The organism is Bacillus sp. P14.5 (assembly GCF_003316765.1).
Classification (GTDB): Bacteria; Bacillota; Bacilli; order Bacillales; family Bacillaceae_B; genus Rossellomorea.
The window spans coordinates 57,672-114,608 of sequence record NZ_NIJF01000044.1; the positions used below are offsets into that span (position 1 = coordinate 57,672).

A 56,937-nucleotide genomic window follows, 5' to 3' on the forward strand; every position below is an offset into this window, starting at 1 on the left:
GGATGACGGGGCGAAGAATCTGATGGCCACAGAAATGGTTCCAGGTTCGGTCTTCAAAACCGTGGTGGCTTCAGCTGCGATTGATCTTAATCTTGTTAATGAAAATGAAGTATTTAATTGTGATGAGGACATTTATGGTGTCCGTGCTGAAAAACCCCACGGGATGATTAATATAAACGAGAGCTTTGCGGTCAGCTGTAATCGTACGTTCGCAGAGATATCAAAAAGCCTGACTGAAAAAAACAGCCTCACTCTCGATAACTATGCAGAAAAACTTGGCTTGATAGGCGATATCGGCTGGAAAGGGAATGTCTTTCATTATGAAGACTTCGAGCAGCTGCAGATTGATAGAGGCAGAATCTTCATTAATGATGATGAACGTGAAGAAGCCAAAATTGCCGCACAAACAGGAATCGGGCAAAGAGAAGTGCGTGTAACTCCGATTGGTGTAGCCAATATGATGTCTACCATTGCCAGGGGCGGCAAGAAACAAAGCGTGAGGGTTGTAAGTGGAATTCGATATAAAAACGGTACTGAGTTGACAGATTTCCCTGTTCAAAAAGATGACGCGCAGGCTATTTCTCCTTACACAGCCATGAAAATGCAGCAATATCTGCGCAATGTGGTCGCGGGAGAATCAGGAACAGCGAATTTTCTGCAGACAGCAGCCTATGAAATTGCTGGAAAGACGGGAACAGCCCAGACCGGCCAATATAGCGGCGATAAGGAACTGTACAATAAATGGTTTGCGGGATACTTTCCATTCGATAACCCTAAATACGCTTTGGCGGTCGTCAACATGGATGTATTGGAATATGAAGGCGGCATTTATCCGGTATTTAAGGAGATTACAGATATGATCCATCAAACAAAGGAAGCAGAAAACCAATAGGAAAACATTCTTATTTTTATCAAATTTCTTTTGATGAATTTATAAGCGTGATAAAATGGGTAAAAGAGAAAAAGAGCCTTCATTGAGGTATTATGATTTTCAGAGGAGTGTAATTTGCATGCCGAAATATAATTCACGTTTAGATAAAAGGGCTAAGAAAAAATCGAATGTGATTTTAAATAGCCTGATAGGGGTTGTACTGCTGCTGATCGTTGTGGTTGGTGCAACGATTTTTCTGGGGAATGATAACGAACAAGCAGCCGGTGATAATGCAGCCACTACGGATAACGATATAGCGGACAGCAGTTCATCAGAGGAAGAAGCGGAAACAGAAGAACCTGCTTCAACCGATGAGAGCGCTGATGAAAATGAGGAAGCCGAGGAAGACGAAAGTTCTTCTGAAGAGCCGGCTGATGAAAGTGAATCAGATACCGATGCTCAAGATACTGATGGTGAGAAGCCTGTCGCTGACGGCGAAGACCTGGCAAGAAGCGAAGAAGAGAAAGAAGAGAAAGAAAAGAAAGAAGAAAATAAGGAAGAAGACAAAGAGAAAAAAGATAAAAAAGATGAAAAAGATGAAAAAGAAGATTCATCAGAAAACGATAAAAAAATCGTAAAAAACAGTGATGAGCCTAATGTTAAAAAGGAAATTGTAAATCCAGGCTGGCAGCCTATCGGCACTCAGCAAACAGGAGAACATGTAGCTAAGTATGAGGAAGACTCAGCAGATTGGCAGGAGAAGGTTCAAGCCTTGTCTTATGCTACGGGACTTGCTGAGGATAACATGACTGTTTGGTGGCTGGAAAGAAACGGCGGTCCAGATAAAGCAATCGGGACTGTCGCGCCAAAAGACCAGTCGACTACTTACCGTGTATACCTTCAGTGGGTGGACGGAAAAGGCTGGAAACCTGTGAAGATGCAGGAACTTATCGAAAACGATAAAGATTGATAATAAGAAGCCCGAAGCTGATATTCAGCACCGGGCTTCTTTATTTCAATTTTCTGCTTTAAAATGAACCACAGCTGAATAAAGGCGGCGGCCTTTTTCATCCAAGCTGACATTGTGGGAAACAGAATGGACAGCAAGCAGTATGCTTTTGTTATGGCCGATCTGCTCGTTGATTTTTTTCTCTAATGTCTGAAGGTCTCTTGCTTCAAAAAATTCAATTTTGTCCTGAATCAATTCAAATTCAATATTCATAGGTGCCTCCTATTAAAGTGGAATGTTAAATGAAATATACTGTTACTCTTGCCTTAGACAGGGAGCAGCTAATTGTCCGGTTCCGTGTACCACCAGCAGCTCCCCGCATGATGAAACGAAAATCTTGATTTAAGAACGATACCCATTTAGGGATCCTTGTGTACAATCCATATGCGATATGTGGAAAATCGCCTCTAGTTGGGGTAGAATAGCTACATAAATTAAATAATTTTATAGTATTATTTCAGCTGAAAGAATCTATCAGAAGGCTGTTTATAAAATTCGGCTCACATAATGAGTATACAATAAGGTGAATGAAAAGAGGGTAATGAAAATGAAAATTGCTATAATCGGTGCTATGGAAGAAGAAGTACAACTGCTCAGGGAAAATATTAAAGATGCGAGAGAAGAGGTTATTGGCGGAAGTCAATATACTGCAGGAAAAATGCATGATGTGGAAGTTGTCCTGCTTCGATCAGGAATTGGGAAGGTAAATGCAGCCATGAGTACTGCTGTCCTTCTTGAAAGGTTCAAACCGGATATGGTGATCAATACTGGCTCTGCAGGCGGATTTGATGCTGAACTAAATGTAGGGGATGTAGTGATTTCCACTGACGTCAGACACCACGATGTTGACGTAACGGCCTTCGGTTATGAGTATGGACAAGTTCCCCAGCTTCCAGCAGCTTTCACGGCCGATGAGCGTTTGAAACAAGTGGCAGCTCAAAGTGCAAAAGAAACATCAGATGTAAAAGTAGTGTCCGGCTTGATTGCTACAGGAGATTCATTCATGAATGATCCTGCCCGCGTGGAAGCCATCCGTGATAAATTTGAGAATTTGCAGGCAGTGGAGATGGAAGCTGCTGCGATTGCTCAAGTGGCACATCAGTTCAATGTTCCATTTGTCATCATCCGCTCTCTTTCTGACATTGCCGGGAAAGAGTCACACGTCTCTTTTGACCAGTACTTGGAAACGGCTGCAGTGAATTCAGCCAACCTGGTCATGAAAATGGTATCAAAACTAAAATAACCCATTGATACTTCCTGCCTTCCATTCTTGGTGAGATTTACATGGATAATTGTCCTGTTTTCTATGTTACAGTAGAAACAGACCTTATTTTGTAAAATCCCAGTGGAAAGAAGGGATCATCCTTGGAAACAATGAAAAAAATATAACTAATAAAATCATAGATTATAAAAGATTTGCGTTTATATTAGTATCTCTTAGTGTTTTTCTTTATCTTGGCGCAGTACTTCCTGTTGAAGAGAAGACACTTTTAAAAACCTACATGCTCATGGGCGGAACAGTAGTCATGCTTGGATTTTCAGGACTCTTTTTCTACCAGGCAGCAAGGTGGAAGAAGAAGCTTGCGGAGATGGAAGATGAGCAGGTAAATATGTAAGGCTCTCTTAGTTGTTATTTATTACGAGAATTGCAAGGAAATGCCATTATTCACCTGAAGTATCCGGGTGGGAATCAGCCAGAATATATGAGGAAAAAAGATATATGTAAACATAAGACTGGAAACTGCCCCTTTTCCAGTCTTTTTTGTGTTTTCTTAAGGTATATGCAGTAGTTTTTTAGTTTTCTTCGGCTGTCCTTTTAGTGGGACCGGTTTGGTATATTGTGAAAAAAAATCTCGGGAATAACCCTTTTTATCCATCAATATAAAATTTATTAAAAAAAAGGGCTGAAAAATGGTTTACATTTCCTGTTGAAATGGATATACTTACCTCTGTAAGGAAATAACATTCAGAAAAAGGAGGTCGAATGAAATGATGAAAGCTAAAGCGGTACTAAAAGCAATTCCATCAACTGAATATTTTTATGCACATTCGATCGCCGGTGAATGGATTATTTCGTGATATTCTGAAATTCCAATAGAATCATACCAAGCCGCTGGAGTGTGTACATCCCTGCGGCTTTTTTATGTCTGCTGCAGGGAGGTATCTCTTTGCGGCTTTTTTTAGGCTCTTTTCGTTCAGAGAGAGAAAAATGAGTTTCCAGGGGAAAAATCCGGCCCTTGGGATTTTTCCGAAAGCAACAATTTATGCGAAAACAGCCTTTTTTTATTGGTATGGAAAAATGACAACGAGGAGGTGTTCGTATGATAGTGAATATTTTATTTATTAGCCTTACCGTCAAAAGACGAAGCCGGTCCGCCGAAGAATGTAATCATGACATGTCGGTATCTAAGCAATATGAGGATTACAAGTTAAAGCAGCAAACCTTCAGGATGTTATAAGTAAGAATTGCAGCAAGGTTAGAAAAATTTAAAATGGGGGTGATACTATGACGCTGAATATCCTTTTCATGAGTGTAACGATAAAGAAACAAAATCGTTCTGCAGAAGAGTACGAACATGACTATATGGTTTCCAGACACTATCAGGAAAACAAGTTAAAGCAAGAAACGATTCGCATGTACTAATTCAGAAAGTAGAAACATCAAAACTAAAGGGGAGGTGTCAGTATGACGTTAAATATATTATTCATGAGCATTACCATCAAAAAACGTAAGCGATCATTCGATGAGTATGATCATGATCAGTTCGTATCGAAGGAATTTCAAGAAAACAAATTGAAGCAACAATCTGTCCGGTTGTTCTAATTAGTGAATATGATTAAAAAATAGAGAGGAGAAATAATTATGGTTTTTTATCAGGTGAAGCGTCTAAATGCAATCTGGGTGGAGAAGGACTCTGCATAACTACTCTGCAGACTATGTTCTTCTTCCCCAAAAGTAAAGTGTAGTTGTTGAGAAACACTTAACAAAAACTGTATCGTTTGGGAAGGTGAAATAAATGTTTTTGAATGTTACCCTTTTGACTTTGGTGAAAAAAAGAAAAAAGCGCAAATAGAGAAATGCCCGAGTGAGCTGTCATCCTCACTCGGGCATCTTTGTTTGCATCATGGTGACAGCCTTCGGGATTATAGTAGTGAGATTTTTCACAAAGCTGTCACCGCATAGTAAATAACTGTTCACTTTCTTCCCGTTGAAGTAAGATTTCTTGTAATAAAATAGAAGTAAGAAACAGATCAACTTTTAACGAAGGAGTGGAGAAGATGTTCTCAATGATCATGGGATTACTGCTGACAACCGCCATTGGAATTATCATTGCTGCCGAAGTAAGCGTCGACTAATAATATAGAGCATTCAACATGCTGAAGAGATGGTCCTTGTGATGGTCTCTTTTTTTGAATGGTATATCCCAAACCTTGATAAAAATGAGCAGGCAGCCTATCGGGGCTGCCTGCTCGCTATAATTTCCGTCTTGATCCGTTCAGGAAGACTGCCTTTTTTCTTTTTCTTCGCGGTAGAATTCATGGAACATCTTCATCAAGGCCCTTTTCTCGATACGCGATACATAGCTTCTTGATATGCCAAGTTCTTTGGCGATTTCTCTTTGCGTTTTTTCCTCTTTCATATCCAGGCCGAAGCGGCCGATTATCACTTCTTTTTCACGGTCATCCAAAACGCATATATATTTTTTACTTTCTCTAACTCCATGCTTAACTGGATGGTCTCAATTACGTCATCAGCGTCGGACTTCAGGATATCAATCAAACTGATTTCGTTGCCTTCTTTATCCTGTCCGATCGGATCATGAAGAGAAACATCCTTCTTCGTTTTCTTCAGAGCCCTCAGGTGCATGAGGATTTCGTTTTCAATACATCTTGCTGCATAGGTGGCAAGCTTGGTTCCTTTGCCTTCTGAATAACTTTCAATGGCTTTGATCAACCCTATTGTACCGATTGAGATGAGGTCTTCCGGATCCTCTCCGGTGTTTTCGAATTTCTTGACAATGTGTGCGACGAGACGAAGATTGTGTTCAATCAGGATATTCCGGGCATCTTCATCGCCTTCTGCCATCTTTCTTAAGTATTTTTTTCATCTTGTGATGAAAGCGGTTGAGGAAAGGCATTGTTTTTCACATAGGATACGAGAAAGATCAGCTCTTTCAGAAAATAGCCTATAGCTGTAGCGATCGCGGACATACTTTCACCTCCAGTAAAGGACTTTCGCCTATACTGAATCATATGATTGAATCGTTCTGTCCTTGCACGTCCTTACAATTTAGTTTGTTTTCGAAAAGGATTCTTATATATGCTGTTTTTGCATAAATTGTTCCTCCAATACTCATTTTTTTCTCTATACATGTTGAGCAGCTCTTTTCTTTCTTGCTTACCAGGATGTTTCAGGTGAAGTATGGCGTTCTCTTACCAAACTCATATTAAAAAGAAAAAATTTTACTAAAAGAGCCTTTTTAAATAATGAGGGAAACTGCACTGCCTATACACGATTATCCTGATCAGCATAGGATAGATATAACAACAAGGATGGGAGGGATTCCAAAATGGTTTACGGTTACCCGTACTACTATGCTCCTGTATATCCGCCCCGGAATTATGGGGGATTTTATTTAGCTCTGGCTGTCGTCCTGATCATTCTGCTGTTCCTTTTCGGCTGCTGGCGTTATTATCACTATGCATGAATAGCGGACCGGGTGAATTTGAACCCGGTTTTTTTAGGAAGGTTCAATGCAATTCTGGTCCCATCCCCTCGAATCATACGCCGGAAGCTCCTCCATAACTTTCAAAGCAGGGTAACCTTTGGCAAGGAGAGCAGCTCTATTCTTTTCATTATCAAAAGCTTGTTCCGGTGGATTATGGTTGTTTTATTCGGAATTTGTATGGAATAGCAACAAAGTTTACGCAGAGAGCATTTAAAAAAGCTGGACCTTTTGGGGCAGGTGTATAATAATAAGAATTACTACACTTTGAAGGAGCTGCAAAGGTGAGAAAGTTTTTCTATCGTTCTTTTATTGAATTGACTAATAAAAGGTGGACATCCTTTTTGCTGCGAAGATTTGTGCAATCAGGTGTAAGTGCAAGGTTCATCCCTTATTATATAAAGACCTATAAAATTAATATAGATGAAGTTGAAAAAGAAGCAGCAGCTTACCCTGATCTTCACTCCTTTTTTATCAGAAACTTAAAAGAAGGCATGAGGAGGATCGAAGGGGCGGAAGATGATGTCGTCAGCCCGGTGGATGGCATGCTTGCGGATACAGGAACAGTTTCCAAGGCGTTAAACATGAAGGTAAAAGGGAAAGATTATTCGATAGAAGAGATGCTCGGAAGCAAGGAGAAGGCTGAAGTGTATGAAGGCGGTCAGTACATGATCCTCTACCTGAGCCCTGCTGATTACCATCGCATTCACAGTCCGCTGAGCGGAAATGTCATCGAGAGATGGGAGTTGGGGCGCCATTCTTATCCTGTCAATGAGCTCGGCCTGCAATATGGAGTCCGCACCCTGGCGAAGAACTTTAGGTCAATGACGGAAGTTGATTATGGGACAGGCAAAATGTGCCTTGCGAAAGTAGGAGCTATGTTCGTTAACTCCATCGAGTATACGCACGAGGGTGAAATATGGGAAAAGGGCGAAGAGATAGGATATTTCTCCTTTGGATCAACCGTCATCCTTTTGTTTGAAAAAGGAAATTTCCACTTAAAAGAAGATTTAAAAGTCCCCGGCAAAGTTAAAATGGGCGGACTGATTGGGAAGATATCGAGGAACTGACTGCTCCCTTGTCTTATTCGGGGAGTTTTTTCTTGTTCTCAGATTGTTTTCCTACATCTGAAACAATCTTTTCAATTCACCAAAAAAGCAGGCATATGCGCCTGCTTTTTGAAATGGGTCAAGAAGAAATCTTGATACGGTAGGATAAGGAACGACGGTGAATTTCAGTTTCAATGAGGCGAATAAATTCTGGATTGAGTTTGAGATCTCTCGCTTTGTAATACGATTCAATCAATAAATCATCAGAAAGTTTGCGCACGGGGTTCACCTCCAAAAGGTTATCATTTTTACGTTGTTTATCTCATATAATAGTTAGTTTTAAACTTTGTATCATTACTCTACCAAATTTAAACAAGTAGAACAAGCGTTCCTTTTATCCACAATGACAGGTGGATAACCTGTGGTTAAGTTGTTTATAAAGGGTTTATATTCCATTAATTCTAAGGGGATAATGTGTATAAAGTTATCCACAGGTTGAATGTTGGTTCATTTTGTCGAAAATTATTTAAAAAATAGTTGGAATATCATTCAAGTTTGGCAGTAATACAACCTGAGGTCAGTGCCTTGAAATCTTATAAAATCTAAAATTTCTTCCTTAAAATGGCCGTCCTAATAGGCTATATCACCTTGCTTCATATATTGAAGATGCGGAAGCTGTCACAGTGGTTGTACAGCTGCATTACCCTCCTTCTGCAATACCCGGGAGATCAGCCTGTAAAATTGAGGAATTCTCTTTAAATCTTCTATAAAGTAATGCCTTCATTCTTAATTGATGTTAAAATAATTCGTTGGCAGTTATTAAAATGGTTAATTTTGAATCTAAAGGGAAAATTGGTTATGATTAAATCGGTAGAAATAGAAAGTTAGAGGTGTTAAACGTGTTAAAATCTTTTTTGCCTAATGAGCAAGTTAAAGACGTTTTTCAAATAAAACCGGATACGCTTAAGGAACAGGGAATCAAGGCGATTATCACGGACCTTGATAACACATTGGTGGAATGGGACAGAGCCCAGGCGACTCCTAAGCTGATTAAATGGTTCAAGTTAATGCAGGACAACGGGATTAAGGTGACGGTTGTTTCCAATAATAATGAAGACCGGGTAAAGCGATTCGCGGAGCCTTTGAATATTCCTTTTATCTATCAGGCCAGAAAGCCGATGGGACGTGCTTTTAAAAGGGCAGTAAAGGAAATGGGAATCAAGAAGGAAGAAGCGGTGGTTGTGGGTGACCAGCTGCTCACGGATGTGCTCGGCGGCAACCGCAGCGGCTTCTACACCATTCTGGTGGTGCCTGTTGCCCAGACTGACGGCTTAATTACAAAATTCAACCGGAAAGTGGAAAGAAGAATCATGAACTTTTTTAAACGCAAGGGCATGATTAAATGGGAGGAAGAGAAGTGACCAAAATTGTATGTACCGGATGCGGAGTCAGCATTCAAACGGAGGAGAAGGAGAAGCTGGGCTATGCACCTCCTTCCTCATTGGAAAAAGAAGAAATCGTCTGCCAGAGATGTTTCAGGCTGAAGCATTATAACGAAGTACAGGATGTTTCCCTGACAGATGATGATTTCTTGAAGATCTTAAATGAAATCGGAAGAGGCGAAGGGCTGATTGTAAAAGTAGTCGATATCTTCGACTTCAATGGCAGCTGGCTTCCCGGCCTTCACCGTTTTGTAGGGAATAACCCTGTCCTTCTCATCGGAAATAAGGCAGACCTGCTTCCTAAGTCTGTTAAACCTGCTAAACTGATTCATTGGATGAAATTCCAGGCGAAGCAGCTTGGATTGAAACCAGTCGATGTTAAGCTTATTAGTGCAGCGAAAGGGCAGTATATCGAAGAAGCGGTCGAAGCGATTGAGCAGTATCGGAATGGACGCAGTGTATATGTTGTGGGATGTACCAATGTAGGTAAGTCTACCTTCATCAATCGTGTCATCCATCACGTGACAGGAGAAAAGGATATTATCACAACTTCTCATTTCCCTGGCACAACTCTTGATATGATTGAAATTCCTTTGGATGATGGTGAAGCCCTGATTGATACTCCGGGAATTATCAATCATCACCAAATGGCCCATTATGTAGATAAGAGAGATTTAAAATACATCACACCAAAGAAAGAAATCAAGCCGAAAGTGTTTCAGTTAAATGAGGGACAGACCTTGTTCTTCGGTGGATTGGCAAGGTTTGATTATCTAAGCGGAGGCAGGCGTTCATTTGTCTGCTATCTTTCCAACGAGCTCAATATTCACCGTACCAAGGTTGATAATGCCGATGAGCTGTATGAAAACCACGTAGGTGAGATGCTGCAGCCGCCAAGAAAAGATGATGTGGACGGGTTCCCTGAATTAGTTCGCCATGAATTCAAGATCAAAGAAGGCAAGACGGATATTGTCTTTTCCGGCCTTGGCTGGGTGACGATCAACGAGGAAGGCGTAACCATCGCTGCGCATGTTCCAAAAGGCGTAAGCGTTTTTCTTAGAAAATCATTGATTTAAGGAGAGGCTTCCCGATGAAAACTTTATATGGTGTAATCGGAAATCCTATTGCCCATTCGATGTCTCCCCTCATGCATAATGACGCTTTCCGGGAAAATGGCGTAGATGGGCATTATCAGCCGTTTCTCGTGCAGAGTGATGAACTTGAAGAAGCGGTGCGGGGCTTGAAAGTGTTAGGCGTCAAAGGCTTTAATGTGACCATTCCCCATAAGCAGGCAATCATTCCGCTGCTGGATGAAGTGGATCCTCTTGCAAAGGCAATTGGAGCCGTTAATACTGTAGTGCGGAGAGAAGGCCGTTTTATAGGGTATAACACGGACGGCCCGGGGTTTTTAAGGTCACTGAAGGAAAGCTGTCCTTTTTCCCTGGAAAGTAAGAAAGTGCTCCTTATAGGTGCAGGGGGAGCGGCGAGGGCCATCTTTTATTCACTTGCTGCTTCAGGTATGCAGAATATTGATATTTGTAATCGAACAATGGGTAGAGGGGAAGATATCATCAAAGAGTGTCCTTTTGAGTGTTCAGCCTCTTCTTTATCCTTATATCAAGCTGAACAAACTTTGGAGAATTATGATATCATTGTCCAAACCACCTCTGTCGGTATGTATCCTGAAGTAAATGCCATGCCGGTCAAAGTGGAAAAAATCAAAAAGGGTGCATTTGTTTCAGATATTATTTATAACCCGCTAAGGACAAAATTGATCCGGAGATTCCGGGAGCTTGGCGGTCAAGGAGATAATGGAATCGGCATGTTCGTTCATCAAGGAGCGCTTGCCTTCGAACTTTGGACAGGAGTCAAACCTGATTCCAATCGTATGAAAAATGTAGTCCAACAACATCTGGGAGGTTAATATGTTAACTGGCAAACAAAAAAGATATTTACGATCAGAGGCTCACCATCTTAATCCGATATTCCAAGTCGGAAAAGGCGGAGTCAATGAGAATATGATTAAACAAATCAGCGAAGCACTGGAAGCCAGGGAGCTGATAAAAGTCAGCATTCTGCAAAACTGTGAGGAAGATAAAAACACTGTGGCGGATGAGCTGTCTTCTGGAGCGGGTGCGGAAATCGTCCAAATTATCGGCCATACAATTGTTTTGTATAAGGAATCAAAGGAAAACAAAAAAATCGAACTTCCTAGATAAAAGGAGGTCCATAATGGTAAAGCGCGTTGGTTTATTAGGAGGCACATTCAACCCTCCGCATTTGGGGCATTTAATCATAGCGAATGAGGTGCTTCACCAATTCGGTCTGGATGAGGTCAGGTTCATGCCCGCGGGAATACCCCCTCATAAACAAATAAAAGGGGATACCTCTTCAGAACAGCGCAAAGAGATGGTCATCCGGGCTATAGATAATCATACCGGTTTTGTACTGGAGACAATCGAGCTGGAGAAAGAAGGCCCTTCTTATACCTATGAGACGATAAAGCTGCTGGTGGAAAGGGAACCCCAATCAGAATTTCATTTCATTATAGGCGGAGATATGATTGACTACCTGCCAAAATGGCATATGATCGAAGAGTTATCCCGGCTCATTCAATTCGTTGGTGTCAAACGGCCTGGGTATGAGACAGAATCACCTTTTAATGTAATCATGGCTGATGTCCCCCAAATAGAAATCTCTTCAACAATGATCAGAGACAGAATCGCTGCAGGGAAGACGGTAAACTACCTCATTCCTGAAGAGGTTTTAGATTATATACGAGAGGAGAAACTATATGGAAAGGGATAAGGCGTTAAATCTTGTCAGGGCTCAGCTGACAGAACACCGGTATCAGCATACACTTGGTGTGATGGAAACAGCGATAGAACTGGCAGAGCGTTTCAACATCGATCCGGGTAAAGCTGAAATGGCGGCAATCTTTCACGATTATGCCAAATTTCGCCCGAAAGAAGAAATGAAAGAAATCATTGAAGCAGAGGGAATGGATAAACTTCTTCTGGAGTTTAACGCTGAATTATGGCATGCCCCTGTTGGAGCTTATCTCGTGAAAAAAGAAGCTGGGGTAGAGGATGATGAAGTGCTGGACGCCATACGTTACCATACCTCTGGAAGGCCGGGAATGACAAAGCTAGAAAAAGTGATATATCTTGCTGATTATATTGAGCCAGGCAGGCACTTTCCTGGTGTGGATGAAGTCAGGGAATTGGCAAAAGTTAATCTTGAACAGGCATTGATCAGTTCTATCAGAAACTCAATCACATTTTTGATGAAGAAGAATCAGGCTGTTTTTCCAGAGACTTTCCACACATTCAATGAATTAGTTTTAAAAAATAGGAGTTGATATGATGAACAGTAAAGACTTGCTTACAGTTGCATATAAAGCGGCAGATGATAAAAGGGCGGAAGATATTGTTGCTCTTGATATGAAAGGCATTTCGCTGATTGCGGATTACTTTGTCATCTGCCACGGTAATTCGGACAAACAGGTTCAGGCAATTGCCAGGGAATTGAAGGAAAAAGCAGAAGAGAATGGACATGATGTGAAACGTATGGAAGGCTTCGATGAGGCCCGCTGGGTGCTTGTCGATATGGGAGATGTTGTAGCGCATGTATTCCATCGTGAAGAAAGAGGATATTATAAACTCGAAAGGCTCTGGGGAGATGCCCCGCTTGTTGATGTAAGCAGTGAGATCGAGCAATGAGTTATCAGCAGTTCGCCTACATTTATGATTACTTGATGAAGGATGTCCCTTATGATTCCTGGGTTGAATTCGTCCAGGCCAAGGCTGATAAGTACGCTGTCAGCGGCAGGGAGCTTTTGGACTTGGGATGCGGGACGGGTGAGCTGTCTCTGAGGCTTTTGAAAGAAGGGTACTCAGTAACCGGTATCGATTTGTCTGAAGACATGCTCTTCATGGCCAGGGAAAAGGCAGAAAATGATGGACTGCAGCTGCCTTTATATCAACAGGATATGAGTGAGCTCCAAGGGTTGGGAAGTTTTGATATTATATCTATTTTTTGTGACTCATTAAACTACTTGGAAACAGAAGAAAAAGTCATCAGTACATTTAAAAATGTCAGAGACCATCTTCGGGACGATGGGCTTTTTCTATTCGACGTGCATTCCATATTCAAATTGACGCAAATCTTTTTGAATGAAACTTTTACTTATAATGACGAAGAGGTTTCATATATATGGGACTGCTTTCCAGGAGAGAAGCCCAACAGTGTTGACCATGAGCTGACCTTCTTTGTGAGGGACGGTGAAACGGGCCAGTATGAACGTGTGGAGGAACTGCATCATCAGCGCACCTTCCCCATCCTGACATTGGAAACCTGGCTGCAGGAAACAGGCTTTGAAGTAATGGACATCACAGCAGATTTTTCGGATATCCAGCCTGGCGATCACAGTGAAAGAATCTTCTTCACTTGTAAAAAGAAATAATTGATGGACGAAATCGTATATGATTTCGTCCTTTTTGTTTTGCTGTTTTGTACCCAAAATTTCATGATAGCTTAAAGTAAATAAACGTCCGGCATTGGTGCAACAGCTTACAAATTGACTAGCTGTCCAGCAGCGGAAACCTTTCGTTGAATACCCTGAACTTTTTTTAGAAAAAATAAAGGATATCAAATATGGACATAGAATTAGATAACTAGTCACACTCCGAATTGCTTCTTAGTTTCAGAAAGATCCTCATCAAACTTTCTGTGTGTTGCTTTAAAAAGTTCATTGAACAGACTTCCTATTTGTTTCTCCATGGCAGATATTCCTTCTCCAGTTACCCCTCCTTTGACACACACCTTTTCCTGTAATGCGGCCAAAGTATATATTTCTTTCTTCAGCAATTCTCCCAATCCAATCAGCATTTCAGAAGCAAGGACAGTTGCCGTCGCTTCATCTATTTCAGTTTCGCTGACCGCACCGTCTATGAACTTTCTAGTTAAATAGGTGAAGAAAGCTGGTCCGCAGCTGACAATATCCGAAGAGACCCGGGTAATGTTTTCATCAATGCTGATTGGAGTGGATATGGTGGAAAGAAGCTGCCATATGGCTGTTTTCCATTCTTCTGTACATCTTGTGCCAATTGAAAATAGAGAGACTCCGCTGAGTGCGCGATTGGTGATGCTTGGAATGACTCTCATACAGGAGCAGTCAACAAGGGACTCAACCTGCTCGACACTCACAGGGCTGGTTATGGAGACAATACACTTTTCCTTCGAGAAGTGGTGCTGATTGCTTTTCAGAAGCTCGAATATATCCAAAGGTTTGACGCAGATAAAAACTGCATCAGAATTCTGAATCACATCGGCAGGCTCATTATATATGGAAATACCACGATACTTTTCCAGTAACTTTTCAGCTTTTATCCTTGTGCGATTCACCACATTGAGGTCAGAAGGTGAAATTGCTCCTGACTCAATAAAAGCTTCAATTAATATGCCGCCCATATTGCCTGTGCCCACTATTCCTACCTTCATGTGCTGCCCTCCTTTTTCACACATCTTTAATCCATTATGATGCATGTACAATAGCTGCTAAAATAAAAGTTTTCCTTCATACAGCTGTCTTAGTCAGCGATTTGCAATCATCACAAAAATGTACCCAAAAGAGCTTTCCCTTTCATTCCTATGAGCAGTAAATTTCGAATATGCAAATTAAAGGAGAATAATACATGTTACAGACACTTCTGGATAAGTATAAAATTCCATTCTTTATCCTGATTGCCGCTCTTTTGATCCTATTTGCAGTTTTGAACGGCTCCAAACAAAGCGTCCCGGATGATGATAAAAGTGAGCCATTGCCAATGGAGATTACACAGGTTTCCTCTGATGATGAAATAGAGGTAGAGCCTGAGCCTTTTAATAAAGAAATTTTTGTCGATGTAAAAGGAGCCGTTCTTAGACCCGGTATTTATAAGGCGGTCCAAAGTGAGAGGGTGAATGATCTCATTATCCGGGCAGGAGGTTTTACTTCAACTGCAGAGGATACAAGCGTCAACCTGGCACAACGAGTAACGGATGAAATGGTGATTTATGTACCGGAGGAAGGGGAGGTGGGAGTCCAGCCTGCATCTGCTGTTATTTCTGAAGGTGAGGAAGTGCTCGATATCAACCAGGCTGAAGAAAAGGAGTTTGAAAGTCTTCCGGGAATCGGTCCTGCTAAAGCCAAAGCAATTTTTGACTATCGGTCTGAAAATGGCCCGTTCAAAAACATTGAAGAGTTAATGCAAGTATCCGGGATAGGGGAGGGAACATTTGAAAAACTGAAAGAACATATCACTGTAAATTAATAACGGATCAAAATAATTCCCTTTGCCCAAACCATCATTTTCATATACACTTATTCAAGGAGAAATCGAATAAAGGAGTTTTGGTATGTCACGTATATCATGGAACGACTATTTTATGGCTCAATCCCATTTGCTTGCACTGCGAAGCACCTGTACCCGTCTGACTGTAGGGGCAACCATCGTCCGAGACAAAAGAATCATTGCAGGAGGTTATAATGGCTCAATCGCAGGGGGAGTCCACTGTGCGGATGAAGGCTGCTATGTGATCGACAACCATTGCGTGAGAACGATTCATGCAGAAATGAATGCGATCATCCAATGTGCCAAATTCGGTGTGCCGACCGATAACGCGGAAATCTATGTGACCCACTTTCCATGTCTTCAATGCTGCAAGGCGATTATCCAAGCAGGAATAAAAAAGGTATTCTATGCGGAAAGTTATAAAAATCACCCCTATGCCATAGAACTGTTTAAGCAGGCGGGTGTGCACATAGAGCAGGTGCCTTTTGAAGGAACGGGAAAGAATGAACAAGAGAGAAATCTAAGTCAGGATATGTTGAGAAAACTTGAGGAGCTTGGATTGGATGGAGAAGAACTGAACAAGTATAAAACACAGCACATTAAAATATATAAGGAGTAATTTTTCTTTGAAAAAAGGACAACTTATTTATCCGGCACTCTCTGTCCTCGCCGGGACTACACTTGCACTTCACTTCCATTGGGGTGCATTTTTTCTGGCTGTTTTCCTCGTGATCCTGTTCATTCGCCAGCACTCCACAATAATACTGGCCCTCAGCTTGGCGTTCCTCCCCTCTTCGTTTTTCCTTGCTTCTTACCAAATCGAAAACAATGTCTCCAAGCTTTTGCCCGGTCAAACTGAATATTCGATTGTTTTTACAGAAAGACCTGAAATAGACGGAGACAGGCTGTTGGGGCAGGCTGAAGTGAAAGGCGGTGAGCCTGTCATCCTCCGTTACACAATTCCTGATGAGCAGCAAAAAGCAATGTTAATGGAGAGGGTATACACAGGTTTGAATTGTTCTGTCTCAGGAGAACTAAAGGAACCTGGTAGGCGTAGAAACATGAACAGCTTTGATTATAACGAGTATCTTAACGGACAAAGGATTCATTGGATTTTGCAGGTCAACAGCCTGAATGTTGATCAATGCTCATACAAAAGAAAATCACTTCCAGCGAAATTGGGAAGATGGAGAGAGAAAGGAATCTCATCCATCGAGCACAAATTCCCTGAAGCTGCAGCGGGAATATCTGCAGCATTGGTATTCGGCGAAAGAGATTTGATTGGAGAAGAGACACTGAAAGCTTACCAGCGCCTCGGAGTCATCCATCTCCTTGCTATTTCAGGTCTTCATGTAGGGATGCTGTTTGCTGCCTTTTATTATATCCTGTTAAGATTGGGCATCCCGAAGGAATACGTTCAGCTGATCCTGCTGGTGGTTCTGCCTATATATGTACTTCTGACTGGAGGCGCGCCGCCGGTGATAAGAGCTTCAGGCATACTCTGTGCAGTCATTCTTTCAGGTTTTTTCCGTTTGAAGCTATCGGCTTTGGATGCTGTCTCGATAGTCTTTCTGATTTATTTGCTTATAAATCCATATTCCATTAACAATATTGGTTTTCAATTGTCTTTCCTCGTCAGTTTTTCCCTCGTGCTTTCAACAAACCGTATTTTGGCAGCTGTACAGCAGAAATGGAAACAGGTATTCCTGGTCACCGCAGTATGTCAAATTTGTTCCATCCCAGTCCTCCTTTGGCATTTTTACGAATTCTCCGTTATTGGTTTTGTCGTGAACTCTTTCTATGTTCCTTATTTCACCATAGTCCTGCTGCCGCTATGTCTATTAACGTTCCTTATAATGATGGTCTTCGAGCAGGGAGCAGAACTTTTCTTTCCTTTATTGAAAGGAGCTGTCATTATTTCAGATTCTGTTTCTCTTCATTTGAACAGCCTTCCATTTATTACGTTCACTTCGGGAAAGCCGCCGCTTTTGCTGGCCTTCCTCTATATCCTGGCGGTGGGTTATTGTTTCGTCAGAGGCGAAAAAGCCAAATGGCCTTCAGGTTTCCTTCCTATGATTCTTCTTCTGTTTTTACATAAAATTTCCATTTGGGTAAATCCCTATGGCGAAGTGATGATGGTCGATGTCGGACAAGGGGACTGCCTGATTATTGATCTTCCCTTTAATGAAGGAGTTTATATGGTCGATACCGGAGGGGTAATGGAGTTTGAAAAAGAAGCATGGCGGAAGAGGAGTGAGAAATACTCAATCAGCGAGGATGTGCTTTTGCCGCTGTTGAAAAGCAAAGGGATACAGAAAATTGATAAGTTGATTTTGACCCACAGTGATTTTGACCATACAGGCGCAGCCAGTGATTTAATTGAACGTGTGGAAGTTGGGGAAATACTTATAACCCCTGGTTCACAGGCAAGCGATGTCATTATGGAACTTTCAGAAAAAGCTGCCCAGTTCAATATCATGGTTGAGGAAAGTGAAGCTGGCGAGAAGTGGAGCACGAATAGTGCTGATTTCATATTTCTTTATCCATTTGATGACCACTACGAAGGGAATGATGATTCTCTTGTGCTGTTTGGGAAGATGGGAGGGAAGAAATGGCTGTTCACTGGGGATCTTGAGGAAAATGGTGAAAGGGAGTTAATGAAAAAGTGGAATGTGGAAACAGATGTCCTCAAGGTAGGACACCATGGCAGCAAGACATCCACGAGCGATGCATTCCTGGATAAGCTTAAGCCGGATAGTGCACTGGTTTCAGCAGGCAAGGATAACAGGTATGGGCACCCGGATCCCGAAGTCCTGAACAGGCTTAAAAGCCGCGGCATAACGATTTATAACTCTGCCGACTCAGGAGCGGTGCATTATAAATATTTGGGCAGCAAAGGAACGTTTAAGCCCGTTATCCCATAAGATGTATTACGTTTAACAGAAGAACAAGAGCACAAGTGCTCTGTTCGGCTCCGGCCGGCAAATCCATAACACAGCTTAAGCCAAACGTAAACCACGTTTTTTGGCCAATGAAAAAGGAGTCCGCGATCAGCGAACTCCGTGCATACTCATTAAGAACCTATGTACTTAATGACTACAGCCATTATGAACAAGATGGCAAAGAAACCGAAAGATACGATGAAACCAACGCCAGAATCTACTGCATCATTTCTTTTCGATTGGACATTTTTTTCGAATTCGTTCATAAGTACCCCTCCTATTTCTATCTAAGTATAGATGATTCCCCCAAAAAAATCTATACTTGCACTTTACATTTTCCTATACTGACAAGAGTTGTCACATATATGTTCACTTTGTTGGGTGACACTAATCTATACAAGGGAGATACCGCCGGTCAAAAAAGGTTCCTAGGTCTTTTTCATCGGCGTTAAATATAGATTTAGGGGGTGTCCTTATCCTTGGACGTCCCCTTTCCACTTGTCAAAACGGCAAACCTTTTTTACGATAGTGTTATCACAACAAAAATTGGAGAGTGCAGTCTTGGTTATTGATATATGGAAAAAAATCGAAAACAAACAATTTGCGAGCATATATTTATTATACGGAAAGGAAGCCTTTTTAATAAATGAAACACAGCAAAAAATCGTCGGACAAGCTGTATCCGAGGAAGAGATGGATTTTAATTTCTCTTCCTATGACTTGGAAGAAACGCCTGTGGAAACAGCTATAGAGGATGCAGAAACCTTCCCTTTCATGGGGGAGAGACGTGTTGTCGTTCTACATAATCCCGTATTTCTGACGGCTGAAAAAACAAGAGAAAAGGTTGAGCACAACCTTAAAAAATTTGAACAATATCTTTCCTCTCCATCTCCTTACACGATTCTTGTCATTGCTGCACCGTACGAAAAGCTTGATGAACGGAAAAAATTAACAAAATCTTTAAAGAAACAGGCAGAAGTTCTTGAAGCGAAAAAATTAAATGAAAAAGAATTGAGAACCTGGGTAAGGGAGAGGTCCGCTGCCAACATGGTTCAGATCGATGAAGTGGCGATAGATCTCCTCCTGGCTCTTGCGGGAACAAATCTCATGATGCTGACCAAAGAAATCGATAAGCTTTCTTTGTATGCAAGCGAAACAAACAGAATTGATGAATCAGTTGTAGAAGCCCTCACTGCACGCTCGCTCGAACAGAATATTTTCGCCCTCGTCGAAAAAGTTGTTCAGCGAAAAACAGAAGAGGCTTTGCGAATCTATTATGATCTCCTCAAGCAAAATGAAGAGCCAATCAAAATCCTGGCAGTACTTTCCGGTCAGTTCAGATTGATCTATCAAGTAAAAGAATTGGCAAGAAGGGGATATGGGCAGCAAAAGATAGCCGGATTCCTGCGCGTCCATCCTTTCCGGGTGAAATTGGCAGCGGGCCAGGCAAAACATTTTTCCGATGAACAGTTGTCTGTCATCATAGAACTGCTCTCCCAAGGAGATTATGAAATGAAAACCGGCAGGCAGAAGAAGGAAATGATCATTGAATTATTCCTTTTTAAGCTGCATGAACAATCATTAAGCAATGCGAGGTAAGAAGTCGGAATTCCAGCTTTCCCCCACTGAATATTGAGCAGGAATGTTAAAAAAATGCGATATTTCTATATCAGAAAGAATTTCCGTCCCTGTGTTTATGACTCTGTTGGTTATGGCGGTTGGGCAGGCTCAGTTTAGAGGGAAAAAATCCCCTTAACAAATAAATAAAAGGGAAAATAGCTTAAATAGAGGGAAAAATTCCCCTTATTTGACCCAAAAGACTAAAAATAAGAAGCTTTTCTTTATATAAGGGGAAAAACTCCCCTTATTCATAATCAATATGAGCTCAAACCTGCAATTAACGGGAAAAAATCCCCTTATTTTTTCCTCCAGCTTTTTAAATAAGGACATTACTTGTTATTTCGCTTTTTTCTACTAGATTGGCTTCCCCTTTGGTGCCGTCTAGTTCCAGCGGCCCGCCCTGCGGGGTCGCCCGCCTGGAGCGAGTCCATTACTTCTCAACAGCCGCCATCTTTGCGAAAGGCTTTATTGGTAAACTTTATTGCTGTTTCATTTTTACTTCCTAAGATAAAGACTTTATATTCTTGTAAGCCAAAAAAATTAAACTGTTCCCCTTAGAGAGAAGGTATACGGATGGGGGGCTGTTGAAAGCAAAATTAATGCTATAACAGTCTACTTAATAGGATTTTTCGAATTTAATTTCTGATATAGAATACGCTCTCCCCCTTATCACCCTTTTTGTAGGAGGATTGAAGCGGAAGGCGTACGATCTCCTGCGGGACTAGCGGGACAGGAGAGACCCCCAATCCAGTTGCAGCGCCCAGCCCCTCGGGGTCAAATAACCCAAAGAGAATAAAAGGGAAGATCGCCTTTTTTTCTCTTTGGAACATTTGCCTGTCGGGCCTGATCAGGGCGCTTCCACTTTTTATACAGGCGCAGCCGAGGAGGCTCACCGCCCGCCCCGCGGAGTCGTGCGCCTGGAGCGGAAATCCATTTCTTTTAAAGCAGCCACAATAAGCAGCCTTGCGAAAAGACAGTTATTAAAAAAGACAAAATAAAAAACGATCTCTCAATTATGAGGGATCGTTTTCTAAAAGAAAGAAATTAGTTAACTTTTTTCATTAAGCGTGATTTTGAACGATCAGCAGCGTTTCTGTGGATAAGACCTTTTTGAGCTGCTTTATCTAAATGCTTAACTGCTTCAGAAACTAATGCTTTAGCGTTATCATCGTTGTTTTGTGCAGCAGCTTCCGCTTTTTTAACTGCAGTACGCATAGCTGACTTTACAGTTACGTTTTGTGCATTCTTTGCTTCGTTCGTTTTTACGCGTTTGATAGCAGATTTAATATTTGGCATTCCTGTCACCTCCTACAAAGCGATCGAGAATTATATTGTACTCGATTTTTACAATTCCTAAAATTAATCAGAACAAATGATATTTTATCAAATCGCTGTATATATTGCAATACTCTTCGATTGAAAAAGATAATAGAATGAATGAAAGTTCCTGGATGGCGCAAGATAGTGGTATGAAGAAAATCCAAGGGGGCTGTCAAGAATGGAAGAAAAACAAACAGTCGATCTAAGCAAATATGCTATTAGAACTGACCTTGCTGTGGAAGCAAGGGAGATGGTGCTTGCAGAGAAGAGTAAAGACGCCGATCAAGCACAGGAGGCCTCGGGATTGAGGGGGGTCATTGTCAACGAACGTGAAATTGATGGTATCAGTATCTCCCATGTGACCATTACAGAAGAAGGCGAAGAATTACTTGGAAAAAAAGCCGGTAACTATCTAACGCTGGAGGCACATAGTATCAGGCAGAGCCAGGCAGATCTTCAGCAGAAGGTTGAAGAGGTATTTGCAAAAGAATTCAGTTCTTTTTTAAAGGATAAAGGAATCAGTCCTAATGCCAGCTGCTTGATTGTCGGGCTGGGAAACTGGAATGTAACTCCGGATGCACTTGGTCCGCTGGTTTGCGAAAATTTGATCATAACCCGCCATTTGTTTGAGCTTCAGCCTGAATCGGTTCAGGAAGGGTATCGGCCGGTGTCCGCGCTTGCACCAGGAGTGATGGGCCTCACTGGCATCGAGACCAGCGATATCATATTTGGAGTCGTGGAAAAATCAAAACCGGATTTTGTTATTGCGATTGATGCACTGGCATCCCGTTCTATCGAAAGAGTCAACTCTACTATCCAGATTTCCGACACAGGGATCCACCCGGGGTCTGGTGTTGGAAATAAACGAAAAGGGCTTGATGAAGAGACACTGGGTGTCCCGGTTTTTGCGATTGGAATTCCAACGGTTGTGGATGCTGTGACCATTGTAAGCGACACCGTTGATTTCCTCTTAAAGCATTTCGGCAAAGAGCTAAAAGAGGGGGATAAACCATCTCGCGCACTATCACCAGCCGGCATGACATTCGGCGAAAGAAGGAAACTGTCTGAGGAAGACTTGCCAGAGGAGCATCACAGAAAAACATTCCTTGGGATCGTTGGAACTCTTGAGGATGAGGAAAAAGAAAGCTTATCCATGAAGTATTAGCGCCGATTGGCCACAATCTGATGGTTACACCAAAAGAAGTAGATGTCTTCATAGAAGATATGGCAAATCTCGTTGCGAGTGGATTGAATGCTGCTTTACACAGTGCGGTAAATCAGGGAGATACAGGTTTTAAAACTCATTGATCATGTAAGCATAGGCCATTTGGGCTTGTGCTTTTTTGATTTTTGTATAGAGATGGGGGCCGCGGTTTCGGTTGAGCGAGGTACATCAAATGTGGAGATACTAAAAGGGTGTATCTAATACTGCAAGCACCGCTGCCGTACATAATTAATTTATACTGCCTAATTTGATTTCAATTTCCAAAGCACCCCCAGGCCTGCACCAAATGGAATCCAGCTTTCCTCCTTCCATCTATTTTTTGGTTCTACTTTTTCTATCTCTATCATATTTTGTACTAGAGTCGAGAAGGAAGGGTGGAATAATGAAGTCGTATAAGTCGTCCAATTATGTTGTAGCAGTGAATCTATCGACAATAGTCAAGGGTATCCTGGCCTTTGTGTTTGGCCTTCTTTCGATTTTTTCTCTATCTGGCATACTCACATCGCTAAAACCGGAATACAGGATCAGCTCGAGCTCGGTTAATCATGCAGCTGAACATGTTACGGGCGCGATGTTATATAACCTTTTTACAATGGAGAACCGGGCGTTCAAAGCAGCAGACCCGGCGGAGGAAGAGCTTCCTTCTGTGTCCAATCTCCTGTTCAGGCTTGCAACTAATGTCAGCTTCGAAGATCCGCGCAGTTTTCTGGGGAGGGAGCTTCCGGGATTTTCAATATTTGACGGAGAGATCCTGGTTGCAGGGGAAGGTACTGACTTTACTAACATGCCTTATGAATCTGTACCGCCTGAGGAGGCCCTTAATCCTGAAAATGATGCCCAGCTTCAGAATACGGAAAAAATCGAGAATCCATCTTCTGAGGATAATCCGGGTTCCTCTGGCTTGACAACAGGGGATAAGAAAACGGTCTATCTCTACTTCACTCACACCAGGGAGTCCTACCTTCCTTATTTGAAAAATGTAAGTAATCCAAATTTAGCTCATCATTCGCAAATAAATGTCACAAAAGTTGGAGATAAATTAAAAGAAGAGCTGGAAAACAGGGGCATCGGGACAATAATAGATAAAACAGACGTGATAGCTAATTTGGATAAGAAAGGTCTCGATTATTGGTACGCCTATCAAGAATCCCGTCCGGTCGCACAAGCGGCGATGGCAGGAAACAAAGATTTGATTTATCTGTTTGATATCCACAGAGATTCACAAAGAAAGGATATTACCACTGCCAGCATCAATGGTCAGCCATATGCGAAACTGGCATTCGTGGTCGGAGCAGAACATCCGAATTATGAAAAAAACCTCAAGATAGCCACTGAACTTCATAATCAGCTGGAGAAAAAGTATAAAGGGATTTCCCGTGGAGTGTTTGTTAAAAAAGGGAGCGGGACCAACGGGAAATTCAATCAGGACCTGACAGGCAACTCTCTTCTCGTGGAGTTTGGCGGAGTCGACAACACTTTTGAGGAACTGAATCGATCGTCCGCGGCATTGGCTGATGTATTCTCGGAATATTACTGGCAGGCAGATAAAGTAGGTCATGTCATTTCAGCTCCAGCGTCCAGTCAATGATCACTTTTAGAGGCTCTTATCGTAAACTTTGTTGCTATTTGATCCTAATTCCGAAAAAATAATCATATTAAGAGGGGTGAAAAACCTGAACACCGAAAAGAAAAGAGCTAATCTCCCTCGATAAGAGATAAAACTTTTATGGTACCCGGGGGAAATCCGGATCTTGGGATTTTTCCGAAAGCAACAATTTATGCGAAAATAGCCATTTTAGAAGAGGATGAACAAAAATGAAAAGATTCGTACTGAAATGCATACTGCTGATTTCCATATTATTCGTCGGGGTTCTGATCGGGATGCAGAAAGCAAATGACGGAATCAAAGATATGAAGGGGTACGACCAGGATACCCTTGGTACTCCCCTGACAATATCGGAAGACGAGACGGGGAATGTTGAGGCCTCCCTTTTAGGGCAGGAAATGGGGAGTGCTTCCCTTTCTGAGAAGAAAAAGAAGCTTGAAGAGATGAAAAGCTTTAATTTCTTTTCAGAAATAGGGAAATCTGTAGCAGGGGTTGTAAAAAGCCTTACCGAAAAGACAGTCGAATTTATTTCATCTTTGATATAAAATTAAGGCGCTTCCAGCGGGCAGCGTCTTTTTTTTACGAAGATTTAATTTAATGGCTTGGTACGATTAGCGAGGAAACGTACCCTCAGTTCAGGAATTGACAAAGAAAATGGTCCGATAAACTAGGGAACTTACCATCATGTCAGGAAAAGCGAAAGAAGATGGTACGAAAAGCGAGGAAACTTACCATCATGTCAGGAAAAGCGAAAGAAGATGGTACGAAAAGCGAGGAAACGTACCATCATGTCAGGAAAAGCCAAAGAAGATGGTTCGAAAAGCGAGGAAACGTACCATCATGTCAGGAAAAGCGAAAGAAGATGGTACGAAAAGCGAGAAAACGTACCATCAAGTCAGGAAATGTGAAAGAAGATGGTACGAAAATCGAGGAAACGTACCATTAAGCCAGGAAAAGCGAAAGAAGATGGTACGTTCATTGAATGGTGATATCATTTACACGTGAAATCCACTCAAGATAGAACCTTGGAACATGAATGACGAATACCGGGAGAGGTGAAGCTCCCGTGTAGTTGCACTAGCAGCAAGTAATCCTGCAAGGCAGGTTTGGCGCCTGGGGGAAATGCCATCAGTAATAGTTCCCTCAAGCCAGCATCCAGCACTGGCACTGGTGTTCGAGAAGTTCTATTGCCCTCACAAAAACCCCTGACTAACCCATTTACAGCCCTCATCATGGTTATGATTGAATATTGCCATGCGTACTGATATAATTCAAAATAGTGTACATGCGTCGATTAACAGGAGTTGAAAGTAATGAACCGTGAGGAAAAATTAAAACGACAACAGAAAATACGTAACTTTTCTATCATTGCTCACATAGATCATGGAAAATCTACTTTGGCAGATAGAATTCTTGAGAAAACAAAGGCATTGACTGCCAGAGAAATGAAAGAGCAGCTGCTTGATTCAATGGACCTGGAAAGGGAACGTGGAATTACAATCAAGCTGAATTCTGTTCAATTGAAATATCAGGCAAAAGATGGGGAAGAATATATCTTCCATTTGATTGATACACCGGGCCACGTCGATTTTACCTATGAAGTTTCCCGGAGCTTGGCAGCGTGCGAAGGTGCAATTCTTGTCGTCGATGCCGCCCAGGGAATTGAAGCACAGACACTTGCCAATGTTTACCTGGCACTGGATAACAACTTGGAAATTCTGCCGGTCATCAATAAAATTGACCTTCCGGCAGCAGACCCGGAACGCGTAAGGCAGGAAGTGGAAGATGTAATCGGGTTGGATGCATCTGAAGCAGTCCTTGCTTCAGCAAAAGCGGGAATCGGCATTGAGGATATCCTTGAGCAGGTGGTTGAAAAGGTTCCTGCGCCAACAGGTGATCCAGATAAGCCTCTGCAGGCTCTAATCTTTGATTCTCTATACGATTCTTATCGGGGAGTCGTTGCTTATATCCGTGTCATGGAAGGTTCTGTGAAGGTCGGCGACAAGATCAAGATGATGGCGACCGGCAAGGAATTCGAAGTCAATGATGTGGGAGTGTTCACTCCGAAAGCGACTTCTACTAAAGAATTGACTGTCGGAGATGTAGGCTACTTAACGGCTGCCATTAAGAATGTTGGGGATACACGTGTCGGTGACACCATTACAGGCGCGAAGAACCCTGCAGATAAGGCGCTTCCTGGATACAGAAGGCTTAACCCGATGGTTTACTGCGGATTGTATCCGATTGATTCGGCAAAGTACAATGACCTTCGTGAAGCCTTGGAAAGACTGGAACTGAATGACTCAGCCCTTCAGTATGAGCCTGAAACATCTCAGGCACTTGGATTTGGTTTCAGATGTGGATTCCTTGGACTGCTTCATATGGAGATCATACAGGAACGTATTGAACGTGAATTCAAAATCGATCTGATTACAACAGCCCCAAGTGTTATTTACAATGTGCTGCTGACAGACGGCGAAGAGCTTAAGGTCGATAATCCTTCCATGATGCCTGACCCGCAAAAGGTCGAGAGTGTTGAGGAACCTTATGTAAAAGCTACAATGATGGTGCCGAATGACTATGTTGGTGCCGTCATGGAATTATGCCAGGGCAAACGTGGGAATTTCATCGATATGCAGTATATGGATGAAACCCGCGTTAACATTGTGTATGAAATTCCTTTGGCAGAAATCGTCTATGATTTCTTTGATCAGTTGAAATCAGGTACTAAAGGATATGCTTCATTTGATTATGAACTCATAGGCTATAAAGAATCCAAACTTGTGAAAATGGATATTCTTTTGAATGCAGAGCAGGTTGATGCTTTAAGCTTCATCGTTCATAGAGACTTTGCGTATGATAGAGGAAAGATCATTGTCGATAAGTTAAAGGAGCTCATCCCGAGACAGCAGTTTGAGGTTCCTATTCAAGCAGCAATCGGCCAGAAAATCGTGGCTCGTTCCACAATCAAAGCCATCCGTAAGAACGTACTCGCTAAGTGTTATGGTGGAGACATTTCACGTAAACGTAAGCTTCTTGAAAAGCAAAAAGAAGGTAAGAAACGAATGAAGCAGGTTGGTTCTGTGGAAGTTCCGCAAGAGGCGTTCATGGCTGTCCTGAAAATGGATGACGACGGTGGCTCTAAGTAAGATTTTTAACTAAAAATTCAAGATCTCGATTATTAATAAGACAAATGGGGGGGATTGCTTGTGTTCAGAGCAGGCCCCCCTTTCTCTATCGGGATTTAATATAAAGGTAGTGAAAACATGATACGTTCAGCATATATTCATATCCCCTTCTGCCATCATATCTGCCATTATTGTGATTTTAACAAGGTGTTCATGAAGGGGCAGCCGGTGGACGACTATCTGGCTTCGTTGGATAAAGAAATGAAAATGGGAATAGAAAAATACCCATCCGAAAAATTGTCGACGATTTTTGTTGGAGGAGGGACACCGACAGCCTTAAATGCCTCCCAGCTCGAGTTTTTTTGTAAAAGCATCAATGCGTCCCTTCCATACTCAAAGGATGAGGTGGAGTTTACTTTCGAAGCTAATCCAGGTGATTTGACGAGCGATAAATTGGAAGTGCTGCATGATCATGGTGTGAATCGTTTAAGCTTTGGTGTTCAGTCCTTTAATGATGATCTGCTTGAAAGGATCGGCAGGAATCATAGAAGCAAGGATGTATACACCTCAATCGACGCAGCCAGAAAAGCAGGATTTGACAATATCAGCATTGATTTGATCTACGCCTTGCCTGGGCAGACTGTTGAGGACTTTAAGCACACTCTAAGGACGGCTTTAGAATTCGATCTTCCTCATTACTCAGGATATTCTCTCATAATCGAACCAAAAACGGTATTTTATAATTTGATGAGAAAAGGAAAACTGTCTTTGCCTCCACAGGAAGCGGAAGCAGAGATGTACAGTGTATTGATGGAAGAAATGCAGGCTGCAGGAATCAATCAATATGAAATCAGCAACTTTGCCAAAAAGGGATATGAAAGCAAGCATAATCTAGTTTACTGGGATAATGAAGAATACTATGGTTTTGGAGCGGGTGCTCATGGATATGCCGAGGGAAACCGGTATAGCAATTTTGGTCCCTTGAAAAAATATATGGAGCCCCTGGCTGACGGAAAGCTGCCGATCATTGAGAGCCATGAACAAACGAAAGCTGAAAAGATGGAAGAGGAAATGTTCCTGGGGCTGCGCAAAACAGAAGGAGTATCTGTTGCCCGATTTACAGAAAAGTTCGGAGAGAGCCCGATGACAGTCTTCAAGGAAGCGGTCGAAGAAATGGTTGAGAAGGAATTGCTGACTGTCGAAAATTCATATATCCGCTTAACCCAAAAAGGAAAGTTCCTTGGCAACGAAGTCTTTCAGGCTTTTTTGGGAGTGATATAAGGAAAATAATTTACATTATTATCCTATTTTCTAGTTAAGCTAAAAAGAAAAGATCTAGACTTCCGGATTAGAGAGAAAACTATATAAGGAAAACCAGCCTTTTTTTCTTTGGAACATTTGCCTGTCGGGGCTGATCAAGGCGCTTCCGCTTTTGGTGTCGTCCAGCTGCAGCGCCTAGCCCCTCGGGGTCAAATAACCTCAAGAGAAGAAAAGGAAAGACCGCCTTTTTTTCTCTTGAGAACATTTGCCTCTCGGGGCTGTGCAAGGCGCTTCCACTTTTGGTGGAAAATATTACAGAAAAAATTGACGTAGAAACAATTTGTTCTAATTGACATCTCTTAGATGATTTGATAATTTATTATTAGATTTAGCACTCATTCAACGAGAGTGCTAACAGAGGTGATGAATGTTGTTAACAGATCGACAGTTGCTTATACTTCAAGTAATCATTGATGATTTCATCCGGTCTGCACAACCTGTAGGTTCAAGAAGCCTTTCGAAAAAAGAAGAAATTTCTTTCAGTTCCGCTACTATCAGGAATGAGATGGCAGACCTGGAGGATTTCGGTTTTATCGAGAAGCCGCATACATCTTCCGGACGGATTCCATCAGAAAAAGGCTACAGATATTATGTGGACCATTTGCTTTCCCCTGTTCAGCTTGCAAAGAGGGATGTGAAAACAATCCGTTCCATTTTCGCTGAAAGGATCTATGAAATGGAGAGGGTTGTTGAAAGGTCCGCAAAGATTCTTTCGGAACTTACTAATTATACGGCTATTGTATTGGGGCCGGGGGTAAAGGAAAACAAGCTTAAGAAAATACAGATCATCCCTATAAATGACGAGACGGCCGTAGCCATCATTGTAACCGATACGGGACATGTCCAGAATCGTATGTTTACCATACCAAAGGCGGTCGACTCCAGTGATTTGGAGAAACTGGTCAACATTTTGAATGAACGATTATCGGGTGTGCCGATGACAGAGCTGAATGATAAGATTTTCAAAGAGGTTGCACAGCTCCTTAAGCAGCATATTCACAATTATGATCTCATGCTTCACTCATTGGTGAATACCATGGATCTGCCGGCAAATGAAAAAATATTCTTCGGCGGCAAAACCAATATGCTCAATCAACCTGAATTCAATGACATCCAAAAGGTCCGGCTGCTGTTGAACATGATCGAGCAGGAGGATGGCATCTATGACATGATCAAGCATCTTCCAAACGGCCTTCATGTGAAGATCGGCAAGGAAAATAATGTATCAGCGATGGAAGACTGCAGCCTTATTACTGCTTCCTATTCAGTTGCAGACGAGAAGGTAGGCTCTATCGCCATACTTGGACCAACAAGAATGGAATATTCCAGGGTGATCAGCTTATTGAATTTCTTAAGCGAAGATATGTCCAAGGCAATGACGAAACTGTATCAAAGCTGAGCCGTGTGGATATATTGATTAAGGATATGGGGACCACTCCAAAGCGGACAGGTGCAAGGGTCCCTGCATATAAATCAGGAACCGCTTTGTTGAAAGAGGGGAAATCCCTCAGCTTTTTAAGGAGGTGAAAGGAATGGCAGAAGAAACGAACAACAAAGTTGATCAGGATTTGAATGATCAACAAGAAGGAAAGAACTCTGAAGGTGTTGAAGAAGAAATCTTCGCCGAAAGTCTGGAAGGACAGGAAGGTGAGGGCACAGGTCAATCTCCTGAGGAAACGCAAATAATAGAGCTGCAATCGAAGTTGGATGAATCCGAAAGCCGTTACTTGAGATTGCGTGCCGATTTTGATAATTTCCGCCGCCGTGCCAACTTGGATCGTGAGGCGAATGAAAAATATAAAGCTCAAAGCATCGTGACGGAATTGCTTCCGGCAATCGACAATTTTGAGCGTGCATTGAATGTTGAGCCCGATAACGAACAGACAAAATCCTTGCTTCAAGGGATGGAAATGGTTTATCGTAGCTTAGTGGAAGCACTGAAAAAAGAAGGTGTCGAGCCGATTGAAACAGTCGGGCAGGAATTCGATCCTCATCTGCATCAAGCTGTTATGCAGGGAGAAGACGAAAACTTCGGTTCAAACATTGTGACTGAAGAGTTCCAAAAAGGTTACAAACTGAAGGACCGCATTATTCGACCTTCAATGGTAAAAGTGAATCAATAATCTTACATACAGTTTACAAGGAGGTTTTTCTCAATGAGCAAAATTATCGGTATTGACTTAGGGACAACAAACTCATGTGTGTCAGTCCTTGAAGGCGGAGAACCAAAAGTAATTCCTAATCCGGAAGGCAACCGTACTACTCCTTCCGTTGTAGCGTTTAAAAATGGAGAAATGCAGGTTGGTGAAGTGGCTAAACGCCAGGCGATCACTAACCCGAATACAGTAATCTCTATCAAGCGCCACATGGGAACAGATTACAAGGAAAAGATTGAAGACAAAGAATATACGCCGCAGGAAATCTCTGCAATGATTCTTCAGCACTTAAAAGGGTATGCAGAAGATTATCTTGGCGAAAAAGTTGAAAAAGCGGTCATCACTGTGCCAGCTTACTTCAATGATGCAGAGCGTCAAGCCACTAAAGATGCAGGTAAAATCGCTGGACTTGAAGTTGAGCGTATCATCAACGAGCCGACAGCAGCTGCGCTTTCTTACGGTCTTGATAAAATGGAAGAAGATCAGACTATCCTTGTTTACGACCTTGGCGGCGGTACATTCGACGTTTCCATTCTTGAGCTTGGCGACGGAGTGTTCGAAGTACGTTCAACTGCCGGCGACAACAGACTAGGCGGAGATGACTTTGACCAAGTGATCATCGATTATCTTGTAGAACAATTCAAGAAAGAAAACGGCATTGACTTGTCTAAGGATAAAATGGCGCTTCAACGTCTTAAAGATGCTGCTGAAAAAGCGAAAAAAGATCTTTCTGGTGTAACTTCCACTCAAATTTCACTACCGTTCATCACGGCCGGTGAAAACGGGCCGCTTCACTTGGAAGTTAATATGACTCGCGCTAAATTCGACGAGCTTTCAGCTGACCTTGTAGAACGTACAATGGGACCTACTCGTCAAGCAGTGAAAGACGCAGGACTTTCTGCAAGCGAAATCGACAAAGTTATCCTTGTCGGTGGATCAACGCGTATCCCTGCTGTTCAAGACGCAATCAAAAAAGAATTAGGAAAAGACCCTCATAAAGGCGTTAATCCTGATGAAGTAGTAGCTATGGGAGCAGCAATCCAAGGCGGCGTATTAACAGGTGATGTTAAAGATGTTGTCCTTCTGGATGTAACTCCATTATCACTTGGTATCGAAACAATGGGCGGAGTATCTACTAAGTTAATTGAACGTAATACAACGATCCCTACATCGAAATCACAAGTATTCTCTACTGCTGCAGATAACCAGAATGCTGTTGATATCCATATCCTTCAAGGTGAAAGACCGATGGCAGCTGATAACAAGACTCTTGGACGCTTCCAATTGTCCGATATCCCGCCTGCACCACGCGGCGTACCGCAAATTGAAGTTAAGTTCGATATCGATAAAAACGGTATTGTAAATGTTTCTGCGAAGGACCTGGGTACAGGAAAAGAGCAAAACATCACAATCAAATCTTCAACTGGCTTATCTGAAGACGAAATCGAGCGCATGGTTAAAGAAGCGGAAGAAAATGCAGATGCAGATAAGCAGCGTAAAGAAGAAGTTGAACTTCGCAATGAAGCTGATCAATTAATCTTTACAACAGATAAAACAATTAAAGACCTTGGCGATAAAGTTGAAGAAGCTGAAGTCAAGAAAGCTGAAGAAGCCAGAGATGAGCTTAAAGAAGCTATCGAAAAGAATGACCTGGAAGAAATCCGTACGAAGAAAGATGCTCTTCAGGAGATCCTTCAAGGCCTTTCAATGAAGCTCTATGAAGAGGCTGCAAAAGCACAGGAGCAGGCTCAGGGAGCTGAAGGCCAGGCTGGTAAAGACGATGATGTTGTCGATGCTGAATATGAAGAAGTAAAAGACGATAAGTAATTTTTCAACTTCATATAAATGGCCATGGAAAGTCAAAGTCAGGTCTATCTTGACTTTGGCTTTTTCTTTGGTACGGCCGATTAGTTTAAACGAAATACTATTCAGCCCCTCTATTTCTCAATTAATATTGTGAGGGGCCCCCTTTTAATGTTAAAATAACCTTTATGCATAAGGAATCGGGAGTGTTGTATTGATGAGTAAACGGGACTATTATGAAGTTCTCGGCGTGGAGAATGGCGCCTCAAAAGACGAAATCAAAAAAGCATACCGCAAACTCTCAAAAAAATATCATCCTGATATTAATAAAGAAGCGGATGCGAACGAAAAGTTTAAAGAAATAAGTGAAGCCTATGAAGTATTGAGCGACGAACAAAAACGCGCGCAATATGATCGCTTCGGCCATACTGATCCGAACCAGGGATTCGGCGGCGGAGGAGACTTCGGCGGCGGCTTCGGCGGTTTTGAAGATATCTTCAATACCTTCTTCGGAGGAGGAGGCGGCGGACGCAGGCGCGATCCTAACGCTCCAAGAGCAGGAGCTGATCTGCAATATACAATGAGCGTCACTTTCGAAGAAGCAGTATTCGGAAAAGAGACGGATATTGAAATACCGAAAGAAGAAGAGTGTGATACGTGCGATGGTTCCGGAGCAAAACCGGGCACCAAGCCGGAAACATGTAAACACTGCCAAGGAACCGGCCAGCTGAACGTGGAGCAAAACACTCCATTCGGCCGTATTGTGAACCGCAGGGTATGTCACCACTGTCATGGCACAGGTAAGTTCATTAAAGAAAAATGTAATACTTGCGGAGGAAATGGTAAAGTTCAAAAGCGCCGTAAGATTCATGTGAAGATTCCTGCAGGCATCGATGAAGGCCAGCAGCTTAGAGTTTCCGGCCAAGGCGAGCCGGGAGTCAATGGGGGCCCTCCTGGAGACTTGTATGTGGTCTTCCATGTAAGACCTCATGAATTCTTTGAACGTGACGGAGATGACATCTATTGTGAAATGCCGATTACTTTTGTGCAATCAGCATTGGGCGATGAGATAGAAGTACCGACTCTGCATGGCAAAGTGAAACTGAAAGTCCCTGCAGGCACCCAGACAGGTACAAAGTTCAGGCTTCGCGGCAAAGGTGTCCCAAATGTAAGAGGATACGGTACGGGAGACCAGCATATCCGTGTGAAAGTGGTAACACCTACAAAACTTACGGATAAGCAGAAAGAGCTTCTTCGTGAATTTGCCGATATCACTGGTCAGGTACCGGATGAACAGCATGAAAGCTTTTTTGACAAAGTAAAACGGGCCTTTAAAGGCGAATAAACCGGAACGGAGTTGGTAGATTCAATGAAATGGTCAGAAATCAGCATACACACAACAAATGAAGCGATTGAACCGATTTCAAATATTCTTCATGAAGCAGGAGCCAGCGGAGTGGTGATTGAAGATCCATTTGAATTAGAGAAAGAGCGAGAAGACATTTTCGGAGAAATCTACCAACTCAATCCTGATGACTTTCCTGAGGAAGGAGTCATTGTTAAAGCTTATCTCCCTGTAAACAGTTTTTTGGGAGAAACCGTGGAGGAAATTAAACAAGCCGTCGATAATCTTGTAAAATATAATATCGATATTGGAAGAAATCAAGTTGAGATATCTGAAGTGAACGAGGAAGAGTGGGCAACGGCCTGGAAGAAATACTATAATCCGGTCAAAATCTCGGCTCAGTTCACGATTGTCCCTACTTGGGAAGATTATGAACCTGTCCACAGCGATGAGCTTATCATCGAACTGGATCCTGGAATGGCTTTCGGGACAGGAACCCATCCGACAACCGTCATGTGCATACAGGCTCTTGAGAGGACAGTGAAACCTGGTAATCATGTTATCGATGTCGGCACTGGCTCCGGAGTATTGAGTATAGCTGCCGCAATGCTTCAGGCTGAAAAAGTCGAAGCCTTTGATCTTGATGAAGTGGCTGTCAATTCTGCAAGGATTAATACAAAGCTGAATAAAGTTCACGACAGGGTCTCAGTAAGTCAGAATAACCTGCTTGATGGTGTTTCTCCAGGAGCAGATATCATCGTTGCAAACATCCTGGCCGAGGTCATACTGAAGTTTACGGATGAGGCTGCCAGACTGGTGAAGCCTGGCGGGTATTTCATTACTTCCGGAATCATCGGACAGAAGAAGGAACTGGTCAAATCCGCTGTCATGGAAGCTGGATTCCAAGTAGAAGAAGTCATGCTGATGGAAGACTGGGTTGCCATCATCGCCAAGAAACCCCAATAAAGTATTATAAAGGGTGATCACCTATGCAAAGATATTTTATAGACCAGCAGTTTGAAGAAGGAAGTCCCATTATTATAGATGGAGAGAACTTTCACCATATTGTACGTGTGATGAGGATGACTGTAGATAGTTTGTTTTATGTTGTCTTTCTTAATGGTGAATCGGCAAAGGTAAAAATTGAAACGATTTCCAGTGACTGCCTCGAAGCCGGGATAGTACAATGGGAATCAGACGAAAAAGAAATGCCGGTGAAAATCACTATCGCGAGCGGACTGCCAAAAGGGGATAAGTTGGAGTTGATCATCCAAAAAGGGACTGAACTGGGAGCAGTGGAATTTGTCCCTTTTACCGCAGATCGCTCAATTGTAAAATGGGATGAGAAGAAAGCGAAGAAGAAGGTGGAACGCTGGGAAAAAATCGCCAAGGAAGCAGCTGAACAGTCCCATCGCCAGCATGTCCCAACGGTGCATTCCCCTGTTTCATTGAAAGAGATGGCTGCCTTTGCCGGTGACTATGAATATAAAATTGTGGCTTATGAAGAGGATGCCAAGACAGGAGAACAAAGTAACTTGGCAGGCGTCTTGAATTCAGCCAAGCCAGGTGACCGGATTCTTGCTGTTTTCGGTCCCGAAGGCGGGTTGACTGAAAAGGAAGTCGACACACTTAAACAGAATGGTTTCCTTTCCTGCGGTCTGGGTCCAAGAATTATGCGGGCAGAAACAGCCCCATTTTATTTGCTGTCTGCCGCATCCTATCAATTTGAATTAATGAGGTGAAAAATATGCCAACAGTAGCTTTTCATACCCTCGGTTGTAAAGTGAATCACTATGAAACAGAGGCTATTTGGCAATTATTTAAAGAACAGGGCTACGAGCGCCTGGATTATGAAAATACATCGGACGTTTATGTAATTAACACATGTACCGTGACGAATACGGGCGATAAGAAAAGTCGTCAGGTCATCCGCCGTGCCATCAGGAAGAACCCTGATGCCGTCATTTGTGTTACAGGGTGCTATGCACAGACATCCCCTGCAGAAATCATGGCGATTCCTGGAGTAGACATTGTGGTTGGAACTCAGGACCGCAGAAGAATGCTGGAGTACATCGAGCAGTTTAAAGATGAGAGACAGCCGATCAACGGTGTAGGAAACATTATGAAAAATCGGGTATATGAAGAACTTCAAGTGCCTGCTTTCACTGATCGAACTCGTGCTTCCTTAAAGATTCAGGAAGGGTGCAATAACTTTTGTACATTCTGCATTATCCCGTGGGCAAGAGGATTAATGCGCTCCCGTGATCCGGAAGAAGTTATACGCCAGGCACAGCAGCTGGTTGACGCAGGCTATAAAGAAATCGTCCTGACCGGTATTCATACAGGCGGGTATGGCGAGGATATGAAAGACTATAACCTTGCTATGCTTCTGCGCGATCTTGAAGAGAAAGTAGAAGGATTGAAGCGTATCAGAATATCTTCCATCGAAGCCAGCCAATTGACCGATGAAGTGATTGAAGTCATCGATAACTCAAAAATGGTTGTGAGACATCTTCATATTCCACTGCAGTCCGGTTCAAATACCGTTCTAAAGAGAATGAGAAGAAAATACACCATGGAATTCTTTGCTGAAAGAATCGAGAAGCTGAAGAAAGCTCTTCCAGGTCTTGCGGTAACTTCCGATGTGATTGTAGGTTTCCCTGGTGAAACTGAAGAAGAATTTATGGAAACGTACAATTTCATTAAAGAGCATAAGTTCTCTGAATTGCATGTGTTTCCGTATTCCAAGCGTACTGGCACACCGGCCGCCAGGATGACTGACCAAGTTGATGAAGAGATCAAGAATGAGAGAGTCCATCGTTTAATCGAGCTGTCAAACCAGCTGGCAAAGGAATATGCATCCGGGTTTGAAGAGGAAGTTCTTGAAGTTATTCCTGAAGAAATTTATAAAGACAAGCCATCAAGTGGTTTATACGTTGGATACACAGACAACTATTTGAAAGTAGTCTTCCCTGCTTCTGAAGAGATGATAGGCAAGCTTGTGAAAGTAAAAATCACTAAAGCCGGCTATCCGTATAATGAAGGACAATTCGTCAGAATCCTGGAAGAAGATAAAACAACAGCGGTAAGCTAGATAGGAAAAACCGGTTCATTAATGAATCGGTTTTTCTTTATTTTTGCAACCAATTATTAATAGAAAACCTACTCTAATCCATTAGAGGATTTATCAACACACTTTGGGAAATTGTAATCCCAATTAATATATTTGAACTGGTATAAATTTTGTTAAAAACCTTATTGATTAGTTTCCCATTTAGCTGTACACTAAGTAGGTATAAGAAAGCGCAAACATTCTTCTATTTTTTTTGCACATCAGTGCAAACGATTGCGCATTAAACTAAAATAAAAAATCTTTTCGTATGAGGTGTTACACATGAAGAAAATATGGTGGAAAGAAGCCGTTGGCTATCAAATATATCCCCGCAGTTTCCAAGATTCAAATGGAGACGGAATCGGCGACCTGCAGGGAATGATACAAAGACTTGATTATGTAAAGGATTTGGGGATTGATGTCATTTGGATCTGTCCTATGTATAAGTCACCGAATGATGATAATGGCTATGATATCTCTGATTACCAGGATATTATGAAAGACTTCGGGTCTATGGAAGACTTTGACCTCCTTTTAAAGGAAGTACACGCAAGAGGAATGAAGTTGATCATTGATTTGGTTCTTAATCATACAAGTGACGAACATCAATGGTTCGTTGAATCCCGTACCTCGAAGGAGAACGAAAAACGCGATTGGTATATTTGGCGCGATGGGAAAAATGGTAAAGAGCCAAATAACTGGGAAAGTATCTTCGGCGGCTCGGCATGGGAGTACGATGAGAAAACAGATCAATATTACCTGCATGTGTTCTCCATAAAACAGCCGGATCTGAATTGGGAGAACGAAGATGTACGAGAAGCTCTCTATGACACGGTCAACTGGTGGCTGGACAAAGGAATAGACGGTTTCAGAATTGATGCTATCAGCCATATCAAAAAACGTGAGGGTATGCCGGATATGCCGAATCCAAAGAACAAAAAGTATGTATCTTCATTCGATATGCATATGAATCAAAAAGGCATTCATAAGTTTCTTCAGGAATTTAAAGATAAAACCTATGCTAATTACGATGTGATGTCGGTTGGTGAGGCAAACGGGGTCACAGCCGATGAAGCTGAACTTTGGGTAGGTGAAGAAAACGGGAAAATGGATATGATCTTTCAGTTTGAGCACCTTGGATTATGGGATGCCGAAACAAACCCTGACCTTGACATCGTTGAGTTGAAGAAAGTACTGACCCGCTGGCAAAAAGGGCTGGAAGGCGACGGCTGGAATGCTCTATTCATTGAAAACCATGATAAGCCCCGTGTTGTCTCAACTTGGGGGAATGATGAAAAGTACTGGAAGGAAAGTGCTACATCAATGGCTGCCATGTACTTCTTGATGCAGGGAACTCCTTTCATCTATCAAGGACAGGAAATCGGAATGACCAATGTTCAATTTCCTTCAATAGATGACTACGATGATGTAGCAGTTAAAAACCTATACAAGCTGAAGCTGGAGGAAGGTGTATCTCATGAAGAAATCATGAATATCATCTGGGCTTCTTCGAGGGATAACAGCCGTACTCCGATGCAATGGTCTAACGATGCAAACGGAGGATTTTCAGAAGGAAACCCTTGGATGAAAGTGAATCCTAACTATAAGAGCATCAATGTGGAAGCTCAGTTACATGACGAAGACTCTATCCTTTCCTTCTACAAAAAAATGATAGCCGTAAAGAAAGAAAATGATATTTTCACTTATGGAATTTATGACTTGCTTCTTCCAAAGCATGAGCAGATTTATGCCTACACAAGGACTCTTGGCAAAGAAAGAGTGCTGGTATTGACCAACCTCTCTACCGAAAATGCTGAAGCTCCTCTTGGAGATATCTCAGTAGATTCAGCAGAATTGATGCTGAACAACTATTCGGTAGAACAGCACAGCGGCCTCTCTCAGGTTATACTAAAACCTTATGAAGCAAGAGTTTACCGACTCGCTTAATGAGTTTAATTTTTTCGCTTTAACCAATAGAACGTCTAAAAAAGATCAGGTCTGCGTCCTGATCTTTTTTTGGGTACAATAACAGCAGCGGAAGAATTTTTCACTTAAAAAGTTCGTATATTTTCTAAACCTTTGTTAGAATAAAGAGGTACGGACAACCTGTTGGAGGAGTGTTATTTTATGGAAAAAAATATTGCGAAAATGATCGATCATACATTATTGAAAGCGGACTCAACGAAAGACCAAGTAACGAAAATTTGTGAAGAAGCTAAAGAACATAACTTTGCATCTGTCTGTGTCAATCCTGGCTGGGTGGAATATGCAGCCCAAATGCTGCAAGGAACAGATGTTAAGGTATGTACTGTAATCGGTTTTCCGTTGGGAGCGACTACATCCGAAACGAAAGCATTTGAAACAAAAGATGCTATAAATAAAGGTGCAACGGAAGTGGATATGGTCATCAACATCAGTGCCCTCAAGGACGGGAATAACGAGTTGGTTAAACAGGATATCCAGGCGGTGACTGCAGCTGCTAAAGGAAAAGCTTTAACTAAAGTCATCATTGAAACAAGCCTGCTGACTGATGAAGAAAAAGAAAGAGCCTGCAGACTTGCTGTTGAAGCAGGGACTGATTTTGTGAAGACGTCTACAGGTTTCTCCACTGGTGGAGCTACTATAGAGGATATCAAATTAATGAGAAAAACCGTCGGACCGGATATCGGCGTGAAAGCATCCGGCGGAGTCAGAAGCGTAGAAGATGCTAAAAACATGATCGAAGCGGGTGCTACAAGAATCGGCGCCAGCTCTGGAGTGCAAATTGTTCAAGGGTTAACTAGTGATTCTGACTACTAAGATGAAAAGGCAGTCCGCTTAGGCGGGGGCACTGAAAATGTACCGAATTTTAGAATCTAATTCTCTTTAATAAAGAAAAAGTCAACCATACTTCCTAAAATCGGAAGAATGGTTGACTTTTTTCTATCATTGCATAGAGTGTGTTCCTCTTTTTTACATTAGCCATAGAATCCATGACAGCTTGGCAGGAATGCAGCGAAGGATATGGGATTTTGCAGTGTCGACAGCCCGGAAAACCACAGCGATCGCAATTCAAGGTTTTATAACATTTGCGTGCCTGGAAAGATACAGATTTAAAGATCTGGGATGTGAAAGTGGTACCTATCAGCCAGTTTCAGTACTTTGGCTGGTAAAATAGAGGGAAAAATTCCCCTTATTCACTAAAAAATTTGAAAAAATGCTTAAATAGAGGGAGAAATTCCTCTTATTTGACTTATAAGACGAAAAAATAGGTGTTATTTCTTCGTATAAGGGGAAAAACTCCCTCTATTTCCTTCATAGGGAGCTAGAAATTGCAATTAACGGGAAAAATTCCCCTTATTTTTACCGCATGATACTTAATAAGGAAACGACAAACCGCTTCCGCTATTGTTCCGTCCAGCTTCAGCGCCTGAGGGTCCGTACCCACAGGAACGGACTTAGCCCCCCGGGGTCAAATAACCCAAAGAGAATAAAAGGAAAGCCCGCTTTTTTTTCTCTTTGGAATATTTGCCTGTCGGGGCTGTTCAGGCGCTTCCGCTTCTGTATTCACCTGAGGTTGATTCTATGCATCTTCTCGATGAGTTTTGCAAAGTGTCCTGAGAAAGGGAGGACTAATATAGAACAAATGACATTGAAGGCAAGGCTGGCATGGGCCAGCTGCATTTCTGGATCAGGGGAGGCCAGTCTTACCATCCCACCCAGTTCATCAACGAAAGGGAAGAATATCAGCACACCTGCAATATTGAGCCATATGTGAGCATAAACAGTCAGCTTAGTGGCTTTTCCGCTCCCAATGCCGGCTATATAGGAGGTTACACATGTACCTATATTCGCGCCGAGCATGATAGAGATCCCCGCAAATATCGTGATAATGCCGGTGTCGGTAAAACTCATGGCAATGCCGGTGATGACTGTGCTTGACTGGACGATCCCTGTTAAGACCATCCCCAGCAGAATAGAGAATATAGTGGAGGCATTGGAGTGTTCCATAAGTGAGTGAATGAAAGCCTGGCTGGATAAGGGCCCTGCCAGTTCTTCAAATCCCCTCATACTTACAAATATTAACGAAAGCCCTAGGAGGGTTATAGCGAGCGCTCTGGTGTGAGGATGAGGAAAGATGAGAAGGAGCAGTGAACACCCGAGCAGCGGAAGACTCATGAACCCGATGTCCAATGAAATAATCTCCAGTGTCAACGTAGTTCCTATATTTGTCCCCAGTATGATTCCGATGGACTGTCTGAAATTGAGAATGCCTGCCGAAACAAATCCAATAGTAAGAACCATGACCGCAGAACTGCTCTGCAAAACTCCGGTAACGGCAATTCCGATGAGAAATCCTTTCCAAGGAGCATCGGTCCATCGGGATATCAATTTTGTCATTCGTTCGCCTGCCAAGTTATATAATCCGCTCTTCAGCCAAAACATTCCAAGCAGAAAGCTGCCAATTAATAAAAAGAAGATAAGTAAATTAAGCATGTCCCGCCCCCCTTTCTTAACTGTATTAAGGATGAGAAGCATACATGTCTATTTATACGAGCAATTCATCATAAATTGTTGACCTTCTGGAGGGCTTATATTATAATTGCAAAGTGAATGGATTTAAATATCCATACAGAAAGATTACTTTCTGTAAAAGTCTGCACTTAACAGCAGAAAAGTGAAGGGCAGCTAGGTTTGTCAGATGCCCGCAGCGGCTTGGCCAATGCCAAGGACTTTACTTTACATGTAAGTGCAGTGTTTCGGAGGGAGGGAAAGAGAGATGTCAAAAACAGTTGTTCGTAAAAACGAATCGCTTGAAGATGCTCTTCGTCGCTTCAAACGTACAGTTTCTAAAACAGGAACTTTGCAAGAGTACAGAAAGCGCGAATTCTATGAAAAGCCAAGCGTAAAGCGTAAGAAGAAATCTGAAGCAGCCAGAAAACGTAAGTTCTAAGAGAGGGTGTAGATATGAGTCTTCTCGATCGTTTAAATAATGATATGAAACAAGCTATGAGGAATAAAGAGAAAGAAAAACTTTCTGTAATCCGTATGCTGAAAGCGGCGTTGCAAAATGAGGCGATCAAGCATGGAAAACAGGAGCTTTCTCATGATGAAGAGTTGACTGTCCTTTCTCGAGAAGTCAAGCAACGAAAAGACTCCCTCCAGGAATTTCAAAACGCAGGCCGTGAGGATCTCGTGGAGAAAATTCAAACGGAACTGACTTACGTCGAAATATATATGCCTGAACAGCTGTCTGAAGATGAAGTATCGGACATCATCAAGCAAGCGATTGATGAAACGGGTGCAACGTCCAAGGCAGATATGGGTAAGGTGATGGGGGCTATCATGCCTAAAGTTAAAGGGAAAGCTGATGGAGCTCTCGTCAATAAACTTGTTCAAAATCATTTAGCGTAACATGAAAATGAGAAGCGGTTATCCGCTTCTCATTTTTTTTACAGTCAGCTTCCTATAAATTTTGACTGCAAGCCGGTTTCATTTTTAATATTGATGCCGGCTTTCATTGCTCTGCTAACACCCTGGCAATCAATTTAAAGTCTTCAAGTTCTTAACTTCACCAAGTACTTTAGCCAGTAAATGTTTTGATGTTTTGTTATTGGCCCCCTGCCGCAAAAGCTCAAGCAACTGACACGCAAATCGTTTATTATATTCAGAAGGCAGAAGTATATGAGATCATTTCTTTAAAAGGTTGTATAACCGTTCTTTTCGACATAAGGTTTAAAGGTACGATTGGAAGCCGTCCGGAAATTTCTTATAAAAATCTCATTCGAAAATTGTATTCGGTTCTGGGAAAATTTTTAAAAAAGATTGAAACCTTTTTTGATCTCATTCGTACATAATATAAGATATATGATTGTCATTTTTCTTGATATGCCGAAAGGGGTGAAATCTTGAAATTATTAAGAAAGATTTATATAAGCGGTTTGATGCTGCTTCTCGCTGTATCGTTGATAGGGTTAATGCCCTTCAACACTGAAGCTCAAGGCGAAGGTGAAATTGTCTTTGTCATCCCTATCGAGAAAGAAGTCGAAAAAGGCCTGAATGCATTCTTGAGCAGGGGTATAGATGATGCGCGGGAAGCAGGTGCTGATACGATTGTTTTCCAAATTGATACACCTGGAGGATTAGTCGATGCGGCAGGTAATATCGCAAAGCTTCTTGATAATACAGAAATAAGAACGGTCGCTTTCGTAGATAATCGGGCTCTGTCTGCAGGAGCATTCATTGCGCTTCATGCAGATGAAATTTACATGGTTCCCAATGGGACAATGGGAGCTGCTGCCGTAATTGACCAAGCCGGTAATTCTGCAGGTGAAAAAGCTCAAAGCTACTGGCTCGCAGCCATGAAAAGTGCCGCTGAAACCAGTGACCGGGATCCTAAATATGCTCTTGCAATGGCTGACAAGAATGTTGACCTTCCTGAAGTCGGTGCAGGAAAAGGCGAACTGCTCACTCTCGATGCAAGAACCGCAGAGTCTGTAGATTACTCGGAGGGCACTGTGAGTAATATGGAAGAGCTCCTTGAGGAAATAGGTATGGAAGATGCAGAAGTGGTCAGCGTTGAAGAAACGTTTGCGGAGAAACTTGCCAGATTCATAACCAATCCGGTTGTGGTTCCGATTCTTCTTTCACTTGCGAGTCTCGGGCTGGTAATTGAACTTTATTCTCCCGGATTTGGTGTCGCAGGTTCTGTTGGCCTGGCTTCATTGCTGCTTTTCTTCTATGGACACTTGGTTGCCGGCCTGGCAGGATACGAAACACTGATACTTTTCATTATTGGTGTTGGTTTGATAGTGGCTGAATTTTTCCTTCCCGGGGGTATTGCCGGGATACTGGGTATCGGTGCCATCATAGGAAGCATTTTGATGGCAGGAGGCGATGTTGTCGCTATGGGTACATCCCTTTTGATAGCGATTGCGGTCGCCATCATAGCAATGGTGGTGTTTGTAAAGGTGTTTGGTAAAAAGATGAAGCTGTTCAATAAGATAATTTTGAAGGATTCCACTAGTACTGAGAGTGGATATGTCTCCAATGTCAACCGATTGGAATTAATCGGGACGACCGGTGTCACGATGACTGCCCTGCGTCCTTCGGGGACTATTGTGATTGATGATGAAAGAATCGATGCTGTTTCAGAAGGCGGTTTTATTGGGCAGAATAAGCCGGTCAGGGTCGTCAAGGTAGAAGGATCAAGAACAGTGGTAAGAGAAATAGAATAACTGACACATAATTGGATATTTTGAAGGAGGAAAAGTAATGGTTCTAGATGCAAGTACAATATTAATTTTAGTAGCAATCGTAGCCGGACTCATATTCTTAGGTGTCCTGTTTACATTCGTGCCGGTGATGCTGTGGATTTCAGCGATAGCAGCCGGAGTCAGAATCAGTATCTTTACATTGGTGGGGATGAGATTAAGAAGGGTTATCCCGAGCCGTATCATCAATCCGCTGATCAAAGCGCATAAAGCCGGGCTGACGGTAACCATTAATCAGCTGGAGAGCCATTATCTTGCCGGCGGTAATGTTGATCGTGTAGTGAATGCTTTGATTGCTGCACATCGTGCGAATATTGAGTTGTCGTTTGAGAGAGCGGCTGCAATCGACCTTGCCGGCCGTGACGTACTTGAAGCGGTTCAAATGAGTGTAAATCCTAAAGTGATCGAAACGCCGTTCATTGCCGGTGTGGCGATGGATGGAATCGAAGTGAAAGCCAAAGCGCGAATTACAGTAAGAGCCAATATCGACCGCTTAGTCGGTGGTGCTGGTGAAGATACAATCGTTGCCCGTGTCGGGGAAGGAATCGTCTCTACAATCGGTTCATCAAGCAACCATAAGAAAGTACTTGAAAATCCGGATATGATTTCTCAAACGGTTCTTACTAAGGGCCTTGATGCCGGAACAGCTTTTGAAATTCTGTCGATTGATATCGCGGACGTTGATATCGGGAAAAACATCGGTGCCGAGCTGCAAACAGAGCAGGCTGAAGCTGATAAGAACATTGCCCAGGCCAAAGCGGAAGAACGCAGAGCCATGGCGGTAGCGAATGAGCAGGAAATGATAGCGAAAGTCCAGGAAATGAGAGCGAAGGTAGTGGAAGCCGAAGCGGAAGTGCCGCTTGCGATGGCAGAAGCTTTAAGGTCTGGAAATATTGGTGTCATGGATTATATGAACTATAAGAATATCGATGCAGACACTGAAATGAGAGGCTCCATCGGTAAATTGACTGGAGACAAGAATGAAGAGGGCCAAGATGAATAGATCTTCTCTTCTGAGAAAGGGGATCTTTTTATGGAAAATCTGATATTCCTTGTTATCGCCGGGTTGGTCAGTATGCTTTTCAATAGAATGAAAAAGGATCCTTCCGACCAGGAACCGCGGTCCCCGCGCCCTCAGCGTCCTGAATCTGATGCTGGACCCGTGTGGGAAGAAGCGGCGAATGATTTGGAAACCGCCTTTGATAAAGGAATTGAAACGATTCAAACGCAAGGGAAGAACAAATTTCTTGAGAAGCAGGAAGAGGCCAGGAAACGGATTTCAGACTTGAAGTCTCAGGAACAAGTCTATAATCAGCGTGCCGAAAGTGTGAAATTAAAAACTCGCAAGTCGCCCGCAAGAATGAAGGCTGCCAGGGTGGACCTCAGGAACCTGGGGAGCGATGACCTTGTAAAAGGGATCGTTTTATCAGAAGTGCTGGGGCCTCCAAGAGCCAAGAAACGAAACTGGCGGGGCTGAAAATAAAATAACAGTGATGAAACCCCCTTTTATTTCATAAATATGAGATGAAAGGGGGTTCTTTTTGTATGGCAAAAAAATGGTTTCAAAAAGCGCGCCATTGGATGACCAAAACAATGGACCTTCCGGAAGATGTCATGATGGACCTTCCCCGCATCACGATGATTGGACAGATTCATATTTATATTGAAAATCACAGAGGGCTTTTGACCTTCACCGACGATGAAGTACGCCTGCTCCTTAAACAAGGACAGCTTCTGATAAAAGGTCAGTCTTTTGTTATAAAGATGATTCTCCCAGAGGAAATTTTGCTGGAAGGTAAAATCGTAGAAGTCGTTTATCTGGAACAGTAATCGAACAGGAGGGTTTGACTTGAAGAACCAGTGGATTACATTTTTCACAGGCAAAGTGCATGTGAAGGTAGAAGGCAAGGGGATAGAGCGGTTTATTAATGAAATGACAAGGTCGAAGATAGCTGTTTGGCAAGTGAAAAGAATGGGCGAACAAACCTTTACCTTTTACCTGTCCCTCAATGATCTACATAACTTCAGGCGTGCAGTCAGGAATTTTGACTGCCGTGTCACTTTTTTAAGAGGACAAGGGTCTCCATTCCTCTGGAAAAGAGCTTTGAAAAACAGCGGTTTCTTACTAGGGGCTATTTCATTTTTATTGTTGATTCTGATTTTGTCGAATATGGTCTGGGGTATCAGCATCAAAGGGGCAAGTCCCCAAGCACAATACGAAATCGAAAAACAGCTTGAGGAGATGGGAATTAAACGGGGGAAGTTCCAATTTTCCATCCCTGATGTTGAGAGCATCCAGCGTGAGCTTTCCAATCGTATGAACAACATCACATGGGTCGGTGTGGATTTAAAAGGGACAACTTATCACTTCCAAGTGGTGGAGAAAAACGAGCCTGAACCAGCGGAAGAAATCGGTGCGCGAAATTTAGTGGCTAAGCAGAAAGCGGTCATTAAAGAAGTCTTTGTAGAAGAGGGCATGACCTTGGTAGAAGTGAATGACCATGTGCAAAAAGGACAGCTGCTGGTTTCCGGCCTCATTGGAAAAGAGGATCAGGATGACAAAAAAGCTGTTTCGGCAAAAGGTGTCATCCGGGGTGAAGTGTGGTATATAACCAAGGTGGAACTGCCTCTGGAAACGGACTTTGAGGTCTTCAGCGGCAATGAGAAAACGAAGCATTTTATTTCCTTAGGCAAATTCCGGTTACCTATCTGGGGTTGGGGAAAGATAGAATATAAAAACAGTGTTGAAGAACTGGATGAACACAAAGTGAAGTTTCTTAAATGGGAACTGCCTGTAACCTATATAGAAAAAACCGTGAGAGAGAAGGAAGACGTAACGAGGAAATACTCCCGGAAAGAGGCTGTCGCCACGGCAAAAGATCTGGCCAGGGATAATTTGAAAGCGGGTCTTCCTGAGGAATCGGAGGTTACCGGTGAAAAAATTTTACACGAACAGATTGAAAATGGTAAAGTAAGGTTAAATGTACACTTTAAAGTAATAGAAGACATAGCTGTCGGACAACCAATCATTCAAGGAGACTGAGTAATGCCAGATGAACTAAATACCACAAACATTCAACTTGATAATCCAAATGAAGCGATTGCACTATTCGGCGTCTCAGATTCACATTTGAAGTCAATGGAAAACGAATTGTCGATTTCCATTGTCACCCGTGGAGAATCCGTTTATATTTCAGGCGAAGAGCAAGCTGTCTCTATGGCGCAGGAAATTTTGAACAAGCTTCTTGTAATCATCCGCAAAGGAATCAATATCAGCCAGCGTGATGTCACATACGCGCTGCAGATGGCGAAGCAAGGGACACTGGAGTACTTCGAAGACTTATACAATGAAGAGATAACGAAAAATGCCAAAGGCAAACCGATACGCGTTAAGACATTAGGGCAAAGGCAGTACATCCATGCCATCCGTAATAACGACCTTGTTTTCGGAATAGGTCCTGCAGGTACAGGAAAAACGTATTTGGCCGTTGTAATGGCCGTACATGCTTTAAAAAACGGGATGGTCAAAAGAATCATTCTTACCCGGCCGGCAGTCGAAGCCGGGGAAAGCCTCGGTTTTCTTCCAGGCGACCTGAAAGAGAAAGTGGATCCTTATTTAAGGCCGCTGTATGATGCCTTGAATGATGTGCTTGGATCTGACCACACCCAGCGGCTGATCGAGCGGGGAACCATTGAAGTTGCTCCCCTTGCTTATATGAGGGGCAGAACACTGGATGATGCCTTTGTCATCCTTGATGAAGCTCAGAATACCACGCAGGCGCAGATGAAGATGTTCCTGACCAGGCTCGGATTTGAATCGAAAATGATCATCAATGGTGATCGGACCCAAGTTGATTTACCAAAAGGAGCGCAATCCGGACTGGTGGCAGCGGAAAAGATCCTCAAGGAAATTAAAGGGCTGTCCTTTGTCTATCTCGAGCAGACAGATGTAGTCCGCCATCCGCTTGTTGGCAAAATCATAAATGCTTATGAAAAAAATTCAATGTGATCACGGCTGTCTGCAGGTAATCCTGCAGACAGTTTTTTTATCCTGGCAAGTTGGGAAATAAATACATGAGCGAAAATAGAGAGTGCAATCCAATGTGAAAACTGTTATCATTTTACATAATTAATAGAAAATTCACCTCTATACATAACTTGAAACCAGCCGGGAGGATTCTGATGAAGTTTCAGCCTTATATCAATAAGATTCGTTCGATATTGAGTTATAAAGTATTTACACTTCTTATTTTTGTCGTTCTGGGTTTATTGCTTTATGGAGTTCTTTATGGAAATGTTAAACCGGAGAAGTATGATGTGAACGTTTTTGAAATTGCAGACGTGACAATCAGAGCTCCCAAATTAATCAAGGATGAAGAGCTGACGCAGAAAAAAGGGAAGAGGCAGCGGATGAAGTACCCAATCAATACACCCGCCAGCAGGATGTGGTTGAGAACCGCGTATCTCTCATAGAATCGATATTTGGGATTATCAAAGATGTAGGGAAGGATGCTGATCCTTCGCAGGCTGAAGGGCAAGCTGAGACAGCTGAAGAGGACAAGGCTGAACTTTCCATGGAGGAAAAACTTGCTGAACTTAAAGTACAGCTGACAAAGAATGCTAACGTGAGAGAGAATATTACCCAGAGCATTCCAGACAGTATTTTCCTCACGCTGCTGCAGTTAAATGATAACGAATTGGAGCGCGTAAAAACGACGGTTGTTTCTCAAATCAAGACGACTATGAGTGACAAGATTTACGAAGAAGATTTATATGCTGTCAATGAAAGGATGGATACCAGATTAAGGGCACTCAATCTTCCTCCATCCATGATCGAGGCGGCAGTCTTCTTGAGCAGGTTCGCTGTTATTCCAACAGAGGTGTTTAACCAGGAATTAACTCAGCAAAAGAAGCAGCAGGCGATGGAAGAAGTGGCATATGAGGAAATTATTGAAGGGGAAGTCATTGTTCAGCAGGGAAAAATGATTACCCATGAGGATTACAGGCAATTGGAGCTATTGGGCCTGCTTTCAACGGAAACTCCAATTAAACCGTTTATCGGGCTTGGAATATTCGTCGTCCTGGCCATCGGTGCCATTTATTATCATTTTCATAACTGGGACCTCCCTGAAGAAAGAAAACAGAACAGGCTCATCCTTCTCAGTCTTATATTCGTCATCAGTCTCATTTTAATGAAGATCACAGCTCTGATGAAGGAACTTGATTTGGACAGGGTGGGATTTCTGTTCCCGGCTGCGCTTGCGGGAATGCTGATCAGGATCATGCTTAATGAAAGGATTGCCATGCTGATGGTCATGATCCTCGCCGCCTGCGGAAGCATAGTATTCCATTATGAGATTTCAGGAGCGATCGATATAGAAATGGCCATCTACATTATGTTTAGCGGGCTTGCCGGGGTATTGTTCCTATCAAGCCGGAAAAACCGTACGAACATTTTGCAGGCAGGATTATTTGTATCCCTGGTGAACGTTATGATTATCCTGTTTCTTCTCTTTTTACGCGGTGTCACCTACACAAACTTGGAATATACTTATTTTGTTGTTTATGGGTTTGTCTCAGGTATCGGATCTGCGGTGCTGACAATAGGGTTTCTGCCATTTTTTGAAGCAGGATTCGGGATCTTGTCCGCAATGAGGCTTGTTGAACTGTCAAATCCAAACCATCCGCTCCTTAAAAAGCTGCTTACAGAAGCACCAGGGACCTATCATCATAGTGTCATGGTTGCCAACCTGGCTGAAACGGCCTGTGAAGCGATCGGAGCGAATGGCTTGCTTGCAAGGGTCGGATGCTATTATCATGATGTAGGAAAGACGGTCAGGCCCCATTATTTTATTGAGAATCAGATGAACAACGGCAATCCGCATGATCACCTGCCTCCGGAAAGGAGCAGAGATATCATCATCCACCACGCTGCAGATGGAGCAGAAATGCTGCGGAAATATAAGCTGCCCAAAGAATTCATTGATATTGCGGAGCAGCATCATGGAACGACGCTCCTTAAATTCTTTTACTATAAGGCTTTAAAAGATAATGAAGACCTGGATGAGGAATCTTATAGATATCCAGGACCGAAGCCGCAAACGAAGGAAACGGCTGTCATCAGTATTGCTGACAGTGTGGAGGCGGCTGTAAGATCGATGAAGGGTCCTACCAACGAAGAGATTAAAAAGCTTGTGGATAATATAGTGAAGGACAGGCTTCAGGACGGACAATTCAACGAATGTGATATAACCCTTAAAGAATTGGATATAGTAAAGAAAACCCTATGTGAAACACTCAATGGGATATTTCACTCGAGGATAGAATATCCGGAAGCTAATAGAAAGGAGCTAGCACATGAATCTTGAAATAGACTTTTTGGATGAAACAGAACAATTGGTTGATTGTGACAGAGAACTTGTACAGGGTCTGCTGAATTATGCAGCCGGTCAGGAAAATGTGGAGCCGGCAAGTGAATTGACGATCTCATTTGTAAAGAACGATCGTATAAAGGAAATTAATAAAGAATACCGTGATAAGGACCAGGCTACAGATGTGATATCTTTCGCAATGGAAGAACTGGGAGAAGATGAGACAAAGATTGTTGGAGATGGTATTCCGCGTATCTTGGGAGATATTATTATTTCCGTTGAAAAAGCTAAAGAACAGGCTGACGAATATGGCCATTCTTTTTCAAGGGAGCTGGGTTTCCTTGCTCTTCACGGTTTCCTCCATCTATTGGGATACGACCACATGAATGAGGAAGATGAAAAGAGAATGTTCGGCAGACAAAAGGAAATCCTTGATGGATATGGATTACAAAGATAAACCCTCAACCGGAAGGAAGTTTCTTCGTTCCTTTAAATTTGCTTTACGGGGTATCAGGCTTGTTTTTAAGGAAGAATTTAATTTCCTCGTTCATTTTGCCGTCTCCATTACTGTGGTGGCTGCAGGATTTCTTTTATCTATTTCCGCGATTGAATGGATCGTCGTCATTCTTTTAATTGCAGGAATGTTTGCTTTGGAAATGCTGAATACAGCTGTTGAGCGGGCAGTCGATTTAGTGACTAAAGAGTACCATCCCTTGGCAGGACAGGCAAAGGACATAGCGGCAGGCGCTGTTTTGTGTTATGCTGCAGGAGCCATGGTGATCGGCCTGATCATATTCCTGCCAAAGCTGTGGGAATTTATAGTATGAGATGACAGATTGCAGAGGCTTCCTTTGCAGTCTTTTTTATTGGTTATGGTGGTGCTTTAATATAAGCTTCCTACATTAAGGCGTTAGACACACTACAGCAGGAGCAGTGTTAAGCCGGCCGCATCTGCTTTTAAGTTCAAGCCATTATCTTGCTGAGTCATAGACCTGTTGCGGAAATTAACTAATCACTAAAAAAGAATAATTACGATTTAAAAAGGTGGCTCTGTTAGTTAATATTGTCGCTATAGGACATTTTGGGTCAACTGCTGGTAAGAAGGCGTCATTTTAATTATAGAATGCTGGTCATTTAACTCGCTCCTCCTTTAAATTCAAGTGTAAATCTATAGCCAATTTAATAAGAAAAGTTGATATATCAAGTTTATATTAGATTCTCAGTTCCTCCACTTATATTGACTTCCGTTCCAGGTGTGCGACCTCCCGCCCCGCGGATTCGTACACCTGGAACGGAAGTCGACATACTACTACCATCAATACTACACTTTAACAAGGCCAAAAAATTAATAAAAACCGATACTTTTGGAGGAAATTTGAATTCTAAGTGATAGTTGGATAAAATGGTTAAACACACATGGAAAGTGTGTCCATTTGTGAGAATTATCTAACTATTATATAACAATACAGTAACAGCCCATTTTTTTTACGTAAGATGTAGTAAAATAGAAAGTGGGTACTAAAAGGAGATCAAAGATGAAGAATGAACAACTAATCGCAGAAGCTAAAATAGCAAGAGATAGAGCTTATGTACCCTACTCCAAGTTCGGTGTCGGGGCGGCCCTGTTGACAGAAGACGGGAAAGTATACCATGGCTGCAACATTGAAAATGCCGCTTACAGCATGTGCAACTGTGCTGAGAGGACAGCGCTATTTAAAGCCTACTCAGAAGGAGACAAGAAGTATACAAAAATGGCAGTGGTTGCCGATACCAACCGTCCCGTACCTCCCTGCGGAGCATGCAGGCAAGTGATATCAGAACTGTGCTCCCCTGATATGATAGTGGTTTTAAGTAATCTAAAAGGGGATATACAGGAGTTAACAGTAGCAGAAATATTGCCAGGAGCATTTTCACCGGAGGATTTAAATGAGTAATCAGGATCAACAAGTATACAAGTCAGGTTTTATATCTATCATTGGCAGACCAAACGTTGGAAAATCCACTTTCCTTAACAGAGTAATCGGACAGAAGATTGCCATTATGAGCGACAAACCTCAAACGACACGGAATAAAGTCCAAGGGGTTTATACAACAAATGATTCGCAGATGATTTTCATCGACACACCAGGAATTCATAAGCCGAAGCATAAGCTGGGGGATTTCATGATGAAAATTGCCCAGAATACTCTTCAGGAAGTAGACATTGTGTTGTTCATGATTAATGCGGAAGAGGGATACGGCCGCGGAGACGAATTTATTATCGAGAAGCTTAAAGGTGTTAAGACGCCCGTATTTCTGGTATTGAACAAAATCGACCAGCTTCATCCAGATGACATCCTGCCGCTTATAGAACAATACAATGCCCTGCATGATTTTGCAGCCGTTGTTCCGATTTCCGCTCTCGAAGGGAATAACGTCGAGACCCTGGTCTCGGTGATACGCAAAGAACTGCCGGAAGGTCCTCAATATTATCCTGCAGACCAGGTGACGGACCACCCTGAACGATTTATCGTCTCAGAGCTCATCCGTGAAAAGGCTCTGCATCTGACTAGGGAAGAAATTCCACACTCGCTTGCTGTGGTCATCGAAAAGATTTCTACAAGAGGCGACGGTAATGTCATTGATGTAATGGCCACGATTGTAGTGGAAAGGGATTCCCAAAAAGGAATCGTTATCGGAAAACAGGGTGGAATGCTGAAAGAGATCGGAAAGCGGGCAAGAGTCGATATTGAAAATCTTCTTGGTTCCAAGGTCTATCTTGAACTTTGGGTGAAGGTTCAGAAAGATTGGCGCAATAAGTTGTCGAACCTCCGTGACTTTGGTTTTAATGACGACTATTAAAAAGTAAAATGATGGAAAACTTACAATATTTACGTCTCATGTTTTTTCTTCTGAAGGTCAATCTAATAACACAAGGCAAGTGGCTAGTTTAAAACATGAAAGGCGGGGTTTTTATGTTGGACTTTACCTGGAAGGTATTTTCGCAAACAGGTAGTATAGACACATATTTACTTTTCAAAGAACTTGAGTCAACGGATGACGAAGGGATTCTTGAATTTGATGAAGAACTAGCGGAGATGGACCATCCTATCTCTTAAGCCGTAAACCAATGGCTGTTAAGAAAGTGCGGCCAATAATGTGGAGTGTCTTATATTGAGGAATATTTGATTGATTACCTGGGCTGTCACCCGACCCTTCTAAAGTAATCGGGAGGTGGCTGTATGCTGCAGAAATGTGAAGGCATTGTCATTAGGACAAATAATTATGGTGAATCGAATAAAATAGTAACGATCTATTCCAGAGAGAATGGGAAGCTGGGGGTAATGGCTAGGGGTGCAAAGAAAACAAACAGCCGATTATCTTCAGTCTCCCAACTTTTTACATATGGGTATTTTTTGTTCCAGAAGAGCAGCGGACTTGGTACACTTCAGCAGGCAGAAACCATTACCTCCATGCGGCATATCAGGGAGGACCTTTTTAAAACAGCCTACGCCACTTATGTAGTCGAACTTTTAGACAAAGGCACAGAAGAACGAAAACCAAACCCTTTTCTGTTTGAGATGCTCTTCCAGACGCTTACGTACATCAATGAAGAGTATGACCCTGATATCGTCACCCACATCTTTGAAATGAAAATGCTCCCTGTTTTAGGACTCTATCCCTCATTGGACAAGTGTGCTGTTTGCGGCAAAACCGAAGGGGAATTTTCATTTTCATTTAAAGAAAACGGGATTATATGCCATAGGTGTTTGGAGGGTGATCCAAATCATTTCAAAGTTTCTTCCCAAACCATCAAACTGCTGAGGCTGTTTTACCATTTTGACATGAACCGTTTGGGAAAGATATCATTGAAGGATTCAACCAAAGAAGAATTAAAGAAGATCATCCGAACCTATTACGATGAAAATTCAGGGCTTTTTCTTAAGTCCAGAAAATTCCTTGATCAGATGGATAGAATGAAGGATCTATTGTGACAAAGTTGACGGCAGACGCTGTCAGCTTTTTAATTTTCAGGATATATTTCAGCGTAAGCGGAGATTCAATTGAAGGCCTGTGTCAGAAAGATGATCCTGAGTTCTTGAGAGAGTGGCAGCAAAAAGGGAAAATTAATCGCAAAGATGAAGTCGATCGCAACGGGAGCGCGGTACATCAACACAAGAATACGCAAAGATGATGTCCTTCTAATCGGGAGCGGGGGACATCATAACAAAAGAACCAGAAGATGATGTACTCGTACCGGGAGCGGAGTATATCATAAAAAAACCTGGCCATTATATGTCTAGCACCACTGCCGAAGCCACATGTTCAAATAGAAGTCTCAACAAACAAAAAAGCGTGCCGGCACAGTCTGCGAGGACTGTACCGGCACGCTTAGTTTATTTCAAATTAAAATTGAACCTTCTCCTGAAGGAACCCTTTTACTTCGCTGATCGGCATGCGGACCTGATCCATGGAGTCGCGGTCACGGACTGTCACCTGGCCGTCTTCCACAGAATCAAAATCAAAAGTAATGCAGAATGGAGTGCCGATTTCATCTTGTCTTCTGTAGCGTTTACCGATTGATGCTGTTTCATCAAAATCAATCATCAAGTCTTTGGATAACTCCTCATACACTTTAAAAGCATCATCAGAAAGCTTTTTAGAGAGCGGAAGGACGGCTGCTTTAAATGGAGCAAGAGCCGGGTGGAAACGAAGTACCGTTCTTGTTTCCTTTTCAAGTTCTTCTTCCTCATAAGCATCGCATAGGTAAGCAAGTGTTACACGGTCGGCCCCCAATGATGGTTCTATGCAATAAGGAACAAACTTCTCATTTGTTTGAGGGTCCATGTAGTGGAAGTCCTCGTTAGAATGTTCCATATGGCGTTTAAGGTCAAAGTCGGTACGGTCTGAAATTCCCCAAAGTTCGCCCCAGCCAAATGGGAACTTATACTCAATATCTGTAGTCGCATTGCTGTAATGAGATAATTCGTCATCATCATGATCACGCAGTCTCATATTATCTTCTTTCATGCCAAGAGCCAAAAGCCAGTTCTTACAAAACTCTCTCCAATAAGAGTGCCATTCAAGATCCTCGCCTGGTTTGCAGAAGAATTCCAATTCCATTTGTTCAAATTCACGTGTACGGAAAGTAAAGTTACCCGGGGTAATCTCGTTCCGGAAGCTTTTTCCAATCTGCCCGATTCCGAATGGAACTTTTTTACGCATCGAGCGCTGAACATTCTTGAAGTTGACGAAAATACCTTGAGCTGTCTCTGGTCGAAGGAAAATTTCATTTGTTGATGACTCCGTTACTCCCTGGTGTGTTTTAAACATTAGGTTGAACTGGCGGATTTCAGTGAAATCACGGCTTCCGCAGTCAGGGCAGGCAATTTCATATTCATCAATAATTTCTGCCATTCTTTCAAATGGAAGTCCGTCAACGATCATTTCGACTCCTTTTTCTTCAAGGGCGTTCTCGATGATTTTATCTGCACGATGGCGGGTTTTGCAATTTTTACAATCAATCATAGGGTCATTAAAGTTTCCAACGTGTCCCGAAGCTACCCAGGTTTGCGGGTTCATGAGGATGGAAGCATCCAGTCCGACATTGTAAGGTGATTCCTGAATGAATTTTTTCCACCAAGCTTTTTTGATGTTATTCTTGAGTTCGACTCCAAGCGGTCCATAATCCCAAGTGTTGGCAAGCCCTCCGTATATTTCAGAGCCGGGGAAAACAAATCCTCTGTGTTTTGCTAAATTTACGATTTCTTCCATTGCCATTTCCTAAACAACTCCTTTGAATTTTTAGCTCTTGATTCAGGATTATTTATTTCAAGATAAGAAACAACATTCTACTAAATAGAGCAGGGTTAAAAAATAAAATAAAAAAAGCACGTCTCCAGGCAATAATGCCTAGGGACGAGCTTTAGCCCGCGGTTCCACCCTAGTTGATATACGTTGGTATATCCACTTTCGTTTTAAGATGCTCAGGAATGCCGCTTCCTTGTATTCCGGGCTTCCACCACCTCCGGATCGCTTTTTGCACAAGTACTTATAGTCCCGTCACTGCATCAGTCATTATTAAGTTGGTTCCAAGAAAGCATCCTTAGAAAGATGGAATAATTTTATCACTTTCTATAAGAATATACAACAATTCAGTAAAGATACAAAATAATTGCAGTGTTCAGGTTAAAAAGCTAACCTATGGGAAGGCATGCAAATAAAAGGTGTACAAGCCTAGTATGTGCTATAATAAAACCTTTCACAAAGAAAACACTAGATTTTCTATTTTGTGTTAACTTCTGTTGCTAAGATACATAAGAA

At 42.4% G+C, this 56,937-nt stretch carries 60 protein-coding genes and 3 pseudogenes (1 of these 63 cut by a window edge); 54 read left to right on the forward strand and 9 right to left on the reverse strand.

All coding sequences use genetic code 11. From position 1 onward, the window contains the following. Positions 1–892 carry the 3' portion of a peptidoglycan D,D-transpeptidase FtsI family protein gene (locus B9Z54_RS05410; RefSeq protein WP_345840691.1) on the forward strand. 833 nt of this gene lie to the left of the window's left edge, so only the last 892 of its 1,725 coding nucleotides appear in the window; its start codon lies beyond the left edge, outside the window; the stop codon is at positions 890–892. A gap of 118 nt (positions 893–1,010) precedes the next feature. Beyond that, positions 1,011–1,841, forward strand: coding sequence for a YrrS family protein (locus B9Z54_RS05415; protein ID WP_162785103.1), 831 nt, complete (start codon positions 1,011–1,013; stop codon positions 1,839–1,841). Between the two features lie 45 nt (positions 1,842–1,886). Here the strand turns inward: B9Z54_RS05415 and B9Z54_RS05420 are convergent, their stop codons facing one another. Continuing rightward, positions 1,887–2,093 carry a DUF2536 family protein gene (locus tag B9Z54_RS05420; protein WP_113927465.1) on the reverse strand — a complete coding sequence of 69 codons (207 nt, stop codon included), beginning with the start codon at positions 2,091–2,093 and terminating at the stop codon, positions 1,887–1,889. A gap of 334 nt (positions 2,094–2,427) precedes the next feature. On the opposite strand from B9Z54_RS05420, the gene mtnN reads away from it, so the two are divergent. The 5 genes from mtnN to B9Z54_RS05445 all read left to right on the forward strand — a co-directional run bounded on the left by mtnN (position 2,428) and on the right by B9Z54_RS05445 (position 4,704). After that, complete coding sequence (gene mtnN, locus B9Z54_RS05425) at positions 2,428–3,123, forward strand: 5'-methylthioadenosine/S-adenosylhomocysteine nucleosidase (protein WP_113927466.1); 696 nt, start codon at positions 2,428–2,430, stop codon at positions 3,121–3,123. 49 nt (positions 3,124–3,172) lie between these two features. Beyond that, the gene (locus B9Z54_RS05430) at positions 3,173–3,496 is read left to right on the forward strand and encodes a YrhC family protein (protein ID WP_113927467.1); all 324 of its coding nucleotides are present in this window, start codon (positions 3,173–3,175) and stop codon (positions 3,494–3,496) included. A 705-nt stretch (positions 3,497–4,201) separates the two neighbouring features. Further along, on the forward strand, positions 4,202–4,339 hold the full coding sequence (locus tag B9Z54_RS05435) for a YrzI family small protein (RefSeq protein WP_113927468.1): 138 nt from the start codon (positions 4,202–4,204) through the stop codon (positions 4,337–4,339). Positions 4,340–4,386: 47 nt separating this feature from the next. Continuing rightward, entirely contained in the window at positions 4,387–4,524 is a 138-nt protein-coding gene (locus B9Z54_RS05440) for a YrzI family small protein (protein ID WP_113927469.1), read from the forward strand. A 42-nt stretch (positions 4,525–4,566) separates the two neighbouring features. Then, on the forward strand, positions 4,567–4,704 hold the full coding sequence (locus tag B9Z54_RS05445) for a YrzI family small protein (RefSeq protein WP_113927470.1): 138 nt from the start codon (positions 4,567–4,569) through the stop codon (positions 4,702–4,704). A 673-nt stretch (positions 4,705–5,377) separates the two neighbouring features. Here B9Z54_RS05445 and sigK read toward each other — a convergent pair. Beyond that, positions 5,378–6,092: pseudogene (gene sigK / locus B9Z54_RS25185) on the reverse strand (RNA polymerase sporulation sigma factor SigK). Between the two features lie 359 nt (positions 6,093–6,451). Here sigK and B9Z54_RS25190 point away from each other — a divergent pair. Both B9Z54_RS25190 and B9Z54_RS05455 read left to right on the forward strand, forming a co-directional pair. Further along, positions 6,452–6,589, forward strand: coding sequence for a hypothetical protein (locus B9Z54_RS25190; protein ID WP_187444294.1), 138 nt, complete (start codon positions 6,452–6,454; stop codon positions 6,587–6,589). A 302-nt stretch (positions 6,590–6,891) separates the two neighbouring features. Then, positions 6,892–7,677: a phosphatidylserine decarboxylase gene (locus tag B9Z54_RS05455; RefSeq protein ID WP_113927471.1), complete on the forward strand. Its 786-nt coding sequence runs from the start codon at positions 6,892–6,894 to the stop codon at positions 7,675–7,677. A gap of 118 nt (positions 7,678–7,795) precedes the next feature. Here the strand turns inward: B9Z54_RS05455 and B9Z54_RS05460 are convergent, their stop codons facing one another. Then, positions 7,796–7,936, reverse strand: a complete 141-nt coding sequence (locus B9Z54_RS05460; RefSeq protein ID WP_113927472.1) for a sporulation histidine kinase inhibitor Sda — start codon at positions 7,934–7,936, stop codon at positions 7,796–7,798. A gap of 619 nt (positions 7,937–8,555) precedes the next feature. Between B9Z54_RS05460 and B9Z54_RS05465 the strand changes: the two genes are divergently transcribed. From B9Z54_RS05465 to B9Z54_RS05500, 8 genes are read left to right on the forward strand one after another with little or no spacing between them, the layout of a single operon-like run. Next, positions 8,556–9,077, forward strand: a complete 522-nt coding sequence (locus B9Z54_RS05465) for a YqeG family HAD IIIA-type phosphatase (protein WP_113927473.1) — start codon at positions 8,556–8,558, stop codon at positions 9,075–9,077. Continuing rightward, positions 9,059–10,174, forward strand: coding sequence for a ribosome biogenesis GTPase YqeH (gene yqeH, locus B9Z54_RS05470; protein ID WP_113927474.1), 1,116 nt, complete (start codon positions 9,059–9,061; stop codon positions 10,172–10,174). Before B9Z54_RS05465 ends, yqeH begins: the two co-directional genes overlap by 19 nt. A 14-nt stretch (positions 10,175–10,188) precedes the next feature. Beyond that, on the forward strand, positions 10,189–11,022 hold the full coding sequence (gene aroE, locus B9Z54_RS05475) for a shikimate dehydrogenase (RefSeq protein WP_113927475.1): 834 nt from the start codon (positions 10,189–10,191) through the stop codon (positions 11,020–11,022). 1 nt (position 11,023) lies between these two features. Beyond that, on the forward strand, positions 11,024–11,317 hold the full coding sequence (gene yhbY, locus B9Z54_RS05480; protein WP_113927476.1) for a ribosome assembly RNA-binding protein YhbY: 294 nt from the start codon (positions 11,024–11,026) through the stop codon (positions 11,315–11,317). Between the two features lie 13 nt (positions 11,318–11,330). After that, positions 11,331–11,906 (forward strand): nicotinate-nucleotide adenylyltransferase, encoded by a 576-nt coding sequence (locus B9Z54_RS05485; protein ID WP_113927477.1) that lies wholly within the window; start codon positions 11,331–11,333, stop codon positions 11,904–11,906. Continuing rightward, a complete protein-coding gene (gene yqeK, locus B9Z54_RS05490) occupies positions 11,893–12,459 on the forward strand; it encodes a bis(5'-nucleosyl)-tetraphosphatase (symmetrical) YqeK (RefSeq protein ID WP_113927478.1) in 567 nt (188 codons plus the stop codon). Before B9Z54_RS05485 ends, yqeK begins: the two co-directional genes overlap by 14 nt. A 4-nt stretch (positions 12,460–12,463) precedes the next feature. Next, complete coding sequence (rsfS, locus tag B9Z54_RS05495; RefSeq protein ID WP_113927479.1) at positions 12,464–12,820, forward strand: ribosome silencing factor; 357 nt, start codon at positions 12,464–12,466, stop codon at positions 12,818–12,820. Further along, positions 12,817–13,563: a class I SAM-dependent DNA methyltransferase gene (locus B9Z54_RS05500; protein WP_113927480.1), complete on the forward strand. Its 747-nt coding sequence runs from the start codon at positions 12,817–12,819 to the stop codon at positions 13,561–13,563. The genes rsfS and B9Z54_RS05500 overlap by 4 nt, the downstream gene beginning before the upstream one ends. Before the next feature lie 215 nt (positions 13,564–13,778). Here B9Z54_RS05500 and comER read toward each other — a convergent pair whose 3' ends face one another. Further along, positions 13,779–14,600: a late competence protein ComER gene (gene comER, locus B9Z54_RS05505; RefSeq protein WP_113927481.1), complete on the reverse strand. Its 822-nt coding sequence runs from the start codon at positions 14,598–14,600 to the stop codon at positions 13,779–13,781. A gap of 194 nt (positions 14,601–14,794) precedes the next feature. Between comER and B9Z54_RS05510 the strand changes: the two genes are divergently transcribed. From B9Z54_RS05510 to B9Z54_RS05520, 3 genes are all read left to right on the forward strand, one after another. Further along, positions 14,795–15,412: a helix-hairpin-helix domain-containing protein gene (locus tag B9Z54_RS05510; protein WP_113927482.1), complete on the forward strand. Its 618-nt coding sequence runs from the start codon at positions 14,795–14,797 to the stop codon at positions 15,410–15,412. Between the two features lie 85 nt (positions 15,413–15,497). Beyond that, on the forward strand, positions 15,498–16,052 hold the full coding sequence (locus B9Z54_RS05515) for a ComE operon protein 2 (protein WP_113927483.1): 555 nt from the start codon (positions 15,498–15,500) through the stop codon (positions 16,050–16,052). 7 nt (positions 16,053–16,059) lie between these two features. Beyond that, positions 16,060–18,357 (forward strand): DNA internalization-related competence protein ComEC/Rec2, encoded by a 2,298-nt coding sequence (locus B9Z54_RS05520; protein ID WP_162785104.1) that lies wholly within the window; start codon positions 16,060–16,062, stop codon positions 18,355–18,357. Positions 18,358–18,506: 149 nt separating this feature from the next. Here B9Z54_RS05520 and B9Z54_RS05525 read toward each other — a convergent pair whose 3' ends face one another. Further along, on the reverse strand, positions 18,507–18,641 hold the full coding sequence (locus tag B9Z54_RS05525) for a YqzM family protein (protein ID WP_113927485.1): 135 nt from the start codon (positions 18,639–18,641) through the stop codon (positions 18,507–18,509). A 295-nt stretch (positions 18,642–18,936) separates the two neighbouring features. Between B9Z54_RS05525 and holA the strand changes: the two genes are divergently transcribed. Continuing rightward, complete coding sequence (gene holA, locus B9Z54_RS05530) at positions 18,937–19,974, forward strand: DNA polymerase III subunit delta (RefSeq protein WP_113927486.1); 1,038 nt, start codon at positions 18,937–18,939, stop codon at positions 19,972–19,974. Positions 19,975–20,630: 656 nt separating this feature from the next. Here the strand turns inward: holA and B9Z54_RS05535 are convergent. Next, a complete protein-coding gene (locus B9Z54_RS05535) occupies positions 20,631–20,825 on the reverse strand; it encodes a hypothetical protein (protein ID WP_240189813.1) in 195 nt (64 codons plus the stop codon). 214 nt (positions 20,826–21,039) lie between these two features. Further along, positions 21,040–21,291 carry a 30S ribosomal protein S20 gene (gene rpsT, locus B9Z54_RS05540; RefSeq protein WP_113927487.1) on the reverse strand — a complete coding sequence of 84 codons (252 nt, stop codon included), beginning with the start codon at positions 21,289–21,291 and terminating at the stop codon, positions 21,040–21,042. A 202-nt stretch (positions 21,292–21,493) separates the two neighbouring features. On the opposite strand from rpsT, the pseudogene gpr reads away from it, so the two are divergent. The 15 genes and pseudogenes from gpr to deoC all read left to right on the forward strand — a co-directional run bounded on the left by gpr (position 21,494) and on the right by deoC (position 39,809). After that, a pseudogene (gene gpr, locus B9Z54_RS05545) lies at positions 21,494–22,623 on the forward strand (GPR endopeptidase). Between the two features lie 299 nt (positions 22,624–22,922). Then, a complete protein-coding gene (spoIIP, locus tag B9Z54_RS05550) occupies positions 22,923–24,128 on the forward strand; it encodes a stage II sporulation protein P (RefSeq protein WP_113927488.1) in 1,206 nt (401 codons plus the stop codon). A 227-nt stretch (positions 24,129–24,355) separates the two neighbouring features. Then, a complete protein-coding gene (locus B9Z54_RS05555) occupies positions 24,356–24,691 on the forward strand; it encodes a YqxA family protein (protein ID WP_113927489.1) in 336 nt (111 codons plus the stop codon). A gap of 139 nt (positions 24,692–24,830) precedes the next feature. Beyond that, positions 24,831–25,151, forward strand: a complete 321-nt coding sequence (locus B9Z54_RS05560) for a hypothetical protein (protein WP_113927490.1) — start codon at positions 24,831–24,833, stop codon at positions 25,149–25,151. A gap of 308 nt (positions 25,152–25,459) precedes the next feature. Then, entirely contained in the window at positions 25,460–27,295 is a 1,836-nt protein-coding gene (gene lepA, locus B9Z54_RS05565) for a translation elongation factor 4 (protein WP_113927491.1), read from the forward strand. 117 nt (positions 27,296–27,412) lie between these two features. Beyond that, positions 27,413–28,555, forward strand: coding sequence for a radical SAM family heme chaperone HemW (hemW, locus tag B9Z54_RS05570; protein ID WP_113927492.1), 1,143 nt, complete (start codon positions 27,413–27,415; stop codon positions 28,553–28,555). Between the two features lie 409 nt (positions 28,556–28,964). Further along, a complete protein-coding gene (hrcA, locus tag B9Z54_RS05580; protein ID WP_113927494.1) occupies positions 28,965–29,993 on the forward strand; it encodes a heat-inducible transcriptional repressor HrcA in 1,029 nt (342 codons plus the stop codon). A gap of 133 nt (positions 29,994–30,126) precedes the next feature. Continuing rightward, a complete protein-coding gene (gene grpE / locus B9Z54_RS05585; RefSeq protein WP_113927495.1) occupies positions 30,127–30,717 on the forward strand; it encodes a nucleotide exchange factor GrpE in 591 nt (196 codons plus the stop codon). 33 nt (positions 30,718–30,750) lie between these two features. Next, on the forward strand, positions 30,751–32,577 hold the full coding sequence (dnaK, locus tag B9Z54_RS05590; protein WP_113927496.1) for a molecular chaperone DnaK: 1,827 nt from the start codon (positions 30,751–30,753) through the stop codon (positions 32,575–32,577). A 193-nt stretch (positions 32,578–32,770) separates the two neighbouring features. Beyond that, entirely contained in the window at positions 32,771–33,898 is a 1,128-nt protein-coding gene (gene dnaJ / locus B9Z54_RS05595) for a molecular chaperone DnaJ (protein WP_113927497.1), read from the forward strand. Between the two features lie 24 nt (positions 33,899–33,922). After that, a complete protein-coding gene (gene prmA / locus B9Z54_RS05600) occupies positions 33,923–34,864 on the forward strand; it encodes a 50S ribosomal protein L11 methyltransferase (RefSeq protein WP_113927498.1) in 942 nt (313 codons plus the stop codon). A gap of 23 nt (positions 34,865–34,887) precedes the next feature. Next, positions 34,888–35,640: a 16S rRNA (uracil(1498)-N(3))-methyltransferase gene (locus B9Z54_RS05605; protein WP_113927499.1), complete on the forward strand. Its 753-nt coding sequence runs from the start codon at positions 34,888–34,890 to the stop codon at positions 35,638–35,640. A 5-nt stretch (positions 35,641–35,645) separates the two neighbouring features. After that, positions 35,646–36,992, forward strand: a complete 1,347-nt coding sequence (mtaB, locus tag B9Z54_RS05610; RefSeq protein WP_113927500.1) for a tRNA (N(6)-L-threonylcarbamoyladenosine(37)-C(2))-methylthiotransferase MtaB — start codon at positions 35,646–35,648, stop codon at positions 36,990–36,992. Between the two features lie 300 nt (positions 36,993–37,292). After that, a complete protein-coding gene (locus B9Z54_RS05615; protein ID WP_113927501.1) occupies positions 37,293–38,957 on the forward strand; it encodes a glycoside hydrolase family 13 protein in 1,665 nt (554 codons plus the stop codon). A 180-nt stretch (positions 38,958–39,137) separates the two neighbouring features. Further along, the gene (gene deoC / locus B9Z54_RS05620; RefSeq protein ID WP_113927502.1) at positions 39,138–39,809 is read left to right on the forward strand and encodes a deoxyribose-phosphate aldolase; all 672 of its coding nucleotides are present in this window, start codon (positions 39,138–39,140) and stop codon (positions 39,807–39,809) included. Between the two features lie 747 nt (positions 39,810–40,556). On the opposite strand, the gene B9Z54_RS05625 is transcribed toward deoC, so the two are convergent. Continuing rightward, a complete protein-coding gene (locus B9Z54_RS05625) occupies positions 40,557–41,486 on the reverse strand; it encodes a Na/Pi symporter (protein WP_113927503.1) in 930 nt (309 codons plus the stop codon). A gap of 283 nt (positions 41,487–41,769) precedes the next feature. Between B9Z54_RS05625 and rpsU the strand changes: the two genes are divergently transcribed. The 18 genes and pseudogenes from rpsU to B9Z54_RS05710 all read left to right on the forward strand — a co-directional run bounded on the left by rpsU (position 41,770) and on the right by B9Z54_RS05710 (position 54,808). Next, entirely contained in the window at positions 41,770–41,943 is a 174-nt protein-coding gene (gene rpsU / locus B9Z54_RS05630) for a 30S ribosomal protein S21 (protein WP_039238310.1), read from the forward strand. Positions 41,944–41,957: 14 nt separating this feature from the next. After that, positions 41,958–42,404 carry a GatB/YqeY domain-containing protein gene (locus tag B9Z54_RS05635; protein ID WP_113927504.1) on the forward strand — a complete coding sequence of 149 codons (447 nt, stop codon included), beginning with the start codon at positions 41,958–41,960 and terminating at the stop codon, positions 42,402–42,404. Between the two features lie 530 nt (positions 42,405–42,934). Then, the gene (locus B9Z54_RS05645) at positions 42,935–44,227 is read left to right on the forward strand and encodes an NfeD family protein (RefSeq protein WP_113927561.1); all 1,293 of its coding nucleotides are present in this window, start codon (positions 42,935–42,937) and stop codon (positions 44,225–44,227) included. Positions 44,228–44,264: 37 nt separating this feature from the next. Next, entirely contained in the window at positions 44,265–45,266 is a 1,002-nt protein-coding gene (gene floA / locus B9Z54_RS05650) for a flotillin-like protein FloA (protein WP_113927506.1), read from the forward strand. Between the two features lie 30 nt (positions 45,267–45,296). Further along, positions 45,297–45,740 (forward strand): hypothetical protein, encoded by a 444-nt coding sequence (locus B9Z54_RS05655; protein WP_113927507.1) that lies wholly within the window; start codon positions 45,297–45,299, stop codon positions 45,738–45,740. 68 nt (positions 45,741–45,808) lie between these two features. Next, entirely contained in the window at positions 45,809–46,093 is a 285-nt protein-coding gene (gene yqfC / locus B9Z54_RS05660; protein ID WP_113927508.1) for a sporulation protein YqfC, read from the forward strand. A 19-nt stretch (positions 46,094–46,112) separates the two neighbouring features. Further along, the gene (gene yqfD, locus B9Z54_RS05665; RefSeq protein ID WP_113927509.1) at positions 46,113–47,306 is read left to right on the forward strand and encodes a sporulation protein YqfD; all 1,194 of its coding nucleotides are present in this window, start codon (positions 46,113–46,115) and stop codon (positions 47,304–47,306) included. A gap of 3 nt (positions 47,307–47,309) precedes the next feature. Continuing rightward, complete coding sequence (locus B9Z54_RS05670) at positions 47,310–48,272, forward strand: PhoH family protein (RefSeq protein WP_113927510.1); 963 nt, start codon at positions 47,310–47,312, stop codon at positions 48,270–48,272. 173 nt (positions 48,273–48,445) lie between these two features. Continuing rightward, a complete protein-coding gene (locus B9Z54_RS26390) occupies positions 48,446–48,736 on the forward strand; it encodes a hypothetical protein (protein ID WP_345840692.1) in 291 nt (96 codons plus the stop codon). After that, positions 48,706–49,851, forward strand: a pseudogene (locus B9Z54_RS26395) (hypothetical protein); the annotation flags it as partial. The gene B9Z54_RS26390 and the pseudogene B9Z54_RS26395, both read left to right, overlap by 31 nt. Positions 49,852–50,001: 150 nt before the next feature. After that, positions 50,002–50,631 (forward strand): HDIG domain-containing metalloprotein, encoded by a 630-nt coding sequence (locus B9Z54_RS26400; protein ID WP_345840693.1) that lies wholly within the window; start codon positions 50,002–50,004, stop codon positions 50,629–50,631. Then, positions 50,621–51,091 carry an rRNA maturation RNase YbeY gene (gene ybeY, locus B9Z54_RS05680; protein WP_113927511.1) on the forward strand — a complete coding sequence of 157 codons (471 nt, stop codon included), beginning with the start codon at positions 50,621–50,623 and terminating at the stop codon, positions 51,089–51,091. The genes B9Z54_RS26400 and ybeY overlap by 11 nt, the downstream gene beginning before the upstream one ends. Then, the gene (locus tag B9Z54_RS05685; RefSeq protein ID WP_113927512.1) at positions 51,069–51,461 is read left to right on the forward strand and encodes a diacylglycerol kinase family protein; all 393 of its coding nucleotides are present in this window, start codon (positions 51,069–51,071) and stop codon (positions 51,459–51,461) included. Before ybeY ends, B9Z54_RS05685 begins: the two co-directional genes overlap by 23 nt. 708 nt (positions 51,462–52,169) lie before the next feature. After that, positions 52,170–52,568, forward strand: a complete 399-nt coding sequence (locus tag B9Z54_RS05690; RefSeq protein ID WP_113927513.1) for a cytidine deaminase — start codon at positions 52,170–52,172, stop codon at positions 52,566–52,568. Continuing rightward, positions 52,561–53,475 (forward strand): GTPase Era, encoded by a 915-nt coding sequence (gene era, locus B9Z54_RS05695; protein ID WP_113927514.1) that lies wholly within the window; start codon positions 52,561–52,563, stop codon positions 53,473–53,475. The genes B9Z54_RS05690 and era overlap by 8 nt, the downstream gene beginning before the upstream one ends. Positions 53,476–53,588: 113 nt before the next feature. Next, a complete protein-coding gene (locus B9Z54_RS05700; RefSeq protein WP_113927515.1) occupies positions 53,589–53,732 on the forward strand; it encodes a YqzL family protein in 144 nt (47 codons plus the stop codon). A gap of 123 nt (positions 53,733–53,855) precedes the next feature. After that, positions 53,856–54,608 carry a DNA repair protein RecO gene (gene recO, locus B9Z54_RS05705; RefSeq protein ID WP_113927516.1) on the forward strand — a complete coding sequence of 251 codons (753 nt, stop codon included), beginning with the start codon at positions 53,856–53,858 and terminating at the stop codon, positions 54,606–54,608. Next, positions 54,605–54,808, forward strand: coding sequence for a hypothetical protein (locus tag B9Z54_RS05710; protein WP_113927517.1), 204 nt, complete (start codon positions 54,605–54,607; stop codon positions 54,806–54,808). The genes recO and B9Z54_RS05710 overlap by 4 nt, the downstream gene beginning before the upstream one ends. 212 nt (positions 54,809–55,020) lie before the next feature. Here the strand turns inward: B9Z54_RS05710 and B9Z54_RS05715 are convergent, their stop codons facing one another. After that, a complete protein-coding gene (locus B9Z54_RS05715) occupies positions 55,021–56,394 on the reverse strand; it encodes a glycine--tRNA ligase (RefSeq protein ID WP_113927518.1) in 1,374 nt (457 codons plus the stop codon). Positions 56,395–56,937: the final 543 nt, after the last annotated feature.

What these genes read in the sequence shown, in the direction of transcription:
- spoIIP (WP_113927488.1), top strand. Translation starts at nt 22,923, where the DNA reads ATGAAGTCGTATAAGTCGTCCAATTATGTTGTAGCAGTGAATCTATCG.
- B9Z54_RS05715 (WP_113927518.1), bottom strand. Translation starts at nt 56,394, where the DNA reads ATGGCAATGGAAGAAATCGTAAATTTAGCAAAACACAGAGGATTTGTT.
- B9Z54_RS05535 (WP_240189813.1), bottom strand. Translation starts at nt 20,825, where the DNA reads ATGTTCCAAAGAGAAAAAAAGGCGATCTTCCCTTTTATTCTCTTTGGG.
- B9Z54_RS05635 (WP_113927504.1), top strand. Translation starts at nt 41,958, where the DNA reads ATGAGTCTTCTCGATCGTTTAAATAATGATATGAAACAAGCTATGAGG.
- ybeY (WP_113927511.1), top strand. Translation starts at nt 50,621, where the DNA reads ATGAATCTTGAAATAGACTTTTTGGATGAAACAGAACAATTGGTTGAT.
- rpsU (WP_039238310.1), top strand. Translation starts at nt 41,770, where the DNA reads ATGTCAAAAACAGTTGTTCGTAAAAACGAATCGCTTGAAGATGCTCTT.
- B9Z54_RS05500 (WP_113927480.1), top strand. Translation starts at nt 12,817, where the DNA reads ATGAGTTATCAGCAGTTCGCCTACATTTATGATTACTTGATGAAGGAT.
- B9Z54_RS05440 (WP_113927469.1), top strand. Translation starts at nt 4,387, where the DNA reads ATGACGCTGAATATCCTTTTCATGAGTGTAACGATAAAGAAACAAAAT.
- grpE (WP_113927495.1), top strand. Translation starts at nt 30,127, where the DNA reads ATGGCAGAAGAAACGAACAACAAAGTTGATCAGGATTTGAATGATCAA.
- B9Z54_RS05690 (WP_113927513.1), top strand. Translation starts at nt 52,170, where the DNA reads ATGAAGAATGAACAACTAATCGCAGAAGCTAAAATAGCAAGAGATAGA.
- recO (WP_113927516.1), top strand. Translation starts at nt 53,856, where the DNA reads ATGCTGCAGAAATGTGAAGGCATTGTCATTAGGACAAATAATTATGGT.
- rsfS (WP_113927479.1), top strand. Translation starts at nt 12,464, where the DNA reads ATGAACAGTAAAGACTTGCTTACAGTTGCATATAAAGCGGCAGATGAT.
- B9Z54_RS05655 (WP_113927507.1), top strand. Translation starts at nt 45,297, where the DNA reads ATGGAAAATCTGATATTCCTTGTTATCGCCGGGTTGGTCAGTATGCTT.
- rpsT (WP_113927487.1), bottom strand. Translation starts at nt 21,291, where the DNA reads ATGCCAAATATTAAATCTGCTATCAAACGCGTAAAAACGAACGAAGCA.
- B9Z54_RS05625 (WP_113927503.1), bottom strand. Translation starts at nt 41,486, where the DNA reads ATGCTTAATTTACTTATCTTCTTTTTATTAATTGGCAGCTTTCTGCTT.
- B9Z54_RS05445 (WP_113927470.1), top strand. Translation starts at nt 4,567, where the DNA reads ATGACGTTAAATATATTATTCATGAGCATTACCATCAAAAAACGTAAG.
- B9Z54_RS05555 (WP_113927489.1), top strand. Translation starts at nt 24,356, where the DNA reads ATGAAAAGATTCGTACTGAAATGCATACTGCTGATTTCCATATTATTC.
- B9Z54_RS05415 (WP_162785103.1), top strand. Translation starts at nt 1,011, where the DNA reads ATGCCGAAATATAATTCACGTTTAGATAAAAGGGCTAAGAAAAAATCG.
- prmA (WP_113927498.1), top strand. Translation starts at nt 33,923, where the DNA reads ATGAAATGGTCAGAAATCAGCATACACACAACAAATGAAGCGATTGAA.
- aroE (WP_113927475.1), top strand. Translation starts at nt 10,189, where the DNA reads ATGAAAACTTTATATGGTGTAATCGGAAATCCTATTGCCCATTCGATG.
- B9Z54_RS05670 (WP_113927510.1), top strand. Translation starts at nt 47,310, where the DNA reads ATGCCAGATGAACTAAATACCACAAACATTCAACTTGATAATCCAAAT.
- B9Z54_RS05510 (WP_113927482.1), top strand. Translation starts at nt 14,795, where the DNA reads ATGTTACAGACACTTCTGGATAAGTATAAAATTCCATTCTTTATCCTG.
- B9Z54_RS05485 (WP_113927477.1), top strand. Translation starts at nt 11,331, where the DNA reads ATGGTAAAGCGCGTTGGTTTATTAGGAGGCACATTCAACCCTCCGCAT.
- B9Z54_RS05435 (WP_113927468.1), top strand. Translation starts at nt 4,202, where the DNA reads ATGATAGTGAATATTTTATTTATTAGCCTTACCGTCAAAAGACGAAGC.
- mtnN (WP_113927466.1), top strand. Translation starts at nt 2,428, where the DNA reads ATGAAAATTGCTATAATCGGTGCTATGGAAGAAGAAGTACAACTGCTC.
- B9Z54_RS26390 (WP_345840692.1), top strand. Translation starts at nt 48,446, where the DNA reads ATGAAGTTTCAGCCTTATATCAATAAGATTCGTTCGATATTGAGTTAT.
- lepA (WP_113927491.1), top strand. Translation starts at nt 25,460, where the DNA reads ATGAACCGTGAGGAAAAATTAAAACGACAACAGAAAATACGTAACTTT.
- mtaB (WP_113927500.1), top strand. Translation starts at nt 35,646, where the DNA reads ATGCCAACAGTAGCTTTTCATACCCTCGGTTGTAAAGTGAATCACTAT.
- B9Z54_RS05560 (WP_113927490.1), top strand. Translation starts at nt 24,831, where the DNA reads ATGTCAGGAAAAGCGAAAGAAGATGGTACGAAAAGCGAGGAAACTTAC.
- B9Z54_RS05515 (WP_113927483.1), top strand. Translation starts at nt 15,498, where the DNA reads ATGTCACGTATATCATGGAACGACTATTTTATGGCTCAATCCCATTTG.
- floA (WP_113927506.1), top strand. Translation starts at nt 44,265, where the DNA reads ATGGTTCTAGATGCAAGTACAATATTAATTTTAGTAGCAATCGTAGCC.
- yqfC (WP_113927508.1), top strand. Translation starts at nt 45,809, where the DNA reads ATGGCAAAAAAATGGTTTCAAAAAGCGCGCCATTGGATGACCAAAACA.
- comER (WP_113927481.1), bottom strand. Translation starts at nt 14,600, where the DNA reads ATGAAGGTAGGAATAGTGGGCACAGGCAATATGGGCGGCATATTAATT.
- hemW (WP_113927492.1), top strand. Translation starts at nt 27,413, where the DNA reads ATGATACGTTCAGCATATATTCATATCCCCTTCTGCCATCATATCTGC.
- B9Z54_RS25190 (WP_187444294.1), top strand. Translation starts at nt 6,452, where the DNA reads ATGGTTTACGGTTACCCGTACTACTATGCTCCTGTATATCCGCCCCGG.
- B9Z54_RS05420 (WP_113927465.1), bottom strand. Translation starts at nt 2,093, where the DNA reads ATGAATATTGAATTTGAATTGATTCAGGACAAAATTGAATTTTTTGAA.
- B9Z54_RS05700 (WP_113927515.1), top strand. Translation starts at nt 53,589, where the DNA reads ATGTTGGACTTTACCTGGAAGGTATTTTCGCAAACAGGTAGTATAGAC.
- B9Z54_RS05615 (WP_113927501.1), top strand. Translation starts at nt 37,293, where the DNA reads ATGAAGAAAATATGGTGGAAAGAAGCCGTTGGCTATCAAATATATCCC.
- dnaJ (WP_113927497.1), top strand. Translation starts at nt 32,771, where the DNA reads ATGAGTAAACGGGACTATTATGAAGTTCTCGGCGTGGAGAATGGCGCC.
- yqeK (WP_113927478.1), top strand. Translation starts at nt 11,893, where the DNA reads ATGGAAAGGGATAAGGCGTTAAATCTTGTCAGGGCTCAGCTGACAGAA.
- B9Z54_RS26400 (WP_345840693.1), top strand. Translation starts at nt 50,002, where the DNA reads ATGGTTGCCAACCTGGCTGAAACGGCCTGTGAAGCGATCGGAGCGAAT.
- B9Z54_RS05525 (WP_113927485.1), bottom strand. Translation starts at nt 18,641, where the DNA reads ATGAACGAATTCGAAAAAAATGTCCAATCGAAAAGAAATGATGCAGTA.
- deoC (WP_113927502.1), top strand. Translation starts at nt 39,138, where the DNA reads ATGGAAAAAAATATTGCGAAAATGATCGATCATACATTATTGAAAGCG.
- dnaK (WP_113927496.1), top strand. Translation starts at nt 30,751, where the DNA reads ATGAGCAAAATTATCGGTATTGACTTAGGGACAACAAACTCATGTGTG.
- yhbY (WP_113927476.1), top strand. Translation starts at nt 11,024, where the DNA reads ATGTTAACTGGCAAACAAAAAAGATATTTACGATCAGAGGCTCACCAT.
- yqeH (WP_113927474.1), top strand. Translation starts at nt 9,059, where the DNA reads ATGGGAGGAAGAGAAGTGACCAAAATTGTATGTACCGGATGCGGAGTC.
- B9Z54_RS05685 (WP_113927512.1), top strand. Translation starts at nt 51,069, where the DNA reads ATGGATATGGATTACAAAGATAAACCCTCAACCGGAAGGAAGTTTCTT.
- B9Z54_RS05645 (WP_113927561.1), top strand. Translation starts at nt 42,935, where the DNA reads ATGCTGCTTCTCGCTGTATCGTTGATAGGGTTAATGCCCTTCAACACT.
- B9Z54_RS05605 (WP_113927499.1), top strand. Translation starts at nt 34,888, where the DNA reads ATGCAAAGATATTTTATAGACCAGCAGTTTGAAGAAGGAAGTCCCATT.
- era (WP_113927514.1), top strand. Translation starts at nt 52,561, where the DNA reads ATGAGTAATCAGGATCAACAAGTATACAAGTCAGGTTTTATATCTATC.